Source organism: Mucilaginibacter angelicae (genome assembly GCF_042434235.1).
GTDB classification, from domain to species: Bacteria; Bacteroidota; Bacteroidia; order Sphingobacteriales; family Sphingobacteriaceae; genus Mucilaginibacter; species Mucilaginibacter angelicae.
On sequence record NZ_JBHLTS010000018.1, the window covers coordinates 57,672 to 115,342 of the forward strand.

The 57,671-nt window shown below is 44.3% G+C and carries 48 protein-coding genes (1 of these 48 only partly in view); 30 read left to right on the plus strand and 18 right to left on the minus strand.

The features are described 5' to 3' along the window. Positions 1-68: 68 nt before the first annotated feature. Together ACFFGT_RS06575 and ACFFGT_RS06580 are read right to left on the minus strand one after the other, a co-directional pair. Positions 69-452, minus strand: coding sequence for an acyl-CoA thioesterase (locus ACFFGT_RS06575; RefSeq protein WP_377021717.1), 384 nt, complete (start codon positions 450-452; stop codon positions 69-71). 102 nt (positions 453-554) lie between these two features. After that, complete coding sequence (locus tag ACFFGT_RS06580) at positions 555-1,553, minus strand: beta-ketoacyl-ACP synthase III (protein WP_377021718.1); 999 nt, start codon at positions 1,551-1,553, stop codon at positions 555-557. A gap of 222 nt (positions 1,554-1,775) precedes the next feature. Here ACFFGT_RS06580 and ACFFGT_RS06585 point away from each other — a divergent pair, with 222 nt between their 5' ends. The 3 genes from ACFFGT_RS06585 (at position 1,776) to ACFFGT_RS06595 (ending at position 3,804) form a co-directional block, all read left to right on the plus strand. Next, the gene (locus ACFFGT_RS06585; RefSeq protein ID WP_377021719.1) at positions 1,776-2,513 is read left to right on the plus strand and encodes a dioxygenase family protein; all 738 of its coding nucleotides are present in this window, start codon (positions 1,776-1,778) and stop codon (positions 2,511-2,513) included. Between the two features lie 69 nt (positions 2,514-2,582). Then, positions 2,583-3,104 carry a hypothetical protein gene (locus ACFFGT_RS06590; RefSeq protein ID WP_377021720.1) on the plus strand — a complete coding sequence of 174 codons (522 nt, stop codon included), beginning with the start codon at positions 2,583-2,585 and terminating at the stop codon, positions 3,102-3,104. A 1-nt stretch (position 3,105) separates the two neighbouring features. Then, a complete protein-coding gene (locus ACFFGT_RS06595) occupies positions 3,106-3,804 on the plus strand; it encodes a pirin family protein (protein WP_377021721.1) in 699 nt (232 codons plus the stop codon). Between the two features lie 365 nt (positions 3,805-4,169). Here ACFFGT_RS06595 and ACFFGT_RS06600 read toward each other — a convergent pair whose 3' ends face one another. Continuing rightward, complete coding sequence (locus ACFFGT_RS06600) at positions 4,170-4,934, minus strand: SDR family NAD(P)-dependent oxidoreductase (protein ID WP_377021722.1); 765 nt, start codon at positions 4,932-4,934, stop codon at positions 4,170-4,172. Positions 4,935-5,095: 161 nt separating this feature from the next. Next, a complete protein-coding gene (locus ACFFGT_RS06605) occupies positions 5,096-5,887 on the minus strand; it encodes a carbon-nitrogen hydrolase family protein (RefSeq protein WP_377021723.1) in 792 nt (263 codons plus the stop codon). A 186-nt stretch (positions 5,888-6,073) separates the two neighbouring features. Here ACFFGT_RS06605 and ACFFGT_RS06610 point away from each other — a divergent pair, with 186 nt between their 5' ends. Then, positions 6,074-7,117 (plus strand): NAD(P)-dependent alcohol dehydrogenase, encoded by a 1,044-nt coding sequence (locus ACFFGT_RS06610; protein WP_377021724.1) that lies wholly within the window; start codon positions 6,074-6,076, stop codon positions 7,115-7,117. Positions 7,118-7,299: 182 nt separating this feature from the next. Here the strand turns inward: ACFFGT_RS06610 and ACFFGT_RS06615 are convergent, their stop codons facing one another. Then, positions 7,300-7,995 carry a hypothetical protein gene (locus ACFFGT_RS06615; RefSeq protein WP_377021725.1) on the minus strand — a complete coding sequence of 232 codons (696 nt, stop codon included), beginning with the start codon at positions 7,993-7,995 and terminating at the stop codon, positions 7,300-7,302. A 251-nt stretch (positions 7,996-8,246) separates the two neighbouring features. Between ACFFGT_RS06615 and ACFFGT_RS06620 the strand changes: the two genes are divergently transcribed. The 13 genes from ACFFGT_RS06620 (at position 8,247) to ACFFGT_RS06680 (ending at position 25,081) form a co-directional block, all read left to right on the plus strand. Beyond that, positions 8,247-8,807, plus strand: a complete 561-nt coding sequence (locus ACFFGT_RS06620) for a dihydrofolate reductase family protein (protein WP_377021726.1) — start codon at positions 8,247-8,249, stop codon at positions 8,805-8,807. Between the two features lie 90 nt (positions 8,808-8,897). Next, entirely contained in the window at positions 8,898-9,434 is a 537-nt protein-coding gene (locus ACFFGT_RS06625) for a hypothetical protein (protein WP_377021727.1), read from the plus strand. Between the two features lie 180 nt (positions 9,435-9,614). Then, complete coding sequence (locus ACFFGT_RS06630; protein WP_377021728.1) at positions 9,615-10,244, plus strand: conflict system bpX4 domain-containing protein; 630 nt, start codon at positions 9,615-9,617, stop codon at positions 10,242-10,244. A gap of 9 nt (positions 10,245-10,253) precedes the next feature. Further along, the gene (locus tag ACFFGT_RS06635) at positions 10,254-11,408 is read left to right on the plus strand and encodes an AAA family ATPase (RefSeq protein ID WP_377021729.1); all 1,155 of its coding nucleotides are present in this window, start codon (positions 10,254-10,256) and stop codon (positions 11,406-11,408) included. Further along, entirely contained in the window at positions 11,405-12,112 is a 708-nt protein-coding gene (locus ACFFGT_RS06640) for a hypothetical protein (protein WP_377021730.1), read from the plus strand. The genes ACFFGT_RS06635 and ACFFGT_RS06640 overlap by 4 nt, the downstream gene beginning before the upstream one ends. A gap of 2 nt (positions 12,113-12,114) precedes the next feature. Further along, positions 12,115-14,526 carry a hypothetical protein gene (locus ACFFGT_RS06645; protein ID WP_377021731.1) on the plus strand — a complete coding sequence of 804 codons (2,412 nt, stop codon included), beginning with the start codon at positions 12,115-12,117 and terminating at the stop codon, positions 14,524-14,526. Position 14,527: 1 nt separating this feature from the next. After that, positions 14,528-17,263: a bpX3 domain-containing protein gene (locus ACFFGT_RS06650; protein WP_377021732.1), complete on the plus strand. Its 2,736-nt coding sequence runs from the start codon at positions 14,528-14,530 to the stop codon at positions 17,261-17,263. A gap of 90 nt (positions 17,264-17,353) precedes the next feature. After that, a complete protein-coding gene (locus ACFFGT_RS06655; protein ID WP_377021733.1) occupies positions 17,354-18,664 on the plus strand; it encodes an SWIM zinc finger family protein in 1,311 nt (436 codons plus the stop codon). After that, positions 18,664-20,145, plus strand: a complete 1,482-nt coding sequence (locus ACFFGT_RS06660; RefSeq protein ID WP_377021734.1) for a DUF5691 domain-containing protein — start codon at positions 18,664-18,666, stop codon at positions 20,143-20,145. The genes ACFFGT_RS06655 and ACFFGT_RS06660 overlap by 1 nt, the downstream gene beginning before the upstream one ends. A 10-nt stretch (positions 20,146-20,155) precedes the next feature. After that, complete coding sequence (locus ACFFGT_RS06665; protein ID WP_377021735.1) at positions 20,156-21,232, plus strand: ATP-binding protein; 1,077 nt, start codon at positions 20,156-20,158, stop codon at positions 21,230-21,232. Between the two features lie 18 nt (positions 21,233-21,250). Continuing rightward, positions 21,251-23,515 (plus strand): DUF5682 family protein, encoded by a 2,265-nt coding sequence (locus ACFFGT_RS06670; RefSeq protein WP_377021736.1) that lies wholly within the window; start codon positions 21,251-21,253, stop codon positions 23,513-23,515. Next, positions 23,505-24,647 (plus strand): VWA domain-containing protein, encoded by a 1,143-nt coding sequence (locus ACFFGT_RS06675; protein ID WP_377021737.1) that lies wholly within the window; start codon positions 23,505-23,507, stop codon positions 24,645-24,647. Before ACFFGT_RS06670 ends, ACFFGT_RS06675 begins: the two co-directional genes overlap by 11 nt. An 89-nt stretch (positions 24,648-24,736) precedes the next feature. Further along, entirely contained in the window at positions 24,737-25,081 is a 345-nt protein-coding gene (locus ACFFGT_RS06680) for a hypothetical protein (RefSeq protein WP_377021738.1), read from the plus strand. On the opposite strand, the gene ACFFGT_RS06685 is transcribed toward ACFFGT_RS06680, so the two are convergent. Further along, positions 25,071-26,747, minus strand: coding sequence for a GH39 family glycosyl hydrolase (locus tag ACFFGT_RS06685; RefSeq protein WP_377021739.1), 1,677 nt, complete (start codon positions 26,745-26,747; stop codon positions 25,071-25,073). The genes ACFFGT_RS06680 and ACFFGT_RS06685 overlap by 11 nt on opposite strands. 263 nt (positions 26,748-27,010) lie before the next feature. Between ACFFGT_RS06685 and ACFFGT_RS06690 the strand changes: the two genes are divergently transcribed. The 5 genes from ACFFGT_RS06690 to ACFFGT_RS06710 all read left to right on the plus strand — a co-directional run bounded on the left by ACFFGT_RS06690 (position 27,011) and on the right by ACFFGT_RS06710 (position 32,534). Further along, positions 27,011-27,817, plus strand: a complete 807-nt coding sequence (locus ACFFGT_RS06690) for a phosphatase PAP2 family protein (RefSeq protein WP_377021740.1) — start codon at positions 27,011-27,013, stop codon at positions 27,815-27,817. A gap of 132 nt (positions 27,818-27,949) precedes the next feature. Further along, positions 27,950-28,351 (plus strand): BlaI/MecI/CopY family transcriptional regulator, encoded by a 402-nt coding sequence (locus tag ACFFGT_RS06695; protein ID WP_377021741.1) that lies wholly within the window; start codon positions 27,950-27,952, stop codon positions 28,349-28,351. Between the two features lie 16 nt (positions 28,352-28,367). Further along, a complete protein-coding gene (locus ACFFGT_RS06700) occupies positions 28,368-29,966 on the plus strand; it encodes a M56 family metallopeptidase (protein ID WP_377021742.1) in 1,599 nt (532 codons plus the stop codon). A gap of 152 nt (positions 29,967-30,118) precedes the next feature. Next, positions 30,119-31,648, plus strand: coding sequence for a serine hydrolase (locus tag ACFFGT_RS06705; RefSeq protein WP_377021743.1), 1,530 nt, complete (start codon positions 30,119-30,121; stop codon positions 31,646-31,648). A gap of 58 nt (positions 31,649-31,706) precedes the next feature. Next, entirely contained in the window at positions 31,707-32,534 is an 828-nt protein-coding gene (locus ACFFGT_RS06710; RefSeq protein WP_377021744.1) for a hypothetical protein, read from the plus strand. A 177-nt stretch (positions 32,535-32,711) separates the two neighbouring features. Here ACFFGT_RS06710 and ACFFGT_RS06715 read toward each other — a convergent pair whose 3' ends face one another. Next, complete coding sequence (locus tag ACFFGT_RS06715; RefSeq protein WP_377021745.1) at positions 32,712-33,290, minus strand: Crp/Fnr family transcriptional regulator; 579 nt, start codon at positions 33,288-33,290, stop codon at positions 32,712-32,714. A 134-nt stretch (positions 33,291-33,424) separates the two neighbouring features. Between ACFFGT_RS06715 and mgrA the strand changes: the two genes are divergently transcribed. From mgrA to ACFFGT_RS06740, 5 genes are all read left to right on the plus strand, one after another. Then, complete coding sequence (gene mgrA / locus ACFFGT_RS06720; protein WP_377021746.1) at positions 33,425-34,420, plus strand: L-glyceraldehyde 3-phosphate reductase; 996 nt, start codon at positions 33,425-33,427, stop codon at positions 34,418-34,420. Between the two features lie 24 nt (positions 34,421-34,444). Beyond that, complete coding sequence (locus ACFFGT_RS06725; protein WP_377021747.1) at positions 34,445-35,911, plus strand: glycoside hydrolase family 30 protein; 1,467 nt, start codon at positions 34,445-34,447, stop codon at positions 35,909-35,911. Positions 35,912-36,035: 124 nt separating this feature from the next. Continuing rightward, complete coding sequence (locus tag ACFFGT_RS06730) at positions 36,036-37,184, plus strand: hypothetical protein (protein WP_377021748.1); 1,149 nt, start codon at positions 36,036-36,038, stop codon at positions 37,182-37,184. Between the two features lie 153 nt (positions 37,185-37,337). After that, complete coding sequence (locus ACFFGT_RS06735; RefSeq protein WP_377021749.1) at positions 37,338-38,048, plus strand: RNA ligase family protein; 711 nt, start codon at positions 37,338-37,340, stop codon at positions 38,046-38,048. Beyond that, positions 38,017-39,147, plus strand: a complete 1,131-nt coding sequence (locus ACFFGT_RS06740) for an AAA family ATPase (protein ID WP_377021750.1) — start codon at positions 38,017-38,019, stop codon at positions 39,145-39,147. Before ACFFGT_RS06735 ends, ACFFGT_RS06740 begins: the two co-directional genes overlap by 32 nt. 115 nt (positions 39,148-39,262) lie before the next feature. Here ACFFGT_RS06740 and ACFFGT_RS06745 read toward each other — a convergent pair whose 3' ends face one another. The 11 genes from ACFFGT_RS06745 to ACFFGT_RS06795 all read right to left on the minus strand — a co-directional run bounded on the left by ACFFGT_RS06745 (position 39,263) and on the right by ACFFGT_RS06795 (position 55,090). Further along, on the minus strand, positions 39,263-41,803 hold the full coding sequence (locus ACFFGT_RS06745) for a zinc-dependent metalloprotease (protein WP_377021751.1): 2,541 nt from the start codon (positions 41,801-41,803) through the stop codon (positions 39,263-39,265). Positions 41,804-41,923: 120 nt separating this feature from the next. Next, complete coding sequence (locus ACFFGT_RS06750; protein WP_377021752.1) at positions 41,924-43,396, minus strand: RagB/SusD family nutrient uptake outer membrane protein; 1,473 nt, start codon at positions 43,394-43,396, stop codon at positions 41,924-41,926. A gap of 13 nt (positions 43,397-43,409) precedes the next feature. Further along, the gene (locus ACFFGT_RS06755) at positions 43,410-46,682 is read right to left on the minus strand and encodes a SusC/RagA family TonB-linked outer membrane protein (protein ID WP_377021753.1); all 3,273 of its coding nucleotides are present in this window, start codon (positions 46,680-46,682) and stop codon (positions 43,410-43,412) included. A 230-nt stretch (positions 46,683-46,912) separates the two neighbouring features. After that, entirely contained in the window at positions 46,913-48,079 is a 1,167-nt protein-coding gene (locus tag ACFFGT_RS06760) for a FecR family protein (protein WP_377021754.1), read from the minus strand. 76 nt (positions 48,080-48,155) lie between these two features. Then, a complete protein-coding gene (locus ACFFGT_RS06765) occupies positions 48,156-48,755 on the minus strand; it encodes an RNA polymerase sigma factor (protein WP_377021755.1) in 600 nt (199 codons plus the stop codon). A gap of 73 nt (positions 48,756-48,828) precedes the next feature. Further along, positions 48,829-49,938 carry a hypothetical protein gene (locus ACFFGT_RS06770; protein WP_377021756.1) on the minus strand — a complete coding sequence of 370 codons (1,110 nt, stop codon included), beginning with the start codon at positions 49,936-49,938 and terminating at the stop codon, positions 48,829-48,831. Further along, complete coding sequence (locus tag ACFFGT_RS06775; protein WP_377021757.1) at positions 49,925-51,610, minus strand: FAD-dependent oxidoreductase; 1,686 nt, start codon at positions 51,608-51,610, stop codon at positions 49,925-49,927. The genes ACFFGT_RS06770 and ACFFGT_RS06775 overlap by 14 nt, the downstream gene beginning before the upstream one ends. Next, entirely contained in the window at positions 51,588-53,096 is a 1,509-nt protein-coding gene (locus tag ACFFGT_RS06780) for a polyamine aminopropyltransferase (RefSeq protein WP_377021758.1), read from the minus strand. The genes ACFFGT_RS06775 and ACFFGT_RS06780 overlap by 23 nt, the downstream gene beginning before the upstream one ends. 5 nt (positions 53,097-53,101) lie before the next feature. Beyond that, a complete protein-coding gene (locus ACFFGT_RS06785; protein WP_377021759.1) occupies positions 53,102-53,281 on the minus strand; it encodes a hypothetical protein in 180 nt (59 codons plus the stop codon). Then, positions 53,278-54,735, minus strand: coding sequence for a DUF4178 domain-containing protein (locus tag ACFFGT_RS06790; protein WP_377021760.1), 1,458 nt, complete (start codon positions 54,733-54,735; stop codon positions 53,278-53,280). The genes ACFFGT_RS06785 and ACFFGT_RS06790 overlap by 4 nt, the downstream gene beginning before the upstream one ends. A 1-nt stretch (position 54,736) precedes the next feature. Then, positions 54,737-55,090, minus strand: a complete 354-nt coding sequence (locus ACFFGT_RS06795; RefSeq protein WP_377021761.1) for an S-adenosylmethionine decarboxylase family protein — start codon at positions 55,088-55,090, stop codon at positions 54,737-54,739. Positions 55,091-55,542: 452 nt separating this feature from the next. On the opposite strand from ACFFGT_RS06795, the gene ACFFGT_RS06800 reads away from it, so the two are divergent. From ACFFGT_RS06800 to ACFFGT_RS06810, 3 genes are all read left to right on the plus strand, one after another. Beyond that, a complete protein-coding gene (locus ACFFGT_RS06800) occupies positions 55,543-56,136 on the plus strand; it encodes an RNA polymerase sigma-70 factor (protein WP_377021762.1) in 594 nt (197 codons plus the stop codon). A gap of 56 nt (positions 56,137-56,192) precedes the next feature. Beyond that, on the plus strand, positions 56,193-57,275 hold the full coding sequence (locus tag ACFFGT_RS06805; protein WP_377021763.1) for a FecR family protein: 1,083 nt from the start codon (positions 56,193-56,195) through the stop codon (positions 57,273-57,275). A gap of 159 nt (positions 57,276-57,434) precedes the next feature. Continuing rightward, positions 57,435-57,671 carry the 5' portion of a SusC/RagA family TonB-linked outer membrane protein gene (locus ACFFGT_RS06810; RefSeq protein ID WP_377021764.1) on the plus strand. 3,108 nt of this gene lie beyond the right edge of the window, so the window shows 237 of its 3,345 coding nt (coding positions 1-237); it begins with the start codon at positions 57,435-57,437; the stop codon falls past the right edge of the window.

Here is a 57,671-nt window from a genome sequence, read left to right on the forward strand (position 1 = left end):
ACTTTGTTGGGTATGATATTAACTCAAATTTAATAAAAAATCGGGTTAATTCATAGTCTGCCTTTAGCTTACAAAACACTTATCGGGTGCTTATGCTCATCAATGGCAACAAAAGTAAAAGTACCGGTTATGGCTTTTTCGCGCACAAAAGAGTACATTTCTTCAATATAAATTTCGACTGAAACTTTGAGGCTGGTATTGCCGATGTGTGATATGCTGCCAACAAGTTCAATGATGGTACCTGCGGGGATTGGGCGTTTAAAGTCGATCCTGTCGGACGATACGGTAACCATCCGTTTACGGGTAAAGCGGGTGGCTGTAATAAAAGCTACCTCATCCATCATTGCCATTGCCGAACCTCCGAAAAGCGTGTCGTAATGATTGGTATCACTCGGGAACACCGTTTTAAATATCCGCGATTCCGCTTCTTTAATTCGTTCTTCGGTTGTCATAAGGATTTGTATCAAATCTGCCTGCGGCATGAAAATCTCCCCTTGGGATAGGGAAGAAGTTTTTATTTTAAGCCCTCCCTTCCGGGGAGGGTTGGGTGGGGGTTATCTCAATTTACCCCACTTCAAATAAGTAGCGCCCCATGAAAAACCTGCGCCAAAGGCGGTCAGGATCACGTTGTCGTTCTCTTTGAAATCTTCTTTGAAATCCCACAAGGCCAGTGGAATAGTAGCGGCCGTAGTATTACCGTAACGGTCGATGTTGATTTTAACACGGCTTTCGGGTAAACCCAAAGCATCGCCTACAGCGTGGATGATACGGTAGTTTGCCTGGTGAGGGATCAGCCAGTTAATATCATCTATAGTAAGGTTGTTGCGTTGCAGTATGGATGTGCAGCTCTCGGTCATGCCTTTTATAGCTGCCTTGAAAACCACACGACCATCCTGGCGTATGTAATGTAGTTTGCCGTCAACAGTTTCGCCTGTAGCCGGGTTCATGGAACCGCCTCCCGGAACGTATAAGTGTTCGCGGCCGTGACCATCGGTTTTAAACACACTGTCAATAACGCCAATGTCTTCGGTTGAAGGTTCAAGCAATACAGCACCGGCACCATCACCAAAAAGGATACAGGTATTACGGTCGGCATAGTTTACAATAGCACTGTTTTGATCGGCACCAATAACTATTACTTTTTTATAACGGTTGCTTTCAACCAGGCTTGAGCCAAGAGTAAAGGCATACAGGAAGCCGCTGCAGGCCGCATTAACGTCAGATGCCCATGCATTGCTTAACCCGCATTTGTCACAAACTATGCTGGCGGTAGAGATCAGCAGGTAATCGGGTGTTGAAGTGGCTACAATTACACAATCAATTTCAGAAGGATCAACTTTGGCACTTTCAAGTAAACTCTTTACCGCGAAAGCTGCCATGTCTGAAGTAGCAAGTGATTTGTCGGCAAGGATCCTTCTTTCCCTGATCCCTGTACGTGAAACTATCCATTCGCTGTTAGTTTCAACCATTTTTTCTAAATCGCTGTTAGTTAAAATGTTGTCAGGAACATAGCCGCCTACACCGGTAATAACTGCGCTACTTTTTAATGCCATAAATATTATATATTCTCAAAAAAACATGCAAAGATAGGGAAATTTGACGGTTTAAAGTTGTCATGCAACTGTATGTTTATATAATCCTGTCTTTTTCATGCTGCAATAATTTACCGTTTGTCGACACAAAGAGGCAAATAACCGACACATGTTTCAACACTAACCGTGCCGCTTTTACTTTTGAGTCAACAAATTAGATTAAACTTATAAGGAGAACTCACAATGGAAAGAAAGAACTTTTTAAAAAGCCTGGTAATTGGCGCAGTGTCAACTTCAGCATTGGTTGAAGCCTGCAAAAAAGATACAGATACCGCCACCACTACTACAACTTCGGGAAGTTCATCTTCCGGCAGCAGTTCGGGTTCAACTGATTCAGGTACCTGCAGCGTTGTACCTACAGAAACAGAGGGGCCATACCCAACACATTCACCGGCATCATATGTGCGGAGTGATATTACCGATGGCCGTACCGGGTATAAGCTTACCGTGAACATTACAATAAAAAACAGTAATAATAGCTGCGCCGCACTTTCGTCAGCATTGGTTGATATCTGGCATTGCGATGCAGAAGGTAATTACTCCGAATATGGCGGCAGCGGTACGCAATCAACCAATTATACTTCGGTACACTTTTTACGCGGACGTCAAACTACTGATTCAAACGGACTGGTAACCTTTACTTCCATATTCCCGGGCTGGTATACCGGCAGGGCTACACACATCCATGTACATGTGTATAACTCATCAGGTACATCATTGAAAGTAACACAAATTGCTTTTCCGGAAGGTACAGGTACGGCCTTGGCTGCCGTTAGTGGTTATAGCAAAGGCATGAGCGGTTATACCTACAATGCCACTGACGGTGTATTTAGCGATGGTTATACGCTTGAGCTTGCTACCGTAACCGGGAGCACCACCGCTGGTTTTGTATTGGCTATCAGCTTTAGCGTACCGGCTTAAGATTTTTCATTTTGTTTTTTGTAACAGGGCGTCAGCGGTTGCTGACGTCCTGGTTTTTTAATCCTTATTATGCAAAAGCGTGTGATTGTTTTGTGTTATCGTAAGATCATTGATATCCGGTCGGTTAAACAGTGGGATAAGCTGGTGTTTGAAAGTACTTACCTGGAATTTAAAATGCAGGCCCAGAATTTTAGCCATGGAACAGCTTACACTTCCTATGCCGACTTGCTGAGGAACGTACCCAATGCCCAGCGCTTAACCGGCATGGTTACGCCATCGGTTACAGGTTATATACAGCAGCTTGGCGGCATTATGCCCGATGTTTTAAATAATATTGGCAGGCGGTTCCTTACGTTCAGCAAGTTTCAGCTGGAGATCATCAATTCTGATATTCATGATAAGGATAAACACCAGGTTGCGGTTAATTTTTATTCCGGACCGCTGGTGTGGCATGATACCATTGATAATTATCTGCTGATATCCGAAGATATGGCTGAAAATCAATTATCTGCTGAAAATGATAGCATGCCCACTAATCTTATGCAGTTACAACCCTACGTAAATATCAGTTCATTACAATATCTTAATTAAAATGGAAAAGATCTCACCGGGACAAATACACCTGGCCGACCAAAGAGGCTTTACAAAGACCCAGTACATGAGGCGTTACAGCAGTTTTAACTATGGCAACTACTTTAACGAGTATCGTAGGCCCTTTGGCAGGCTGGAGGTATTGAATGATGAAATGCTGGCGGGCGGTAAATCAACCATTATTACTGTCGAAAACTCCTGCTGGTTTGTTTTAATGCCGGTAACCGGCGAAGTGCTATTAAAAAGCTCAAATGGAACCCGGCTGATTGATGTTGGAGAAGTGTTTGTAGGGCATGCAATTGCCGGTGAGGAGCTTGAACTGATCAATCTTTATAAAAGCGACTGGATCAATTATATTTATTTGCAGTTGAAGGAGGATGAAGATATAAATTTGCCACCTGGTGATGTTTTTAAATTCGATTTTACCGGAAGACAGAATAAACTGATTAACCTGATCCCAAACAGCGAAAAACATCTGTTTCGCATACACATCGGACTGCTTGGCGGAAGGGTGGATGTACTTTATCCACTCCAAAATAATAATTCGCTGTTTTATGCATTTGTGCTTTCCGGGGCGTTTGAACTGCAGGGCCGCCTCATGCACGAGCGTGACGGTTTAGCACTGTGGCAACTGGAAGAAGCCGATCTGGAAGCGCTGAGCAATAATGCAGTGATTGTGATATTGGAAATGTTAAATTGATTTTCATTTTCGTAGGTGGCGCATAATTGCGTCTCCCGCAATACAGGGAATATCTTATAAGTTAGCCGGTTGTCGGTATTCGGAAGAAATAAAAAAGCTGGGGATTGTGCGATTCCCTCCCCTGGGAGGGTGCAGGGAGGGGTTCATCGATAGGTCTATTCGTTCGAAATGGCGTACAAACCCCTCCCTGCCAACACACATTTCAGCCGCACCCTCCCGGGGGAGGGAATTAAAAAATCTTCCGAACCCCTGTGGTGATAATACCGACCACAGGCTTAATGATATTTTCTTTATTAAAAAGATAGCAGTATAATTGAGAAGAGGCCATAAATACTTAAGCCCCTCCCAATTCAAATCTTTATCTATTAAACAAACATACCTCCCGAAGCCTCGATACGCTGAGCATTAACCCAACGGGCATCTTCGGTACAAAGGAAAGCAACAACGCCGCCAATATCTTCAGCAACGCCTGGCCGGCCTAATGCTGTTACGCTGCTCACCATTTTTTGGAGATCCTCGTTGTTGCGTAAATGGCCGTCGCCAAAATCGGTCATGATAGCGCCGGGAGCAACCACGTTGGCCCGGATGCCCCGTGCCCCAAGTTCTTTAGCTATGTAGCGGGTGAAGGTCTCAATAGCACCCTTCATTGAAGCGTAGGCCGATGATCCGGGAACCGATACACGGGTTAAGCCCGAAGATACATTCACAATACCGCCGCCATCTGCAATAAGCGGAATTAGTTTTTGGGTTAAAAAGTATACTCCTTTAAAGTGAACATTCAGTAGGCCGTCAAAAAACTCTTCGGTAACCTCACTAATGGTGCTGTAGCCACCTTGTCCTGCATTATTCACCAGGAAATCAACATGATCGGTTTTAAATTTTTCAGCTAAAACTTCCTTGAGCCTTTCTGTAAAGGAATCAAAGCTTTGAATGATCCCTGTATTTAATTGCAGTGCGGCTGCCTTTACTCCGCTTTGTTCTGCAAGGGTAACAACCTTTTCAGCTTCTTCTGCATTGGTATTGTATGTTATGATAACATCAATTCTTTTTTCGGCAAGTCTTAAGGCCATATCTCTGCCTAAGCCACGGCTTCCGCCGGTTACTACCGCAATTTTATTTCTGTTTTCCATTTTCTTTTTTTGTTTGATACAAAAGTAAAACGGATTGGAAAACAAGTGTTTGGATAAATCAATCCATTATTTGCAAAATTCAAATAATGCTCAAATAAATAGGGGGAGTAATAATAATCTGAGGTTAGACTCAGTAAATGGTGCTTTGAACTTCGCGGCAGTTAATAATCATACAACTGTGGTTTAAACCTTTTGGCCAAATAGCCCGTAGCCTTTTCTAAGTCGATATCAGTTACAATTACGCCTGTTGTTCCATAGGCCTGATATGCTAAACAAGTACCATCGGGCGCTATAATTGAACTTGCTGATTCGGGATAAAGTGAACCATAGTTGGAGCTGGCAAAATAAATGGTGTTTTCCAGTGCGCGCATCATCATCGCCTTTTCATAATAAGGATTTGCCATGCTGCCCCATTCGGTAAGCAGCACACCTTCGGTATTACTGCCCGAAAAATGCGGGTGGAAAACAATATGTGCGCCGTTGCGTGCCGCCCATCTTACAGATTCGGGATAGCGAAAGCCTTCGTGGCAAATGGTAACACCAAATTTTAAACCGTTCACCTCAAAAATATTTCTTAGGGTACCCGGCACCCACATCGCATCTTCCGATGGATCCAGTTGGTTTTTGGTTTGATAGCCAAGTGTTTCGCCGGTTTGGGATATTACCTGCGCAATGTTTAAAAGCCCGTTATCACCATACCAATCCATAGGCATAATCACCGCTATCTTGTTTTCAGCAGCCATCCTGCATATTTCATCCAGTGCCGATTGTAGTATTGCCGGCGATGTTGGTTCAGGATCGGCTATCATGCCCGGGTATCCAGGTATGTATGATTCGGGGAAGCAAATAACTTCTGCCTGCTGTGATGCTGCTTCTTTAATCAGCTTTTCAGCTTGCAGCAAACCGTCATTAATTGATTTCGGAAAAGGGGGAGTGGCTATGGCTATTTTCATGCGATGTTGATCTGTATGCTAAATTAAAAATTTGCATTTACCTGTAGTTAACATTCCCCTCAAGTGTCACTTTTTTATTTCAACGCTACAGCAGGCTAATATTTATAAAAATATCATTGTACATTTGTTAGGGAGATCCTCTCCGGATTCATAAATCATCATTTACACTACTTAACATTTACTACTATGATTGAAACAAAAGCGTATGCCGCGCAAAATGAAACCACGCCGCTTGCTCCGTGGACTTTTGAAAGGCGCGAAGTTGGCCCTCATGATGTGCAGTTTGATATTCTGTACTGTGGCGTTTGCCACTCAGATTTACACCAGATTAAAAATGACTGGTTTCCCGGCATTTTCCCAATGGTACCAGGCCACGAAATTGTTGGCCGTGTAGTTAAAGTTGGCGAGCATGTAAAAGGCTTTAAAGTTGGCGATCTGGCCGCTACCGGCTGCCTGGTTGACTCGTGCCGGGTGTGCGAAAACTGCAAACGCGACCTGGAGCAATATTGCCTCAATGGCAGCTCACAAACCTACAACGGCCTTGAGCAGGATCATAAAACTCCTACTTACGGTGGTTACTCAAACACCATTGTTGTTACTGAGGATTTTGTACTGCACCTTAAAGAGGGTGTTGACCTGGCCGCTGTTGCCCCGTTGTTGTGCGCCGGTATCACAACTTACTCGCCGTTAAGGCACTGGAAAGTAGGCAAAGGCCATAAACTGGCTGTGCTTGGCCTGGGCGGTCTTGGTCACATGGCTGTTAAATTTGGCGTAGCTTTTGGTGCCGATGTTACTGTATTAAGTACATCGCCGAAAAAAGAGGAAGACGCTAAAAAATTAGGCGCTCATCATTTTGTAGTGACTACCGATCCTGAACAGGTTAAAGCAGCTAAAAATTCGTTCGATTTTATTTTGGATACTGTATCGGCCGAACATGACTTTAATATGTACCTGTCATTATTACGTACAGATGGCGTCCACATCTGTGTAGGCGTACCGCCTAAACCAGCCGAAATTGCTGCTTTCAGTTTATTGGGCGGTCGTAAAAGTTTAGCAGGTTCAGGCATTGGCGGTATTAAAGAAACCCAGGAAATGCTTGACTATTGTGCCGAAAACAACATTGTTTCGGATATTGAAATGATTGATATCAAAGATATTCAAACCGCTTATGACCGCATGGAAAAAGGCGACGTACGTTACAGGTTTGTAATTGATATGGCTACTTTGTAAGTATTATAGCCCTGTAATTTTACAAATAGTTTAAAAGCAAGAAAAGCGTCATTGCGAGGCACGAAGCAATCCCCGAATAGCAGGTTCGCCCTGTATAGTTAGGGATTGCTTCGTGCCTCGCAATGACGTTTGTTTTACTATATCGTCTTTTTGAATCTATGATTTTTAAATAGTTTTAGCGCTTAAAGGATTTTCATCCGGATGTATCCATTAGTAACCTTTTGTGGCATTTCATCATTGTCGAAAATAACGGCATCAAATTTTGCCTCTAATAAAATGCCTCCGCTTTTTAAGCTTTTGAAAGTTGTTACTTCAAAATGAGTTCCATTCTCACTTTCCTGCTTTATTTGGGTAGGTTCGGCTAAAGATCTATTGCTAAAAGTTTGTCCATTGCCAAACAGGTCAATAGCTACGCCGTTATGTGCGTTCACTCTTGTATAATCTACCTGGAAATCATATTTGCCAACATGAATAAGGTCGAGAAGATCAATAGGGACATAAAGTCCCAATGGGTTTTTATTCATCTCTTTTTTGCTGTATTTTTTGAAGAAAGAGATCTCCATTAAACCCGCTCCGTTAACCTTAGACATTGCATAGGTGCGCGCAAAGAAAACAGAGTCTTTATTCCCCGAAATATAAGTAGCACGGTTAATAACTGAGTCTACTTTTAGATTTGGATCGGCGTTCAAAACCCTCATGTTGCCGGAGCTTTGCAAAGTATAAACCTTCCCGTTAAGTGTGTAGGAACCTGAGTCGGTTGCAAGTTCTAAAGGATCAGGTTTTTCATGTGTTTCAGGCATTATTTTGTTGTCCTTTTTGCAGGCTGTTAATAAACTTGAAAGCAATAGTAATAAAAGTATAGGTTTAAGATTTTTCATAAAGGTTGCGAAAGTAATAAAAAGGTTTTGGTTTGAATTTTAAAAAGATTTATGTTTTTTGACTTGATAGGGATGGTTTAGGTATAATTTACATAGGCGATATTTATTGCTTTGAGGCAGATATGGCCCGATGGTTTAATGCGGTTATTTTTTATCCGATGTCCTGATAGCACCCCATTATTGGCAGATTAAGCCATCGGATGTATACCATGTTATATTTAAATTTACTTTTAAATATTAACCAAATAATTATGAGAAACTTAGCATTGTTTATGCACATTTCGCTCGATGGTTTTACTGCCCGTGCCGATGGCGCTATGAATTGGATAAAAATTAGCAATGAGATGTTTGAGTACGCCAGCGCCCGCACCCAGGCAGCCGATACTGCCTTATATGGCCGTAAAACTTTTGAAATGATGGATGCCTACTGGCCTACGGCTGCCGATAAGCCCGGTGCTTCAAAGCACGATGTTGAACACTCCACCTGGTATAAAAAAACACTTAAGTATGTGGTATCCGAAACTGCTGCCAGGCAAAATACCGATAAGCTCAAATTTATCAGTGGTGATGTAAAAGCACAGGTTTCAGACCTCAAAAAGCAAGATGGTGGCGAGATCATTATGTTTGGCAGCCCCGGTCTTGCCCGTTATTTAATGATAGAAGGGCTGATAGATGAATTTTGGCTGTTTGTAAACCCGATAGTACTCGGTGCCGGTATCCCGCTGTTTGCCAACGTAGAAATAAAGCTTAAACTGGAAAAAAGCACCACGTTTGCTGATGTTGTTATTGGGCTGCATTACATAAAAGTGTAGCAAATATCCTTCCCTTATAAAAAATCTGCAACCCGAGGCAACGCCTTTGCTAAAATGGTAGTAATCATTATGTACACAAAATATTACTACATGAAATTACTATCAAAGTTAACAGCAGCAGCCCTTGTAATAGGGGCCATGTTTTTTGCAAATACGGTAAAGGCGCAAACCACTCCTGCAAATGCGTTCCGTTTAGGTTTAGGAATTGAAACCGGCTTGCCCACAGGTGTTGCCAAACTGGGTACTACCTTTACATTAGGGGGTACTGCCCGTTTACAATATGGTATAAGCGATAGTTTTGCGCTTACCTACACTATGGGTGGATATCACTTTTTCCCTAAAAAAATCCCCGGATCAGATAAACGTTATGGAAGCTTTGGCGAAATTCCTATCAAATTTGGTTTCAAGGAGTTTTTTGTGCCAAGTGTATATGTTGCCGGCGAAGTTGGTATAGCTTACGAAAAACTGGAACAAGGCTGGGGCCCGCACAGGCTTGACCTTTCACCTGGTTTAGGCTGGGCCAATAAAACCTGGGATGTAAGCGTGCGTTATGAAAATTTTTCGGGTGCTAACCAGGATCATTTCGGCATGGTTGGCCTGCGTTTAGCTTACGGATTTGCTTTATAAATTCGATATACGTAACAATACTAACTAACAAGCCAGCCTCACCCTGGTGATGTTAGGTTGACTGATCCTCTTCCGGTTTTACCGGGGGAGGGTTTTTTATTTAGCGATATTGTAATTGTCTATGTTAAATTATCCTCCGCCCGTTGTTCAATCAAATTAAATTTGTTTAATTTAAGCGGAGTGAAATTAAATAAATATCTGAGTCGGTTGTTTAGTGATGGGTTGGTTGAAGTGCCGCGCCAAATGACTGATTTTGATGTAGATGACCTGCAAGCCTCGATCCGGGTTTTAAAGCAGGTTTATGATACCGATAAACTGGAGATGCTCTTTCATGCACCGGTTTTTGAGCCGGATGCTGCTTTGTGGGCTGCCCGTTTCCTTTATCAAGCCACCCAACTGGTGTTATTGCGTGACCTGGACGAAACTGTAATTGATCAATACCTGCAGCCTTACCCGGGCGAAACATCTGCGGCTGCTATCTATTCTGTCGATCTGATCTTCCGGCATATCGGCGGGCTTTTTAAATTTAGCAGCGGTCTTGCCCCCGATGATCCGTTGGTAAAGCGTTTGAAAGAAACTATGGCAGCCTGGCCGTTTTCATCCGTAGGCCTCAAAATTGAACCTTTAGCCACTACGGATACTATTTTTACCGATGCTTCCCTTAAATATGCTTACCTGGATAGGATCATCCAACATAAAGACCATGCCCGCTTAAAGGGCGAACCCGAAAAAAATACATTTGATGAAATTATGGGCATGCACCAGGCCCTGCTTTGGCCCGGTTTTGATTTACTTGCCCATCCCGAATAATTATAATTTATGAGTACCGAAACACCTAACCAATTCACAACTATTGATAAACTGCTTGCCGTTCTGCAGCACCTCAAAAATACTTTTGTTGATAAGGATGAGATCATTGACCTGATGGGCATTTGCCTTGTCGGGCGCGAAAACTTGTTTTTACTGGGCCCTCCGGGCACGGCTAAAAGTGCAACTGTACGTGAGCTTTCCAAACTGCTTGACGGTAAAACTTTTGAATACCTGCTTACCCGCTTTACCGAACCCAACGAACTTTTTGGCCCATTTGATATCCGCAAACTGCGCGATGGCGAGCTGGTAACCAATACCGAAGGCATGCTGCCCGAGGCATCGCTTATATTTTTGGATGAGTTGCTGAACGCTAACAGTGCCATATTGAACAGTTTGCTGATGGTGCTTAATGAAAAGATCTTCAGGCGGGGCCGCGAAACCAGGCAACTGCCTGCCTTAATGGTGATAGGGGCCAGTAACCACCTGCCCGAGGATGAAGCCCTGCAGGCATTGTTTGACAGGTTTCTGATCCGTGTGCGTTGTGATAACGTTGATCCGCAGCATTTAAATGCGCTGTTGAACGCGGGCTGGATGCTCGAACAAAAAAAGGTGACCGAAAGGCCAAGTATCAGTACTGATGAGATCAGGCAGATGCAGGAGTTTACCTCGTTTGTTGATCTGCAGGATATCAGGCCGCAATATATTGAGTTGATCCAAAAACTCAGGAACGCAGGTTTACAGGTATCCGATCGCCGGGCAGTTAAGCTGCAAAGGTTGATAGCTGCAAGCGCCCTTATCTGCAAAAGAGACAAAGCGATATCGTCTGACCTTTGGGTTTTAAGGCATATCTGGGATACCGAAGAACAGCGCGAGATCATCAGCAATATTGTGAATACGGTTGTTGGTGCCGATGGAGAAACGGCGGGGCAGCATCCGCGTGCCTCATTAAATACCCTGCCCAATGCCGATGAAATCTTTAGCGAGATACAAAAACTAACGCAGCAATGGCAGGAACCGGAAACCACCATGGCCGACCGGTCATTGATCAAAGATCGCCTGTCGCACTTGAACAGCCGTTGCGAATGGATACGGAATGAAGAACAACGGGCCTATGTACAAAAGCCTATCGATGAACTCTGGAAACAGATAATGCATACCGCGTGAAGGAGCTTGTACTGGTATTGGAATCCCGCTACGCGGATACCCTGGGCGCTGTACGTGGCATCCCGGGATTAAAAGCCGCTACAGATGAGGGTAATATCTGGCTCAGGGGCATTACACCTGCTGCCAAGCCCGATACGCTGTTGGCTTCTTTACCGGTTGTACAATCATATGTGCTTGATGCGGAAGACAGGCTATTTCCGGCCGGGAGCCTCACGCCAACTGGCAAATTAAAGCCGCTCCACTGGCAGCCCATCAAAGCCTTTATCCCGGTTAAAATGCCTGTTTCAGCTATGCCGGGTACTGCTCCGGCTAAGATACAACTGCAGCTTTCCCGTTCGGGCCAGGTGCAGGAGCCTTTCGCCCTGCTGGTTAGTCTTGATGATTGGAAAGCTTATGCCGAAACGGCTCCTTTAACCAGGCTTGGCCGGCTTCAGTTCGCCGTTTCACCGTCAGGTAATACACTCATTACAGGCTCGCCATTACCGCTGTTAAAGGGTAAGGGACACTGGCAAAACGGGCAAATGTTGTTGCCCTTAGGCTTTGATTTTGATCCGCCCGCTATTGCCTCATTAATTGCCGATGCTTTAGGCGCCGATAACAACCATTATATATTGTTTGATAGCGATGGGGGATATGAATATATCCCTATTGCCGATTTTGTACAGGTTACCCGCAGTGCCGTACGTTTAACCCGCATTGCCTGATCATGGATAACCTGAGCTTAAATACCATTGATTATTTTCAATCTTCCCAATCCAATTTTTGGCACTGGGCCGATAATGGCAGCGTTATAGAGTTTCCAACCCACAAAACTGTTTGCTATCGCGAGGACCTGACTTTCATACTGGAGTCGCTTGCTTTGCCGCAACCGGTACCACTGGGTACTTTTATACTGCTCTTTTGTGCCTGTAAGGATAATTTTGAAACTATTTACCCTGTCCGGGTAGTATTTCACCAGTTATTCCTGTGTGTTCGCAGGGAGGCGAAGGAAAGTGATGATCTCGAGTTGCTTATAAAGGATGCCCTTTCTTTTCTGAGGGTAGTTAACGCCTTGCCTTATAAATACCGGATGGGTTTAAAAAGGATCCCGCTATACCAGGCTATTTTTGAGGCTATTGATGCTGCGGACCCCGGTGGTCTGGCTGCAATATTGCGTGAATTCAGAACCGGTGAATTTGATGAGATCATATTCCATAAAACTAAAGAACTAAGCCTTGCCCGTTTTAAGGCCGATTTAAAGCCTTTGGCTGATGCTTTAAAACGTTTTCCGGATAAGGATACTTTGGAGTTGCAGCTCCGTACGGGTTTAACTACCCTGCCGAAAGCACCTGAGATCCCGGTGCCGGCACCTGTACCTGCCGATTTATTTGAGGCACTGGATGCGGATGCGCAAACAACGGGTATAAGCCGTTTGGCCCGTCAAATCATCGGTGCGTTAAGCATCCCCATGCATTTGAGCGGCAGCAGTGATCAATCAGTCGGCGGGGTATCTGATATCAGCAACCGCGGGCATTATGATAAGCTGTTATTAAGTGAGCTGGCGCAGGATGACCTGCTGCTTACCGCCCGTTTGGCCAACAACGAGGCGCTGTTTTTGCAACGTGAAGAACTACCGGTAAACAATAGCCAGGAATGGCATATCCTGTTGGATAGTACGCTTAAAATGTGGGGGATCCCGAGGGTATTTGGCCTTTCTGCCGGGTTGGCCTTTAGTGAAGGGCGTAAAAGTAAAGAGCCAATGAATGCCTGGGCTTTAGGTGGTAAACAATCGGTAGCTATTGATCTGCACAGTAAAGAAGGAATAATAAACAGCCTTGAAATACTTGACCCTGCTTTAAACTGCGGTATGCAGCTAAGCAAATTGCTTGCAGAGCAAAAAGGTGTGAAAGGTAAATACATCATGATCACGGCCGATCATTACCGGGAGGATCTGGATTTCCTGTCGCATTTTTTACCGGTAAAGGATCAGTTAGATTATTTGGTTGTAGTAAGCCGCGATGGGCATATCGAATTATTTGAAACCCAGGGCGGGCGGCATAAACTGCTTAACCAGGCAACTATTGATCTTGATGAAGTTTTGTTTGCCAAAAGGACAATTAATCACCGGAGATATACCACTACCGGCTTACCTGCTATCATGCAGTCGCATGATTTTACGCTGTATTTTCCCTCATCAAAAATTAAACTGAAGCATGAAAATACCTTTAAAACAAAAAATGACGAGGTGCTTGTTATTACCCAGGATAGCAGGGTATTATTATGGGAAAATAAGGAATGGGGCGCTATAGAAGTTGCCGGTTATATTGATCGTGGCGAATATTATTGGGGTTTTGACGGCAAACATGCATTGTCATTGCTTGTAAATAATACGGCTAACCAACTGGTAACCATTTATAATTTTAACCTTTCAAATTACGTTTGGAGTACAGTTCAGGCAATAAAACTCAGGGCTGGTGCCGTTAAATTTCTTCTCAATACTTATCATATAAAAACAAGTGATGGTGTGGTTTCCATCAACCCCTTAACCGGTATGAAAAAGCCATTCCCTGCGACACAATTATCATCGGGTGGGGAAGGGAGCCAACAAATGCCGGACGATTTTTTTAACGGGATTAAATTTACACCGCATTTTAGTATTATTAGCCAAACAAAAAAGTTTATTAACAACGGCTATAGTGTAATAAATTCGGCAAAAAGGATATATGCCCATGCCACCGGCCGCATTTTTCTTGATCAGCATGAGTTGTGGATCTCTCCCAAAGGAGATCATATTAAAATTAAAGAAAACAGGACCGATCCCATCGATTTGATATCGCCGGTAAAGCAGGAAATTATGGAGGTTGAGCATTTGCCTAATATTAAATTCACTAAGTTTATATGGGCTAATGGTAGCGAAGCGGTGCTTGACTCAAGAGGTTTATTGCATTTAAAAAGTATCGATCAATCTATACCTCAGGCAACTATTGTCCTGGTGCTTGAAAAAACTTCAGCATGCTGGAGCGCCGACGGAATGGTTTGCGGCTCACCATACTTTACAGGTAAAAATCCACCCAACGGCATACCGGTGGCCGATTTTTATGAGCTTTATATTAAAAGTTTTATCAACAGATTAAAGTAATATGCTATTGCAACTGAAATATAACGGGCAGGGTAACCGGGAGGTTAATGCGGCCTTTTTGCCGGGTGTTTCGCCCGCCGCCTGGTTCAGGGAAATGCAGTTGTGGCATATTAACCTGCAAACAGTACGCTGCTTTATTATGCCGCAAAGCATTGCGGTTAATGAGAGTGCGGGTTTGTTTGTCATATTTCATGAAAAACATGTCCCCGCTGCCCAATTCATTCAATATCCTTACAGCATGCTGGCTGGTAAACTTTTTATCCCGCTTAAATCAACACTTTACCCGGTTATTGGCAATGATGAGCTTAAAGTACTGCTGCTTTGGGAATTGCAGGTTTTTCACCCGTTTATAGGTTTGGTGGGTTTTGAAAAAAAGGATGAAATTAAACTCTCATCCCTGATCGCAATACCTCAGTCCAAACAAAATAACTGGCACATGGCGCATCCGGGTTTGGTTCAGCCCCAGGGTTTAAGAATGATCGCCCTTGAACCCGAAGAATTTGCTGATGTTTTGGACAATATTAAAGAAGATGTTGGAAGCAAACCGCTTGATGAGATCCCTGACATAACAGCCGGTGAAGGATCTGAATTGCCTGGAAGTATCAAAGCAATATTGAAATCCCTAAGCATGATTGCGCTGTTTTTGCTTATGGTGCTGGGCTTTATAGGTAAAGTGCTGTTTTTTATGTTTTACGCCATATTTCCTTCGGCTAAACCAGTTGGTAACAGCCAGCGAAAGGGATGGTTGCAGCAATTGGAAAATTGGGTTAACAGGAAAATTGCTGATCTGGATAAACAGCGCGACAGCGAATTGAAACGTCTCATGAATATGTTCGATTCTGATTCGGATGAGGCTTTGAAGTATGCTATTCCGCTTGATAGCCCTTACCTGAACAGGGGCGATGGGCCAAAATCAGGTAAACTGACCCGCCGGAACTCGCTTGATTTTAACCTGCGCCGGCTTGGCGGTGGCGGTCGTGTGGATAGCTGGAATGTTGGTGATTATCACGCTAAGTTAAGGGCCAGATATCAGCAATCGGCCAGGGAGGCTGTTGATAAAGGCAATTTTAAAAAGGCTGCCTATATTTACGCCCACCTGCTTGGTGATTTTTATTCGGCCAGTACGGTGTTGCAGCAGGGTAAACTTTATCGTGAGGCGGCAGCTTTGTATAAAGATCATTTAAAAAACAACCGCATGGCTGCCGAATGCCTGGAAAAAGGCGGCTTATTAACCGAGGCCATCCCTTTGTATATAGAACTGGATCATACCGAAAAAGTTGGCGACCTGTATATGCAGCTGGATCAGCAGGAAAACGCTTTTAAATATTACGATGAAACTCTTGACCGCCTTAAAACCGGTAAGCATTACCAGGAAGCTGCCAGGCTGAGTATGGATAAAATGAACCGGAAACACCAGGCCCAACAGCTGCTTTTAACCGGTTGGGAGGATACTGCTAATCCGGAGGCCTGTCTGAAAGCGTATTTTGAAATGAGCCATGAACCGGAAGATGACGATCTGTCTCATGAGGTTAAAAAGATTTATGCGGACCATGTACCACGTCTAAAACGCACATCGTTTTTAAATGTACTGGCCGATATAACCCAAAAGTACAGGGGTAAGCAGCTGGAAGATACATCGCTGAATATTGCCTATGAAATTGTGCATACCCAGGTAGAGAACGGCGAGATGAGCGGACTAAAGCTTATGAACAGGTTTGTGCCCGGCGACCGTTTGCTTACTGCCGATGCTAATCGCTTTGTAAGCAACAATAAGCAGCTGCCTGAGATCAGCACTAAACCAACATACCTTGATTTTAAAAACAATACCAAATGTATCGACCTCGTAGTTTACCATGACCAGATCCTGGCTATTGGCTTGAAAGGTAATGACCTGATGTTAATGCGCGCAAACTGGAATGGTAAGGCAACGTATGAGTTTTTATTTAAATGGCAGCCAAACGTAGCATTTAGCTTGATTACGGGAAGTATATCTGAATATGTTATATTAGTGGGTAAGGAAGTCCCTTATCTGATAGATAAGAAAATGGAAAGCTTTACTTATTTTGAAAGGGGCTTTTTTCTTAAAGCTTTTCCAGGTTTGCCGGCTGGGGTAATAGGATCTTGTATCAGTATATCAGGCGCGTTAACATTTTTATATCATGAAAATGGATTTGCAAAACTTGGCCATTTTTCGGTTAGGGATAAAGGCGAATTAAAAGCCAGCCATCATTGCAAATTAGATGGTGAGGATGTCAAATTTGGAAGTGGAATTGCCACCCCGCTGCCTATGGTTTTTAGGAAAGAACATTTTTATTACTGCCTTGATATGTCGCTTTTACGCTTTGATGCCAAAGGCAATATGGAGGTTTTGCAGATCGGGGCCAACATCATTAAATTTTCGGTAACAGGATACCATACCTCACTGAAAATAGCTTTGCTAACTGACCAGGGATGTATGGTGATTATTCCGGCCATTAATGAAATGAGGGTTCGCGGTGACTTTTTTGCACAGGATTTTGCTGCTACTGATATTAAAATATTAACTGATAACCTTTTGATTATAACCGGCGGCAACCAGGCCCAGGTATATGACCTGTCGGCCAAACAGCCTCAGCAGATCTCAACTATATCTACAGAAAAAAATATTGAAAGGATAATTGCATCACCCAAAAGGCATCATTGCGCTTTTTTAGAGGCAGACAACCGGATTTCGATATATAACATGGAAGGCGTTTAAAAAACATCATTCCGGCTTGACGCTTAATTATTTTATCCTGATTTTAGGATCGGAATACCTAACCCGTTTTTATACTAAATACCACAAGTTTTGCAGCTAACGGAAGATCAGATATACGCCCTCGCGCCCGATGAAGCTTCAAAAAAAGCTGGTCGTGATTTGGCTAATCCGGCTAAATGGGTAAGCAAGGGCATCAATGAACAGGCCCTTTGGGGCGAATGCCAGGGCAGCGGAAGCAAACCTTACCAAACCCAGGTTGATCTTAGTGCTATTGCTTTCAAATGTTCCTGCCCAAGTCGTAAGTTTCCCTGTAAGCATGGTTTAGGGTTAATGCTTTTATGTGTCCGGCAGCCGGGTTTGTTTACCGAAACAGCCATGCCCGCCTGGGTAAACGACTGGATAAACAAGCGTGCCGAAAAAGAAGAAAAGAAAGTTGAAAAAGCGGTAGAAAGACCTGTCGATGAAAACGCGCAGGCCAAACGCCAGCAGGCACGTGAACAAAAGGTAAGCGCAGGTATAGCCGAGCTGATGGTTTGGATCAAAGATATTGTACGCGGCGGTATTTTAACTATCCCCGAAAAAACTCCCGCTTACTGGGATAACATGGCCCGCCGCATGGTTGATGCCCAGGCATCGGGCCTGGCCGGTATGGTCAGGAACCTTGCTGCTACCAACTTTTGGAACGAAGGCTGGCAAAGCGGCTTTATGGATAAGCTGCTGCAACTATACCTTGTGGCCGAAGGTTACAATAACATTCAAAATATTGATCCGGATTTACAGCAGGACCTCCGCACAACCATAGGCTTCACCACCAACCAGGAAGAGCTGAGGGCACAAGCAGGTGTAAGGGACAGTTGGCTGGTAATTGGCAAAGAAAACCGTGACGAACAGCAGCTAACTATTGAACAAAACTGGCTTTACGGTTTAAAAACCAACAGTTACGCATTGGTGCTGCAGTTTACGGTTAAGGGACAAATCCCGCCGCTTGCATTTTCGCCAGGTATGTACCTGGATGCAACGCTGGTGTATTTTCCCTCAACTTTACCGTACCGGGCCATCCTGAAAGATTATAATATAGTAAGGCAGACTGATGCCATTACGGTACAAACCTTTACCGGCTGGCAGCAGGTTGCAGGGTACGAAACCATATTGAACAGCCGTTTGCCATTCCGGAGCGAAATGCCTGTTGTGATTGCATCGCTAACCCCTGTTTATTATCAAAAACAATGGTGGCTGCAGGATAACGAAGGCTGCCTTTGCAAAGTATCTGCAGCTTACACCAATATCTGGCAACTGGTGGCCATAAGCGGAGGCGATCCCGTAACCATGACCGTAATAGGTAAGGAAAACGAATACCACCCGCTTGGCGTATGGCATCAAAATAATTATAAAAGTATCTGATGAAGGCCTGGGAAAGTATCATAAACACCGCCATGCTGGGCACTGATAAACCCACGCCTGCCATTGCCGATTTGCCTGAAGATGTGGCGGTAATAGCTAACGCGATAGATGCCGCAGCAACATTAGATAAGGAAGAACGTTACCTGCAAAAAGCGGCTGTGATCTATAATTACAGACAATCGGGTTTTGTACCCTTTCAAAAAAATGATTTGCCGGTAAACAAGGCATCTGAAGAAATAAAATCCTATTGCACACCCGAAGCTGTCAGGGTTTTGAATACTATATTGGACGAGGAGAACGATCAGCTGCTGCAACTCTGGTTAAACCAATGCAGTAAAGTTGGGTGCTTATTAATGCCTGATGTATTGCCTGCAGTACTTGAAAAAGCACAAAAAGATGTTTCATTGCGCTCAGTTGTTATTGAATGCAGCGGTAACAGGGGGGCCTGGCTCAGTAAGATGAACCCGGTATGGAACTGGTTCAGCATTTTGCCCGATGAAGAACTTTGGCAAACCGGCAGTCCCGCCCAGAGGGCAGAGGTGTTAAAACGCTTAAGGCAAAATGAACCCGTCAAAGCGCTGGAATGGTTGCAGCAAACCTGGGAGCAGGAAAACGCAGCCGGTAAACTGGAGCTATTGAAGGCCCTGAAAATAAACAGCAATGCCGATGACCTGCCATGGTTGGAAAGCTTACTGAACGAAAAAGGACAAAAAGTTAAAGACGAAGCTTTAGCGCTGCTTAAAAGCATCCCCGGTTCATCAGTTATCAAACAATATGAAGAGTTGCTGCTACAGTCGGTAACGCTTAAAAAAGAGAAAGCTTTGCTGGGCTTAACCACCAAAACTTCTGTCCACGTAAAACTTCCTGCGGTAGTTGATGAAGGCATCTACAAATCAGGCATCGAAAAACTATCCGGGCCAAAAAGTACCGTTACGGACGAGAACTATGTTATTTACCAGCTCATCAGTAGCGTGCCGCCGGCGTTTTGGGAAAAACAGTTTGAAGCAACGCCCGTGCAGGTAGTTGAATATTTTGAAAAATATGCCCAGGAAATGGTTCCGGCTTTGGCAAACGCAGTAGCAAAGTTTGGGCAAAAAAGCTGGGTGCCGTTTTTTGTAGGTCAACGGATGTTTTATCCTGATTTTGTTGAGATGCTAAGCGGCAGGGAGCAGGAAAAATATTTGCTGAAGGCACTGAGCAATGATGCCCAAAACGCAATTGCCCATGCAGTTCGTATTAATGATGAGTGGGGGACAGAGTTTGCCGTTGCGGCCCTGCTTAAAATGGCTAACTGGCCCTATGAATATAACCGTGGCTTTTTTACAAGGTATATCAGGCTCATCCCTGTTGGGGCTTTGAACCATATTGAAAATATCACATCACAACAGGCTAACCTTCAGCCTACCTGGGATAAAACCCGCAATCATTTAATTAATTTACTCAGCTTAAAACAGCAAACGCTTAAAGCCTTTAACGCATAAAAACTTTAACATGTCACAGATATTACGTCAGCATGCAGAGCAATTATTTGCACACGAACTGGAAGAACTGAAAAAGCAGGATGGCGATAAGCGCCCCGCCAACTGGGTGCTTTCCCCGCAGTCGGTAGTTACCTACCTTATGGGTGGTAAGCTGAAGAACGGTTTCGAGGTTTCTCCAAAATACATCGGTAACCGCCGGTTAATGGAAATAGCGGTAGCTACCCTCACAACAGATCGTGCCTTGCTGTTATACGGTTTGCCGGGCACAGCAAAAAGCTGGGTAAGCGAGCATCTGGCGGCGGCTGTAAGCGGCGATTCAACCATGATCATCCAGGGAACGGCCGGTACCAGCGAAGAATCTGTTCGTTATGGCTGGAACTATGCCCGTTTAATTGCGCAGGGCCCATCGCCCGATGCATTGGTGGAAACACCTGTAATGCGCGGCATGAAGGATGGCAAGATCGTGAGACTGGAAGAGCTTACCCGGATCGGTGCCGATGTGCAGGATACCTTGATCACCATCCTTTCCGAAAAAACGTTACCCGTGCCGGAGCTTAATATCGAAGTGCAGGCCGTTAAAGGCTTTAATATTATAGCTACAGCCAACAATCGCGATAAGGGCGTAAATGAATTATCAAGCGCGTTAAAACGCCGTTTTAATACGGTGATCCTACCACTGCCCGATTCTGTAGAGGAGGAGATAGACATTGTACGCCGCCGGGTTGAAAGCTTTGAAAAAGTAATGGAACTGCCTGCCGAACCACCAGCATTGCAGGAGATCCGCCGGATAGTGACCATTTTCCGCGAGCTTCGGGCAGGTGTTACGCTGGATGGCAAAACCAAGATCAAAATACCATCGGGCACATTAAGCACTGCCGAAGCTATTTCGGTAGTGAACAGTGGCTTATCAATGGCAGCCTATTTTGGCGATGGGCAGTTAAAAGCTGCTGATCTTGCCGCCGGCATCATTGGTTCGGTAATAAAAGATCCGGTACAGGATAAGCTGGTTTGGCAGGAATATCTGGAAACTGTTGTAAAACCCCGTACCGACTGGGCCGATATTTACCGTGCCTGCCGCGATCTATAACCAAACAACCTTAAGCCAATGGCAGTACATATTTTAGGCATAAGGCACCACGGGCCGGGTTCGGCGCGTAATGTAAAAGCTTTCCTGGAAACGGTTAAGCCTGATATTGTTTTGGTTGAAGGTCCGCCGGAAGCCGATGCTATGCTGCAATGGGTAAGTAACGAAGGCCTTAAACCGCCTGTCGCATTGCTTTGTTATCAGCCTGATGACCCGCAGCGTTCGGTGTTTTACCCTTTTGCCGATTTCTCGCCAGAGTGGCAAGCCATTCTTTATGCCCGCAGGCAAAATATCCACGTACGTTTTATGGATTTGCCTGCAGGTAACCAGATGCTGGTTGAAAAGGAGCATAAAGTGATTAAGCAGGAGGATGAACCGGATGCAGATCAGATAAATAATGAGGGGCAAAATTTTGAGCAGTTATACAAAAGTCCGATAAGCTATCTTTCTGATGCCGCCGGTTTTGCCGACGATGAGAAATGGTGGGAGCATACTTTTGAGTACCGCAATAATAACGAGGATGTTTTTGATGCCGTGGCCGAAGCTATGCAGGCGCTTCGGGAAAGCCTGCCCCAAAAAGATAAAAAGCTTGAACTGATGCGCGAGGCCTATATGCGCCGCACCATCCGCCAGGCCGAAAAGGAAATGTTTCATACCATAGCGGTGATCTGCGGTGCCTGGCACGTACCTGCTTTACAGGGCAAATCATCGCAAAAGGATGATAACGAAATATTAAAAGGCCTCCCCAAAGTAAAAACAGAATGCACCTGGATCCCCTGGACATTCAGCCGGTTGAGTTTTTACAGCGGGTATGGTGCGGGCATCAATTCGCCGGGCTGGTACAACCATATCTGGAACCACCCGCATGATGACGGCACTTTATGGATGGCCAATGTAGCGCAATTGTTCCGCAAGCAGCAGATGGATACTTCTGTTGCGCATATCATTGAAGCGGTAAGGCTGGCCGGCGCGCTGGCATCATTGCGCGGCTTGCCCAAGGTAGGTTTGGAAGAACTGAATGGGGCAACGCTAAGCGTACTCTGTAACGGCGAAAGCATTTTGTTGAAACTGGTGCAGGATGAACTGATAGTTGGCCACCAGATAGGGGAGGTGCCTGTTGAAATTCCCAAACCGCCGCTGCAACTCGATATTGAAAAACAACAAAAGAAATTAAGGCTGCCCGCCACAGCAGATTATAAAGATTATACACTCGATCTGCGGAAAGATACCGACCTTGACCGGAGCATTTTCCTGCACCGCCTGCAGTTACTGGGGATCAACTGGGGCAGGCAGCAATATACTACGGGCAAGGGTACGTTTAAAGAACAATGGCGCTTGCAATGGGACCCTGGTTATTCCGTCGAGATCATTGAACGCGGTAATTTGGGTAATACTGTGGCCGAAGCCGCTGCCAGCAGCGTGCTCAACCAGGCAAAAGAAGCAAAAGAGCTGAAAGCCATAGGCAACCTGCTTGAAAAAACTATCCCTGCCGAGCTGCCCGGTGCTATTGAGGCATTGATCAATCAGCTTAATAATTTAGCTGCAGCCTCTGCCGATGTTATTGAACTGATGGAGGTAGTGCCAGGCCTGATAACTGTGGCAAGGTATGGCAACGTGCGTAAAACAGATGCCGAGCTGGTGCTTAGCATCATCAACAGTATTATTACCCGTATTTGTATCAGTTTACCCAATGCCTGTATTGCCATTGATGAAGATGCCTCGCAAAAATTGCTGGAACTGTTTTTTAAACTGAACGATGGTATTAACCTTTTGCAGGATGAGGAGATAACTGCCATGTGGCAGCAAACATTGATAATGATAGCTGCCAATAAAAGCACTTCGCCGGTTATAGGTGGCTATAGTACCCGTTTATTGCATGATGCGCGGCAACTGGAGGGCGATCAACTGATGCAGTATTTCAGCTTTGCTATGTCATCGGCCACTGCCCCGGTTATTGCCGCGGCCTGGCTCGAAGGTTTTTTGAAAGGCAGCGGTACCTTACTATTGCTTGATCAGGACCTTTGGCAGGTGATTAACAACTGGGTTGCCGGCCTTACAGATGATATTTTTATGCAGGTGCTGCCCTTGCTACGCCGCACGTTTGCCAACTTCACCAATCCCGAAAGGCGAAAGCTGGGTGAAAAGGCGCGTTCGGGCGGAGGATCAGGGCATCAGCATACAAACATCAGCGCAAATTTTGATCCCGAACGGGCTAAACAAGGCCTGCCGGTTATTATGCAACTACTGGGTTTAACCATAAATACTATCGAAACAAATGGAAATTGAGCCAGAACACCTGCGTAAATGGCGGTTAATATTGGGCGGCAACCAAAATGAAGGCACCGAATTTAGCCTTGATGAAGCCGACCTTAAAGTCGACCGGACACTTGAAGCCCTTTATGACAGCGACCGCACCGGCGGCCTTGGCGCTTCATCGCCAAACGTGAGCCGCTGGCTTGGGGATATCCGTACGTTTTTCCCCTCAAGTGTGGTGCAGGTAATGCAGCAGGATGCCTTGAAACGGCTTAACCTAACCCAGATGCTGTTTGAAAAGGAGATGCTGGAAAACGTTGAGCCCGATGTTCATTTGGTGGCAACTTTAATGACCCTGAGCCGCGTTATTCCCGATAAAACAAAGGATACTGCAAGACAGGTGGTACGCAAGGTGGTTGACCAGCTGATCAAAAAACTGGCCGAGCCCACCCGGCAAGCCATCACAGGTAGCTTAAGCCGCAGCACCCGCAATACCAGGCCACGGCATAATGAAATAAACTGGGGCGCTACTATCCTCAAAAATCTTAAACATTACCAGCCCCAATACCAAACCATTATCCCCGAAACAAGGATAGGATACGGGCGTAAACGATCGTCGTTAAAAGATGTGATCCTGTGTTTGGATCAAAGCGGGTCTATGGGGTCATCGGTAGTTTATTCGGGGATTTTTGGGAGTGTAATGGCTTCTATTCCTGCCATCAAAACTAAAATGGTGGTGTTTGATACAGCTGTTGCTGATTTGACTGAAGAACTGGCCGATCCCGTGGATCTTTTATTTGGCGTACAATTAGGCGGAGGTACGGATATCAACGCGGCGTTAACCTATTGCCAGCAAATAACTACCCGCCCTACCGATACCGTATTGGTACTGATTACTGACCTTTATGAGGGAGGTAACGTCACCGAAATGCGTCGCCGCGCTGTTGAACTGGTTTCGGCAGGTGTGCAGCTGGTTGTGCTGCTTGCTTTGAGCGATGATGGCTCGCCGTCATATGATCATCATAACGCACAGTTTCTGGCTGATCTGGGTGTGCCGGTTTTTGCCTGCACTCCCGATAAATTTCCCGACCTGATGGCCGCCGCACTTACCAAACAGGATGTAGGCCTTTGGGCTGCCAAGGAAGAGCTTATTTTGAAAAAGTAAACAGATTTACCGGCTTTACTGATACAAAGTGCCGGTTCATCGACACATGATGATATAAATTTGGAATTTAAAATTCATTTTTACAATTTGTGATTGTATTTGCCGGTGCCGGTATCTGTTATTTTACCCTGATAAGTTTAACTAAATTGATTAAACCCTTTTCTGACACCTGCTTTGAAGCACTCAAAGGCAGGGCGTTGCACCACGCTGAATTTGATAGCGAGTTTTTTGATACCGAAATCCTTAAGGATTTAATTATTGAAAAAACAGGGCATGAAATTAATCTCTATGCCCTGAATAAAGCTTTTGGCATTATACCGGCCAGGTTTAAGCCATCGCCCTATACACTTGATGTTTTGGCCATATATTGCGGTTACATTGGTTGGGACGATTTTTGTGTGATGGCTGATAAATGGATTTTACCTACCATGTAAACTTTAAAAGCGCAACGCCTTGTCTCGGTAATAACACATCAGCACCTGATAGCCCCGATTTGGCCAGTAGTATAACCGGTTTGCCGAACTTTTGTAATTGCCCGGCTTTTTCAAGTTCCTTAATTTGTTTGGCGGTGGGTTGCTGTGGCGATCCCATCTTTTTCCATACCTCATAAGCATTGCTATGCTCATCATCAATGCGGTATTGGGTTAGTTTGACAAACGTATGTGGCATATGCTCCATCCTGATCTGTACAGTCTTACCTGCATCATGGGTATCGTCATCGTGATAGTTCCACAACAGTACGGTAACTTCTTTTTTATCTACAGATGCTATTGCTCCAATATCTGAACGCCCCCTGATGCTTGAATCGGCTACGGTTTTAAGCGGGTACATCTTGTCGCCGGTTACTTTCAAGCGTTTGCCCTTCATCATCCCCAGCATCCGGAAAACGTTAAGTACCGGCTTATCAACCCCGTTGGTAGCCAGATCGCGGAAGCCGTAAAACCAGGGCTGGTTTTCAAACTCGAACGACCAGGACACCGAACCCATAAAGTTTACGCCCAATGAGTCGGCCAGTTGATATTCCCTTGCTATGGAAGCCGCGGTATAACTCGAATACATGGTGCCGTTGCGGTAAGCATTTGAGGGATTGGTAGCCATACCACAAGCCGCGCAGCCTTCCGGATCTGATTCGCCTATTACTATTGGCGTGTTTTTAGTTTCAGGATATGATGCTGCAATTTTAAAGCCCTCCCTGATATCGCGGACCTGCGGGGCCATGTTCATGCGTACCTTTCCATTAACAAGTGTAGGCTGCCCTTTGGCGTGAAAAGAGATCACATCAATAGGCGAGCCTATTTTGCCTGTTGCATAATTGGTATCGGCAATGCAATGTTTAATAAATGCATTTAAAAACTTCATCCCGCCGGGACTGGAGCCACCTGCAACTTCCGGTCCGCCAACATGCGCAGTAGGCAAGGCCCGTTTTACACCATGCGCTGCGTAATCGTACAGTTTAAAAAACTCCTTCATGGTACCCTTCCAGTAGCCAATGTTTGGCTCGTTCCAAACTTCCCAGTACCAGCTTTCAACCTCTGCCTGGCCATAGCGTTGTACTGAATGTTTTACCCATTGGTAAACAAGCTCTTCCCATTTATTATAGTCTTTTGGCGGATAGGCCCAACCAGTATAAACATCATCATAATTATCTCCGGGTTTCCAGTAATGGCGGTAGGGTTTAGGATGGGTTGATAAAGCCTCGGGCATAAAACCTATCTGGGCGTAGGGTTTCATTCCCAGTTTAACGTAAGTGTCAAATATGCTATCAACCAAATGCCAGTTGTAAACAGGCTTGCCGTTAACATCTTCGGTATACGCATTGGTCGATCCCCATTTTAATGCAGCTGTGCCGTCGCCGCTTGTAAGCAGGTTGTGCACCCGCATGCGTACCGGTACCGGGCTTAACGCGGCCAGTTCTGACAGCAGTTTGCGCCCATCCTTCATATAGGTATAGTTAGGCTCGTCGTGGCCAAACCATGCCCAAACGGGGTACATATCGCCAACCTGGTCATGTAAATTGATGGTGATATGGGCTTGCTCCTGGGCAAAAATACGGGCGCTGATAAGCAGCAAAAGGCAGGGAATAAGTTTGATAATCTTCATTCAGGTAGTTTGGTGGTTTATTGGAAGCGCTACCAAACATAGTTATTTTTATTTATTGTTAAAAGAACAATTAAAACGAAATCTATCGGCCTCAAAATCAATTTAAAAGGACACACAACATATGAGGTGTAATTTACGTTAACAGCGTGTTAATTTATTGTTTATATACTTCAGAAATTCTACAGAATTGGAGTGTATAATTGTGTTTATCAGCGCTTAATAAGGGGGATTCTTTGCAAAAGTTCAGGTTTTATTTTATTTCGATGCTATTGGCAGCGTCATTCTCGCTGCCATCGTATGCCCAGGTTAAGGATACATTACAAAAAAATGCGGTAAAAAAGGATTCTTTACAAAAAGACTCCGCCAGGAATATCCTCACTTTACCGGATACAGTCAAACATCTCGAAAGTAAATTTCCATCATACATACCACCCGCTGCGTTTGTTGCCTACGGTTTATTGTCATTAAAAGTAGGGTTCATACGCAATATCGACTATCGTGTACGGAATGATATGAATAAAGACCATCCGGGCTTTCATACCAAGTTGGATAATTACCTTCAGTATGCACCAATAGTATCGGTGTATACGCTGAACCTGGCAGGCGTACATGGTAAAAATACTTTTATTGACCGTACTATGCTGCTTGTACTTTCAGAAGCCATATTTGCCGGTACTACCTTTGGCTTAAAACGGGTTACCCATCGTGAACGGCCCGATGGGTCAGATAAGTTTTCGTTTCCTTCAGGCCATACCGGCAACGCCTTTGTTTCGGCCGAGTTTATGGCCCAGGAATATGGCGACCGCTCGCCAATATACGGAGGTGTAGGCTATGGCTTTGCAACCGCTACGGCTATATTGCGTGTATATAACAACAAGCATTGGTTTAGCGATATTGTAGCAGGCGCCGGTTTCGGCATCCTTTCAACCAAGGCGGCGTATTACCTGTACCCGCTTATCCGTAACAGTGTGTTTCGCGGTGGGAATGATAAGAAAAGCAATAATAACTCTTTATTGCTGCCAACTTACCAGGATGGCAAGGTGGGTTTAACCTTCGCCAAGAGTTTTTAAAACACTGATCTTATTATTTATAATGTGCAACCACCTTAGTATTAGGGTGGTTGTTTTGTTATGAAGTAAATTTTTTCAATAAAAAATAGCTTATCTATTGCAACGTACGTTTTTAATACATACCTTTGGTTTATGAGTTTGTTTAAAAAGGATATTGCTGCTGATTTAACGCCTACCAAAACCGAAATGGATGTATTGCAGGTGTTATGGCAGTATGGGCCGTCGACAGTAAGATTTGTGCATGATAAGGTTAATGAGCAAAAGGAAGCGGTAATTTATACCAGTACCCTTAAGCTGATGCAGGTAATGAAAGAGAAGGGGATGCTGGAGCGTGATGAAACCAATATGAAACACGTTTACAGTGCCGTGCTTGAAGAAAGCAAGGTAAAGGGCAATATGCTTGACCGCTTTGTTGACTCGATGTACAATGGTTCGCCGAGCGATTTGATGGTAGCCTTACTGGGCAACGATAAAACATCGGCCGAAGAACTCAAAAAAATAAAAGAGCTGCTCAAAAACATGGACGATAAATAATTAAACCTTTACAGATATGTACCTGCTCCTTAACGCCAACACCATTTCCCATAGCCTGATACAGGCTTTTAGCTGGATGCTGATCCATTCACTATGGCAGGGCTTGTTGCTGGCGGTTATCAGCGCGGTGGTCATGCTGCTTACCAAAAAAACAAGCGCGGCAGTAAGGTACAATCTGGTACTTGTACAGTTTTTATTATTTGTAGGTGCCTGCCTGTTCACTTTTGTCTGGGAGTGGAACAAGCCGCCACAGCAAAGTATGGTACAATTTGGTAATGCCATAGGAGGCAGGGCTACGCAGCTGTTAAGCCTTAATGCCGATGGGATCCGGGCTTTTGCCAATACCTGTATCGGTTATTTTACCGCCAATGCGCCGATGGTTGTGCTGTTGTGGTTTGTGTTTTTCCTGTTCCGCTCGGTACGGATGATGCGCGGGCTCATGTTTATCCATGTAGCCAAACACAGGCAGGTATCAGAGCCTGTGGGGTATTGGAAAAACAGGGTTGAATTGCTTTGCGAAAAGCTGCAATTAAAGCGGGCTGTTAAGCTGCTGGAATCGGGTTATGTAAAAATGCCTATGGTAATAGGTCACCTGAAACCGGTTATCCTGATCCCGGCGGGTTTACTGGCCGGGTTACCACCCGAGCAAGTTGAGGCTGTATTGCTGCATGAACTGGCCCACATTCGCAGGCATGACTATATTGTTAACTTTTTGCAAACCATTGCCGAAACGGTATTTTTCTTTAACCCCGGCTTGCTATGGATCTCGGCCCTGCTTCGTGACGAGCGGGAAAACTGCTGTGATGATATCGCCATAGCCCAAACAAAAAATAAGCGGGAATTTATTCAGGCACTTATCAGCTTTAAAGAGCATTCGCTTTATGGTACAAACTATGCAGTTGCCTTCTCCGGTAAAAAGAACCAGCTGCTGCAAAGGGTGAGCCGCATCCTTGGTAATAAAAACAAAACGGTAACTTCAGGCGAGAAGGTGTTTTTGATAAGCGGTGTTATGATCCTTTCGGCCATTATAGCCACCGCTGCTATAGCACAGATCAGGAAAGTTAATTACCCCGAAGGCAGCAGTGCTCATGTATACAAACAGGAACAGCGTGTGGTACAACCTGCGGTTACGCAATCTGCAGTAATTGTTAAGCCGGTTGACAAGCCAAAACGTGCAAAACACAAGTATATTGCTGATATTCAGAAACCTGTTCGCCCAAATGAAAATGTAGTTATGGCGAATGCCGAACCTGTTGCTCCAAAGGAACAATTTGAGAGCGATGCATCGGCTACAAGGCATCGCGCCGAACAGGAAAACCGGCAGAACTTAGCTGATAAGGCACAGTTTAACCGCGAGCAGGAACAGGCCCGCCGCGACCAGGAGCAAGCCAAGCGCGACCAGGAACACGCAAATATAGACCAGGAACAAGCCCGTCGTGATCAGGAGCAGGCCGCGCGCGATCAGGCCCAGGCCAAACTTGACCAGGAACAGGCAGAAAGAGATCAGGTACAAGCCAGGCGGGATCAGGAGCAGGCAAAGCGTGATCAATTACAAGTGAAACAACCAATAGCAGCAAAACCGGCGAAACCCAAAAACAGTGTAAGCGTTCAGTAAATCAATCAACACCAGGCTTTGTAATTGCAGGTATTGATACCTGAAGGCGAAGCTTTAAATTTTAAAAACTAACAGAACCGGAATTTTAAGAAGCCGCTTTGAGCGGGGCGGCATTGTATTGTCTTTTATTTAACAGCAAAATTTAACACGAAATGAAGGAACATTATTTACCGAAAGGTATGGTGATTGCATGTCTCTTGCTTATACTTTTCAACGGCATAACCTGTGAATCGCAGGCTCAGAATAAAAGCGTGCGTTTAGATAGCTTGTTTACAAACCTGTTTAATCAGCACGAGTTTAATGGGAATGTGTTGGTTACCGAAAAAGGTAATGTTGTTTACCGGCATTCGTTTGGGTACGCCGATGCAGGGGCGAAATTATTGAATACAGATCAAACGGCTTTTAACCTGGCCTCGGTTTCAAAAACGTTTACTGCTGTTGCTATTTTGCAGCTTAAACAAGCCGGAAAGCTTAAGTTGGATGATCCTTTCGTTAAATATTTTCCTGATTTTCCCTGGGCGCAGATCACTATACGCCATCTTTTATCACATACTTCCGGATTGCCCGATTTCCAGATATTTGAAAAGCCCTACAGCGAAAACCCTGAAAAGATCTATTCTTTGAATGACCTGATCCCTGCGCTTAAAAATGACAGCAGAGGACTGCTATTCAAAACCGGCGAAAAGTACAGTTATTCAAATACCGGTTTTGGTTTGCTTGCATTATTAGTTGAAAAACTGAGCGGTATGAAATTTCAGGATTATCTTTCTAAAAATATTTTCAAGCCCGCTGGAATGGTGCATACCTACATTGAAACACCTTTGTTGTCTGTAGCAGATAAGAACCGGGCGCAACGTTATGAATTTCTCAGTTATTCGCCAGGTCAGTTAAAACGCATCGATTCAGTGAAAGGCGACCGGGTTGAATCGGTGATATTAGGGGCTATAGTTGGGCCTACTGCTGTTGTAAGCACTACCGGCGACTTACTGAAGTTTGACGAAGCCTTGTATAGTGGCAAACTGCTGAAACAACAGGTACTTGACAAAGCCTTTATGCCGGCTTTACTTAACAATGGCGAGAAAGTGGCTATGGGCTGGGCAAATACAAAATCATACTACGGGCTTGGGTGGATGATTTTGCAGGATAGTACTTATGGTAAAGTAGTTTGGCATTCAGGAGGGTCGTCGGGAGTGGTCACAGTTTTCCTTCGTAACATAACCCGGAAACAAACAGTAGTTGTACTCGATAATGTAACTCACCGGGGCTTGCATCCCGAAGGACTTAATGCTTTTTACATTTTGAATAACGGGAATATTTATCATGGTAAGCGATCGCTGGCTAAAGAATATGTGATAACGTTGCACCAGAAAGGGGCTGATGCCGCAGCCGTGCTTTTTAATGAACTAAAGGCGGATACCAGTCATTATTTTATGGACGAAAAAGAGCTAAACCGCCTCGGTTATAACCTCATGAACGATGGTTTCCTCAACGAAGCCCTGGAGGCATTTAAATTCAATACCCTTTTGTATCCGGGAAGCTTTAATACTTATGACAGCTATGCCGAAGCGCTTGCCGGCGCAGGTAAAAAAGAAGAAGCTATAAAAATGTATGAAAAATCAATAGCCCTGAACCCTCAAAATGAAGGAGGTAAAAAGGTATTGAACCAACTAAAAGGAAAATAATCAACAATAACCAATACAAGGCACCACTGCCTTTTATCAAATTTTAATCAACAGAAAAATGAAAGTAAATTATTTAAGAAGCGCTCTGCTGCTAATAGCTGCAACGGCGCTAACAACTGCAGCAAACGCTCAGAAACCAGGAAAAAAAACAGCCTACGTATCTTATAACAATTACGACACCTTTGATGCTAAGGGACGCGAACGCATCCAAACTAACTGGAAAGGTAAAACTTACCAAATGGAGCTGGCAAACAACAAGCTGATAGCTTTGGCCGTTGATGGTGAAATTATTCCCTCGGCCAAATGGGGCGAATACAGCACTGTTATAGCGGCTATCCGTGAGCAGATCAGGAAAGACAGGATCCAGGCAAAAAAGGATCAGGCACAGGCCAAACGTGACCAGGAACAAGCCGGCCGCGATCAGCAACAGGCTAAGCGCGACCAGGAGCAGGCAGCCCGCGATCAGCAGCATGCAAAAGTTGAACAGGAAGAGGCCGAACGCGACCAGCAACAGGCAAAACGTGATCAGGAACAGGCCGCAAAAGATCAAATACAAGCCAAACGCGACCAGGAGCAGGCTTCCCGCGATCAGGAACAAGCTGCTCGTGATCAGATCCAGGCCAAGAAAGACCAGGAGCAGGCTGCCGAAGATCAGCGTGTATTAAAACGGATGATCAGCGATTTTGTGGCTGATCATATTATCCCGAACGAAGAAGCGCTGCGTGACCTTTCCTTTAACGGCGAAGAACTGATCATAAACGGTAAAAAACAGCCCGACAGTGTGTTTAAAAAATACAGCGAAAAATATCCCCGCTTTGCCAAAGGCAACACATCCTATGAAAATGGCCAAAGGCAGTTTAATGGGTTACATATCCACAGGAATTAAATAGTAGCATAGATTTATAGCTAATGCTGTTAATTAAGGCGTCATTGCGAGGTACGAAGCAATCCCAAGCTATACAGAGCGAACCTGCTAATCGGGGATTGCTTCGTGCCTCGCAATGACGCTTTTAGATTAAATCTTTCCTTAAACTATATTAAGAGCAAGGCATAAGTGTGCCCTTTACTTTTTCAAATTCCTCGTCCGCAGCTTGCTCAAAAACTCGGGTGAAATACCCAGATAAGAGGCTATATAATGCTGCGGCACCCTTTGCGGGATGCTTGGGTAGCGGTTAATAAACTCCAGGTATTTTTCCATAGCCGTGGTAGAGATGGTTTTAAACAGCCGCTTTTGAATTACGGTAAGGTGCCTTTGCAGCATAAGCCTGAACATGCGCTCCAGCTTGGGCACCTCGTTAAGCAGGCGCTCTTTTGAATCACGGCTGAGAATGAGCAGTTCGCAATCTTCCATGGTTTCAATGTACATGCTGCAGGGGCTTTGATCCTGGAAACTGGCCAAGTCACTTACCCACCAGTCTTCAACGGCAAACTGCAGGGTTACTTCCACTCCGTTCTCATCAATAATATATTCGCGAATGCAGCCTTTGTTTACGTAGGCCTCAAAATTGCAGATGTCGCCAGCTTGCAGCAGACGGGTCTTTTTAGGTACTTTTCTGTATTCCAATATCGCATTAAACAGCGCAGTTTCCTCTGCAGTTAAACTAACCGATCGTGCCGCATAATTATTGATATTTTGAAACATGGCTCAAATATAAGCCCGGTTACGGCCATACCTGCAAATATTAGCGGGTAAATAATTTCATTTCTTGTTCCAGTTCAATGGATTTTAAGAATAGATAAGTCAATTTTACAACATATAATTTTTATTGATCAAATATGACCTATCTACCCAATCAAACCCGTTACCAGGATATGGAATACCGCCGTTGCGGTAACAGCGGTTTAAAACTGCCTGCGGTATCGCTTGGCCTGTGGCATAACTTCGGCGGTATCGACAGCCTGGAGAATGCCCGCAATATTTTACGTTTAGCTTTTGATAAAGGCATCACCCATTTTGATTTGGCCAACAACTACGGCCCACCAGCAGGCTCGGCCGAAGAAACTTTTGGCCGCATTTATAAAGACGATTTTAAAAGCTATCGCGATGAATTGGTGATTTCCACCAAGGCAGGCTGGGGCATGTGGGAAGGCCCGTATGGCGACTGGGGCTCAAAGAAATACCTGGTAGCCAGTTTGGATCAAAGCCTGAAACGCATGGGGCTTGATTATGTAGACATCTACTACCATCACCGTCCTGATCCTGAAACGCCTATCGAGGAAACCATGGGTGCGTTAGATCTCATCGTTCGCCAGGGAAAGGCCCTGTATGTGGGTATTTCAAGTTACAGTGCCTCCGAAACCGAAAAAGCGGTTGCGGTATTAAAAGAATTAGGAACACCATGTCTCATCCATCAACCTAAATACTCCATGTTCGACAGATGGGTTGAAGGCGGGTTATTGGATGTGCTGGAAGATAAAGGCGTTGGCTGTATCCCGTTTTCGCCGCTGGCACAGGGGCTGTTAACCAACAAATATTTAAAAGGGATCCCTGAAGGTTCGAGAGCTGCTGCCCATCGTGGCAATGGCGCTATTGATGAAGATGCCATAACCGAACAAAACATAGCTAAAGCCGCAAAGCTGAATGAGCTTGCCTTGCAGCGCGGTCAAAACCTGGCACAAATGGCATTGTCATGGATATTGAAAGATAAGCGTATTACTTCGGTATTGATTGGGGCAAGTAAACCTGAGCAGGTAACGGACTCTATCGGTTGTTTAGCAAACACTTCATTTACCAGTGAAGAGCTGAAACTAATCAACAACATACTGGCATAAATAAACCAACCAATAAACCTGATAATGAGAAGAGAATTTTATACCCGCCCTTTGGGGCTGGCCCTTTTGCTGCTGTCGGCAGGTTTGGCCAATGCCCAAAAAGCCCCATTTGCTGTTGATGGCAAAACAGCTAAGGTTTATGTAACCGCTAAAAACACCAATAACAAGATCACCGAAACAGGAACGCTGCAGTTTGAAGCTTATCCGCAGCCTTTAGAAAACGAGATCACCATTTTTGTTGATCCTTCTAAAACCTACCAAACCATGCTGGGTATAGGCGGCGCGCTAACCGATGCCTCGGCCGAGGTGTTTTACAAAATGCCGAAAGATAAGCAGCAGGAAGTACTCACCGATTATTACGATAAGGATAAAGGCATTGCCTACACGCTTGGCCGTACCAATATTCAAAGCTGTGATTTTTCGAGCGATACTTATGCTTATGTTAAAGATGGCGACGCTGCCCTGAAAACCTTTGATATCAGCCATGATATGAAATACCGTGTACCTTTCATCAAGGAAGTGTTGGCTGCTGCGGGTGGTAAATTAACATTGTTTGCATCGCCATGGAGCCCGCCCGCCTGGATGAAAACCAATAATGACGCACTGCACGGCGGTAAATTAAAAGCCGAATACAACCAGAGCTGGGCTAACCTGTATGGCAAATTCATTAACGCTTATGAAAAGCAGGGCATCCCTATCTGGGGTATCACCGTTCAAAACGAAGAAATGGCCGTGCAAACCTGGGAATCATGCGTGTTCACAGCCGAAGAGGAGCGCGATTTTATCAAGAACTTTTTAGGCCCTGCCATGAAAAAAGCCGGCTATGCCGATCGTAAGCTATTGATCTGGGACCATAACCGGGATTTGATGTACCAGCGCGTAAGCACTGTACTGGAAGATCCTGAAGCTGCCAAATACGTATGGGGCGTGGCTTATCACTGGTATGAAGATATTGCCGCAAAAGGCGCCGGGATGAACTTTGAAAATGAACGCATGGTTGCCCAAACCTTCCCCGATAAACCACTGATGTTAACTGAAGGCTGCGCCGCTGATTTTAATCCTGAAAAATATACCGACTGGAGCTTCGGCGAAAAATACGGTGCTTCCATGATCAATGACTTTAACATCGGCACCGTAGCCTGGACAGACTGGAACGTATTGCTTGACGAAAAAGGCGGCCCTAACCATGTGGGGAACTTCTGCATGGCGCCTATCCATTATGATACCAAAGCCGATAAGCTGATCTATACCAACGCTTATTATTACTTAGGTCAGTTCTCCAAATTCATCCACCCCGGTGCAAAACGGATAGCGAGTTCATCGAGCCGCAATAACCTGCTTACCACCGCTTATGTAAATACCGATGGCAAACTGGCTGTTGTGGTGATGAACAAAACAGATGAGGATATTGATTACAAGTTGTGGATCAAGGGCAAAGCTGCCAAAACCAAAAGTCTTGCGCATTCAATTGCTACAGTGGTGATTGAATAGCGTAATTAGTTTGAAATTGTTGTTGGCCTCCCGATTTGTGTCGGGGGGCTTTTTTGTGTTAACAATAGGGTAAGATTACAGAAATATGGAATCTGTAACTTTAACAGCTTTAACCCTTGTCGCTTTGAAAAAAAATATCATAATACTCGCTATTTTAATTATTGTTTTGGCTGGAATGTGGTGGGCATTTAAAATATTCGTGTTGCATACCAATCTGAATAGGCAGCCGGAATTAACCAATTTTCATGAAAGCCATTTTGAGGTTTCATCTTCAAAGCCGCTATATTTTAAAATAGATAGCGGATTGTATTGTGCCATGGATGGGAAATTTACATATCAACTCAAGCCGGTTTGGAAAGGAGAAATTGAAGAGGCTTATATCTCGCCGGATGGTAAATATGCTGTTATTTATAATAAAAATAAGTTACTGCTTATTGACAATAATGGGAAGTCGCTTTTTAAAATAGATAATTGTACCAACTTAATCGCTGTGAGCGAAAATCGGGATAGTGGAAGGTTTATTGCTTCGTCGGTACAGTGGAGCAAAAATTCAGACTCCTTTTTGGTTTTACAGGATAAAGTATGGGACGGGAATTATAGCAAGAAAAACAGATCAAGTATTTATAAGTATAGTTTAGCCGATAAATCATTTAAACCGTTTATGGATCTTGATGAAGAGGTAATTGAATATTTTGCTTTAAGTACTGATGGAACGAAGTTGTACTATGAATTTGCCACCCCAAAAGGCGACCTCGCTTTTAAAAAAATCGATCTCAAAACGCGGAAAATCCTATCCGAACATTTTAGCGATGATAGTTTAAGATTAAAAGGTATCAATGCGGATAGTATTTATCTAAATTATCATCCAAAGTCATTTAATCAAAACCGGTACGACCTGGGCGGTGTAGTTACAACGGTAGGCCTGGAAAATGACAGCACAGGCTTATATTATAGAGATGAAGCCCGGACAGTATGCCTTTTATCCGGTGCAAACGGATACGCGGGTTTTAAAGGTGTTAGTTTTGATTTTTTTTCGGGTGGATATTTTTTGCCGGGAAATCGTTTTTTTATTGCTGATATTGATTCCGAAAATTTTACTGGCCAGGTGATTATAGATGTGAAAACGGGAAAGATCATGAAGATGAAAAAAACGATCGGTTTCTATTTTAATATCAATACAAACGATTGTCGGGATTTTATTTTCAAGTACGATATCGAGCCTCATATAAACTACCCAAACGTAGTTGCAACCAAAATAAGGCGCGGCGAGTAGCTATTTTCAGATCGCTTTGCTATCTTTGCCTCAATAAAACAAAAACTCTCAAAAATTTGAGCCATGTAATCTCGTTAGCATAAAATGTTTAATGAGCTTCCCCGCCCCGGGGAGGAGGTGAATTTCTATTTCTTTTAATTAAAATTTTACAACATGGCTATATCACAAAAATATGGTCGTACGTATCATTATCCGTTTTCGCCGGGAACAACCAGCGATGACAGGATACAGCACGACTATTGGCAACACATACAAAAAATACCCACGCTTATCCATACCGAAAAGCTGGATGGAGAAAATAACTGCTTATCGCGGCATGGCGTTTTTGCGCGTTCGCACGCGGCGCCAACGGTTTCTGCCTGGACGGAGAGTATCCGCCGGTTTTGGCAGCTGATCAAAAATGACCTTGGCGATCTGGATATCTTCCTTGAAAATCTCTACGCCATTCATTCCATCGAATACCGGAACCTCGAACATCACTTTTACGTGTTCGGCATCCGGGAACACGACCGCTGGTTAAGCTGGGAAGAGACTAAATTTTATGCAGCAATGATTGGCTTGCCGACTGTACCCGAAATGGGGATTGTTCACCGGCCGGCAGATCAGTTTACATTTGAGCAGGATGTTTTGACGCTTACCAAAGGCAGGGGGACTTTTGAGTCTCATGATGTGCTGAGCGGAGAGCCTGCAACCATCGAGGGAATAGTATCCCGCAATGCGGATGCTTACGCGGTAGATGATTTTGCGCATAATGTATTTAAATATGTACGAAAAGGGCACGTTAAAACTAACCAGCACTGGACACGCAGCTGGAAACGTGCAGCTTTAAAAAATGAAGGAGGTACCTATGTGGGCCATTACTGAAAATAAAGACTGGGCGTATCTTGAAACCCGCTTTGATTGGGTTAAGCGGATGGAGGATGTGCCGCAGGATGCCACATATCATGCCGAAGGTAATGTAGCTATCCATACCAAAATGGTGCTTGAAGCGCTAAGGGGGCAACCTGCTTATCGGCAGTTATTGGCGCAGGAGCAGGAAATACTTTGGGCCGCCGCTTTGCTGCATGATGTTGAAAAGTACAGCACCACGGTAATTGAACCCGATGGCAGGATCAGCTCAAACGGGCATGCCCGTAAAGGCGCAATGACCGCGCGGCAAATCCTTTACCGGGAGATACCGGCACCTTTTACAATACGTGAGCAGGTAGTTGGTTTGGTACGCTATCACGGTTTGCCACTTTGGGTATTTGAAAAACCAGATCCGGCAAAAGCCCTTATTATGGCAGGCATGGAGGTTAATACACAATGGTTAGCCTTACTTGCCCGTGCCGATGTATTGGGAAGGATCTGTAACGATCAGGATGAGATGCTGTACAGGATAGATTGCTTTGAAGCTTTTTGCCGCGAACAAAACTGCTGGGGTATTGCCCGCAGCTTTGCAACGGATGAAGCCAAAATGTATTACACGCAGCACGAAGGTGCTTACCCGGATTATGTACCGTTTGAGCAGCCCATTGTTGAAGTAATATTGATGAGTGGTTTGCCAGGGGCTGGTAAAAATACTTATATCCAAAAGTATTACCCGGATTTGCCGGTGGTATCACTTGATGATATTCGTGTAGCGCGGGGCATTTTGCCTACTGATAAAAGCGGCAACGGCATGGTGATACAGGAAGCCAAGGAACAGGCCCGGGTATTTTTAAGGAAGCAAAAAAGCTTTATCTGGAATGCTACTGATATCACCCGGCAAATGCGCCTGCAATTGATTGAGTTGTTTACCACTTACAAGGCAGCTGTAAAGATTGTTTATGTAGAAGTGCCTTATGCCGGATTGATAAAACAGAACAGGAGCCGTGAAGCCGCGATACCTGATGCCGTATTGGAAAGGCTCATTGATAAGCTGGAGATCCCGGCTTTGTGGGAGGCACATGAGGTGGTTTACCAGGTAACCGGGGCAGTGTAAAATTAAGCGCCGCCACTCCAGGCGGCGCTTATTGTTGGTAAACTAAAACTGATTTTCACTGAAGGTTGAAAAAATAAAGAACGAGGAGTATTTTAAAAATTTTGTCCCGGTGGTTTTAAGCATTGTCCTGCTTTGGTTTAAGCGCGTTGTTTAGGCGCTCATACATATCTGTTAGGTGGGCACGGGTAGCTGGGTTTGCACCTGTCGCTGCCGCTTTTAATTGCAAGGCCAGTGATTTGGCCTGGGCTTTTACTATTGATAAGCCATCGTTATCCAAACCGGTTGATTGCTTGCTGATGATATTGATCAGCGCCTCAACGTAAACTTTTTGCAGGTCGCGACGATAAATGCTGATAGCTTTATGCGTTGCAAGTTCTGAGAATACACCTTTTTTAAGATCGTTCAGCATTTCGGTAACGGTATATGCTTTATCGCCATAAAGGTGTTCTTCGTTAAGCATAGTGGTAATGCGCTGTGCACCGATCAACTGTAACAGCACACCCTTTTGTATTTTGGTGACCGAGCTGAAATCGGCAGTGCTAAGGTCATAAAGTTTACTGTCCATCAGCCAGTAAGGGGTTGTGAAAAGCTGCTCCTGCAAAAATGCCATCGCTCTTTTTTGTTTCTCTTTTTCAACTACTGCATAGATAGGGCCTGCCTGTTCAACTGTTTTTGGGGTAGTGTAAATGCCGCCTATGTTTTTTAATACATGGCCCATAAAACGCTGATACTCGGTTACTACTTCATTGTACATATCTGCAATTTTATCGTAGTTTTCGTTAGGTTCCTTTAACCAGGTGGTAAGGTTAGGAACAACTCTTTTCAGGTTTTTGATCCCGTAAGTGCTGGCCAGCATAGCATCGTCGCCAAGGTCTTCACTTTGGTCGCGGGGATCGGGATTGTTGTTTTTGTAGATGTCGTTGGTTGCCGGATCAACCTGGCTGCCGTAAAAATATTGCTTGCCCGATGCCAGTTTATCAACCATCCATTTGTTGAGAATAGGTTTTTCGTCATTAGTGTTTTTTGCATCAGGGATCAGCTTATAGCCCCACTCAATGGCCCATTTATCATAATCGCCAATACGGGGGAAGATGCCTTTTTCGCTGATGTTATCTTCAGGTTGGGCAACGTAGTTAAAGCGGGCATAATCCATAATAGATGGCGTATGACCATGCTCCTCAACCCACGCTTTATTACGCAAATTGGCAACCGGTACCGTTGATGATGCACCGAAATTGTGCATCAAGCCAAGGGTATGGCCAATTTCGTGCGATGATACAAAGCGGATGAGCTGGCCCATCAATTCATCATCTAACTGGGGTTTGCGGGCACGCGGGTCAATGGCACCTGCCTGTACAGTATACCAGTTTTGTACCAGGGTCATTACACTGTGGTACCAGTTGATATGGGTTTCCAGGATCTCGCCTGTACGCGGGTCTTTAATGCTTGGTCCGCTGGCGTTGGGTATTGATGATGGCTTATAAACCAGTACTGAGTGGCGCGCATCGTCAATATTCCAGGTTGAATCATTAAGCGGCGGTTCCTTAGCCACGATGGCGTTTTTAAAGCCTGCTTTTTCAAAGGCTCCCTGCCAGTCGTTAATACCCTGCATGAGGTATGGCACCCATTTTTTTGGCGTAGCCGGATCAATGTAAATAACAATAGGTTTTTGAGGTTCAACCAGTTCGCCGCGTTTGTATTTTTCCATGTCTGCAGCTTTAGGTTCCAACCGCCAGCGCCAGATATAGCTGGTATTGGAAACCCCGTGCGGGTTGGCATCAAAATCAACATAGGAGTTGGAGAAGAAACCTATCCGCGGATCGGCCAAACGAGCTTTCATGGGCACTGCAGGCAGCAGCACAATAGAGCTGTTGAATTCAAATGTTACGGGAGGCGGTGTACCGCCAAATGGGCCAGGTTTTAAATTATAAGTTTTTACCGACCGGATCTCTACATTAGTTGGAAATGCTTTTGCATCATCAACAAAACCCCTGTCTACAGCCAAAAAACCTAACAAACCCCGTACAAAGGGATCGCCAAGGGCAAAAATACTGTTATCTGAGTTGATGTAATCGGTCATATCTATCACACTGCTTTTACCTTCTTTATTAAGGGCTTTAATAGGGAATGCCCCCTGTATAGTTTGGTAGTTGCTGTTGATGAGCGAACGCGATAAACCGTTTTCGGTAGTATCATTTGAAAATTCCCTGAACGCGATTGACCGCATTACGATTTTATCGCCGGGGATCTTTTCAAATTCAATTACCGATTCACCAACCTCGTCGCCTGCATAGCTCATCAAACCACCGGGTAACCTGAAACCTGCCGGGGCTTTGTCAATACGTGATACAATAAGGATGTCTTTTTTTAAAAGCGAATCGGGGATCTCAAAAAGGTACTTATCGGCAACCAAATGCAGCGTAAAAAAACTCTTCATGGTTTTTGCTGTGGCAGGTACAACCTCTTTGTACGGTTTAAGGGCAGTAGGAGGTTTTGCCGCAAGCAGGGCAAGTGCTTTTGCTTTGGCGGTATCAACCGCGGCTGCCGGTGGTGTTTTTGATTTCGATTTTTTCTGGGCATCGGCGGTACCAAATGCCAGGGCCAATGCAGCCGAGAGCATTAGCATCCGGCACGCTTGTTTTTTGTAGTTATACATTAGTTTGTTAGTTTTTCTGTTTGATTGGTAGTTAAAAATTGGGCAAAGCAGTGGCTTTAATAGCAGCACAGTAACCGGGTTAACGGCCATTATGCTGCTATAATTCAAGAAGTTTTTTGCTTAGTAGCCCGGGTTTTGGGTTAAATTATGGTCGATTAGTATTTCTGATGCCGGTATGGGAACAAGTGCTTTGTAAGCAGCCCATGTGCCTCCTTTTTTAGGCGTTTCCACACCCATTACCGCATCAATTTTCCCGGTACGTTTTAAATCAAACCAGCGGTGTCCCCATTCTGTAAACAGTTCAACCTGGCGTTCATGTGCAACGGCGGCTATTACATCGGTTTGGGTACTTGCTGTAACAGCTGCAAGTGATGCACGCGAACGGATCACGTTAAGATCTGATTTAGCGCCATCTAAATTATTTTGCTGCGCACGGGCTTCGGCGCGGATCAGGTATTGCTCGGCCAGTCTCAGTTCAACAGGCCATTCAGTAACCGGTGCGCTGCTGCCAAAAGTGGTATTTGCTTTGTATTTATAGGCGTAATAGTAAGTAGTAGCAGGCGTGGTACCGGTTGCAGCGGCATTATATTGACCTACCCAGTTTGTAAACCTTGCATCACCGCTTTCAAAAGCGTTTACTAATGTTTGATTAAGTGGCAATTGGGTTAATACTGTACTCGCCGGTGATGCTGTTACCACCAGTGTATAGGCATCAGCATTGTTATAACCGGTTGTAATAGGTTGCAGCGCCCATATGGTTTCGCGGCTTGCTTTCAAAAATACCTGGTTAAGGTTTGGCTCAAGTACATAAATCGAGGTGCTTATTACTGAACTGGCTTGTGTTTCGGCATTAGCCCAGTCGCCGGTATAAAGATATACCCTGGCAAGCATAGCCAATGCTGCCTGCTTGTTTGGTCTTAACCTGTCGGTAGTTGAGCCGCCCGTGCCGTTCTGGTATTTAGCATCGCTTAATAAGCCCTGGGCATCTTTCAAATCCTGTATTATTTGCTGATAAATTTGCGCTTTAGGGGTACGTGCAAGACTATTGTTTGTAAGATAATCGGTTGTTAAAGGCATTGCCATATCACCATAAAGGTTTATCGCATAAAAATAAATGTAAGCCCTTGCAAACTTGGCTTCACCCAATAATTGATTTTTTACTGCCGGGGTGAGCGCTGTTGAACTTGTTAAGCCCGCTATGGCGGCATTGCAATTATAAAGCTGCTGATAAATGGTTGACCAAAAGTAGTTGCTGTTATTTCCCTGGCCGCTGAGGCTATTGGTGAAAAACTGGCCGTATACAACACTGCTGCTATAGTTTACCAATTCATCGGCCGATAGGCCCATTAATAAGCTTATGCTGTTTTGGCCATGATAAAATGAGCCGGTGGCACCCATGATATCAAAAATGCCGGCCAGTATTGATTGGGCTGTTCCGTTTGATGTATATGCGTTTTGGGCATCAACAGCGCCAACCTGGGGGCCAACATCAAGCAATCCCTTTTTACAGCCTGTAATGGATAAAAGTATCAGGATAAAGCTCATGCACCTTCTAAAACCCGGAGCTGAAAATATATTTTTAGTTAATTTCATGATCGTTATAATTTTATAGTGTGACTTGTAAACCTGCAGTAATTGTTCTTAAAGGCGGCAGGCGGTAGGCGCTTTGGTTCTCCGGATCAAGGTTGCCATATTTTGAAATGGTAAGCAGGTTATCTCCCTGTATATAAACCCTCAGATTTTGCAAATGGAGCCTCGTTAAAACCGATTGCTTGAATGAGTAGCCCAGCGATAGGTTCTGGAAGCGGATATAAGACGCATCGCCAAAGGCCGCAGTACTGTTTTTGGCGTTTGAAACCGGTGTCAACAGCGCGAAACTTGTACCAAAACGCTGGATATTGGTTACGTCGCCTGGCTTTTGCCAGCGGGCCAGCATATCTGTTGTTACGTTTTCGGCTCCGAGGCCGGGAGGCAATAACCCATTTTGCCCGAAAGCATTTCTACCTACCTGGTTAATGAACCTGAAAGTAAAATCAAGCGTAAAGCCATTGTATGCAAAACTGTTTTGCAACGAGCCATAAAATTTAGGCTCGGTATTGATGATTGCTGTATTATCAATGCCCGCAACAGGGTTGGCCGTTATGTTGCCATCTTTATCATAAAACTGGTATATCCCTGTTTGGGTGTTTACACCGGCAAACCGGTAAACCCTTTGTATAGTAGTTGGCATACCCAATATGTAGGCGTTGGCAAACGAGGTAGTGTTAAGGCTTGGATATTTGATCAGCGCCGTACGTGGTACTGTCAGCAAACCGGTGCTCGACCATGAAAAGTTATTGCTCCTTACGTTAACTGTATTTAGCGTAAACTCCCATCCCTTGTTTTGTACAAGGGCCGGCAGGTTTGATGTGATAGACGTTGAACCGGTAATAATGCTTAATGGATAGCCGTACAATACATCTGAAGTACGGTTGCGGTAATAATCAGCTTCAAGTTCGATGCGCTCATTGAGGAAATGCAGATCGATACCTAACTTGGCTTTTTTTGTAGTTTCCCATGACAAGTTTGGATTTGCAGGACTGCCTGCGGCTAATCCCGGCACGCCCTGGTAAGGTATAGCGGCCGTTACGGAATAATAGCTTTGCAAAAAGCGATATGAACCAATCTGGTCGTTACCGGTTATGCCATAGCTGGCGGTAAGTTTACCAAGATCGATGAAGGACAGTAAGTTTTTTAAGAATTTCTCCTTAGTGAAAATCCATCCGCCACCTACAGCGCCAAATAAGTGGTATTGCCTGTTAGGGCCGAACTTACTTGAGCCATCATATCTGCCGCTTACGTCAAGAATGTACTTTCCATCCCATATATAACCCACACGCCCAAACAATGCCGCAAACCGGCTTTTATCATATCCGTAAGGAATGGTAGTTGTTATTTTTGTTCCGGCTGAAATACTTTTTAAAAGCGCATCACTGGTGTAGCCGGTTACCGTTAGTTGGGTTGATGCCGAAGTTTGTTCCTGTAAGCTGGCACCTACGGTTGCGGTAAAATCACCTTTACTAATTCTCCGGTTATAGTTTATCTGTGGCTCAACGCTCCATGTTGAATTAACGTCAGTCGTGAACCTGCTTGATCCCGTTGTTACATTTAGAAAGGGCGCGTAAGAGGTTGTTGGCGAACCCAGGAACTCGTTTATTTCCTGGCGGTTATAACCGCTGGTTAGCTTGATCTCCAAACCTTTAATTGGCCTGTAGCTTAATATGGCGCTGCTTGTCAGGTTACTTGCAGGTGTGTTGTTGATTAACTGGGTCGAGGTATAGGGGTTATAAAAGGTGCCGTTCTGAAAGTTGAGCGTACCATCCGGGTTGTATATTGGAGGTGCATCCGGTGATAAGGAAACAGAACTGGTAAAGTCGACGTTTTTGATGGTATTGTTGTTATACAAATATCCCCCGGTAAACGAAACTGAAAACTTATTATCGCTCGTTGCCGAGTTGATGCTGAAGTGGGCAGATGCATTCTGGTATGAACCGCCAAGTTTCATCAGGTTTGACTGGGTATTGTAGTTGCCACTGATGAGGAATTGTGTATTTGCATTACCTCCTGATATAGTTGCCTGTGCATTGGTTGTATGCGATGCACCTCCTATGAGTTCTTTAGCCCAGTTAGTATACCTTGTGGTATCCCATGTGCCGTTAATATCATAAGCTGTGGCGAAAGATGGGCCATCGTTTTTATAGGCCTCATGGCGCATCTCAAGGTATTGCTGTGTATTCAGAAATTGGGGTAATCGCGTAACTTTGCTTGTTCCCTGGTAAACATTCAGGTCAATTTTAACATTGCCGGGTCTTCCTCTTTTAGTGGTGATCAAAATAACGCCATTTGCCGCACGCGAGCCATATATTGATGTAGCAGTTGCATCCTTAAGCACATTTATACTTTCTATATCCTGTGGATTGATAAAGTTAAGCGCGTCTCCTCCGATACCTGATTTACCGGGTAAACTACCTAAAGTCCCATTTTGAAGGTCGTAATATCCGCCCTGGTATGGTACGCCATCCACAATATATAATGGATCGGTACCAGTGCCGTTATTAATACCGTTTTGTCCCCTGATCTTCACACTGTATACACCACCGGGCATACCTGTTGTTTTAACTATATTCATACCGGGAACGCTGGCCTGTAATGCTTCAAGTACATTGGTAACCGGGTATTTGGCAATGTCTTTGGCGGTGATAGTAGTTTGATCGCCTACATTGAAACGTTTGGTTGTTTGTCCGTAAGCTATGATCTGGATCTCATCCAGTTTACCGATATCGGGTTTTAATGTGATGATAAGCGGGCTTTTAATATCTTTTATAATGAATTCCTGCGTGGCGTAGCCTACGTAGCTCACCTGCAATATGGCATCATCTTTAGGATCAATAAGCAGCGCTATAAATTCGCCTTTTTCATTGGTGATCCATACGTTCTGGGCGTTCTTCAGTTTTAAATTAACACCGGGAAGGGGATTGCCTTTATCGTCAAATACCTTGCCGCTTATCAACCTGTTTTGCGACACGGTGATCGCTATTTGCGGCAGTTCCTTACGCCTGATCACGACGCTTTTATCCACTACAAGATAATCAAGCGGCTTGTTCTTAAAACATTTCTGAAGCACTTCATCGATGGTGGCGTCGTTGATCTCCACATCAATTTTGGGGAGGTTTTTGAGCGTGCTGGCTTTATAAAAAAATGAATAACCACTTTGCTTTTCAAGCTGTTTGAAAAGTGTTTCCATGCTTATGTTGTTCGCATTTAAATTAATGCGCTGGCCATAAACTGCGGCGTTAACCTGCAGGAAACCAATTAAAATAAGCAAAGTGGTTAACTTCATCACCAATAGTAATTTTTTTAGTTGCGTATGGGTAATACGCAGCAAACAAGAAGCAGAAAAATGCATACTTTTGTACGGTTTTGGGTTTCAGTAAAGTTTGTTTAGTCAGATAAGTCAAATGAGGTTGGCCCAAACTATCGCCGGACAGTGTTGCAACCACTCTCCGGTTTTTTGTTGTGCTACCGCAGCACTGGCGGCCTCGCCGCTCTGGTGTGTATACTATGGAGTAATTATTTTACGATAATCTTTCTCCCTTCTATTTTAAAGTTAACACCCGAAAATTCAAGTACTTTTAAAGCTTTGGCAGCTGTAAGGTTGCGCGAAAAAGTTCCGGTGAACACGTCATCATCAGGAAGCTTGCCCGCATATTCAATATCTACATCGTACCAGCGGCTAACCTGGCGCATAACCGTTTTAATATCAGTATTGTTAAAATGGAAATTGCCATTTTTCCAGGCCATTATTTCATCTATATCGGCCACTTCGCTTACTTTGATAAGGGCATTAGTTTCGTTGTTGCTGATGGATGATTGCTGGCCAGGCTTAAGCATAGCCGATAAACCACCTTTCGCAACTTTCACAGATCCTTCCAATAAGGTTGTTTTAAGAGCAGCTTCGTCATTATAAGCATTTACATCAAAATGAGTACCCAGCACTTCTATGGTCTGCCCCGAAGATGACACGTGGAATGGCATGGCTTTGTTTTTTACCACCTCAAAATAGGCTTCGCCTTTTAACTCAACATTACGTTCTTTGCCATTAAAGGCTGTGGGGAATTTGAGCGAGGATGCCGCGTTAAGCCAAACTTGTGTGCCATCGGGCAAAACCACGTTGTATTGACCGCCGCGCGGGGTTGTGACGGTGTTATATGTTATTTCAGAGGCGGTTGAACCTGCGTTAAGTGACGATGCCAGATAGGCGAGCATTCCGCTGCCGGTTTTTTGAACAACTGTTTTACCCTGTGTGGCCAGCTTACCGTTTTTGCTGTCGTCAAGTACAAGTTTTGAGCCATTGGCCAGGGTAAGGATGGCTTTGTTACCACCCGGTGCTATGTCATTTTGAGCTATTGTATTGCTGGTTTGCTGTATTGAATGCTGCCTGTAATAATAAAAGGTAATGCTAATGGATAGCAGCACTGCGGCCGCCATCCATTTTACATAGGTAAGGGAAATGACCTTGTTATTTTGAGCGGGGTATTGGTTCGGTTTAGATGTGCCGATGTAGGTTTGCAGGATTTTATAGGTGTCCTGCTTAATTTCTGCAAGCTCATCATCGCTTTTAGAAAGTTCGGCACCGTTTAATGATTCATACCAATTTTCAACAAGCACGCGTTCTTCGGGCGTTGCAGCACCCGAATTATACCTTGAAATCAGTATTTTTAACTTTTGCTCTTCCACAATATGTTGTTTATATATACATATCCGTTTAAGAAGCTAAAAGTACTATGCGATTTTACAATTTATTTGAAAAAAATTAATGGTGAAGTAATAAAGGTATGTAACAAACCATGAAACCAACAGTAGTGATTGGCGAATTATAGTCTTTGAGGCATAAACGGAGCCTCCCGTAGGCATTTTGGAGTTGATTTTTTACGGTTTGCTCAGATAAACCAAGCTTTTTGGCTATTTCACGGATAGAAAAGTTGTCTTCTTTCTTTAAAAGGTAAATCTCTTTCATGCGTTCGGGCATTTTTGTTACCTCTCCGGCAATTACCGCTTCCAGCTCCTGGTTTAATAACAGGTTTTCTGAGGAGGGGTCAAAAGGACTATCAGTAACAGCGGCCGATTGTGTATACCTTAAATGAATTTCAGATTTTTCAAACTCGCGCAGTGTTTTATTGCGAAGTGTGCCATATAAAAAAGGCAGGATCTCCTGTGGGGCTCCCAGGTTATCGAGATTATCCCAAAGCACCATAAAAGCTTCCTGCACAAGGTCTTTCGATACATCTCCGGCCTGGGTTTTGCGATAGGCATGGCGGTAAAGCTCGTTCCAGTACTCATTAAAAGCGGTTTCAAATACATGGATCTTTTCCGACCAAACAACAGAAAGCTTATTGTGAGCACTATCCCGCATTAAAAATCAATTAGTTTTTTAAAGATACGAAAATATTAAAAAAGTATTTGATCAACAGTTGTTGGTAACCCGATTATGCTGCTATATCGGTGGTAACCGGCCCCTCGGCCTGTTTTTGTTTCTGCATGCGCCATATAAAACCATCAAGCACATAATGCGTTGATTGCGGCAGGGCTAAAAGCGGAACGGTTAGGGCCAGCAACATATCGCTGTTAATGGAGGGGAGCGTAGCAAAAATCCTGAATACCGAAACGTGTTCTTTCCAGATGAGCCCATCCCACAGGCCTTCTTCTACATAAGCAAACAAAATAAGCAGGCCAACAAACGAGAGTACGCCATACCTGCTAAAGGTAAGCTTCATGAACCTGGTACGGTAGCTTTTCCAGCCGGTAAATTTTTTCTGTTCATAAAACCAAACCAATGCCATGTAAGGGATGCCGTGCGATACCACGTTGAGCGTGGTAAAAGCCATATCGCCATTATAATATACTATCCCAAAATACCAGGACAGGAAAGTGCCCAGCACTACCAGGTTTTTGGGTAAATTAAACTGTTGTGTTTTAATGTAAAGCCAGGCCTCTTTTATAGCAAACAGTGCTATAGTAACCAGATAAATAATTTTGGCGGCAATAAGCAAGCCATCAAAATGAAATAAAACAAAATCGCCGTCAACAAACCAGTTAAAGTTTTTTTTGGAGCCGGCAAAATGCCAGTATAGCAGGGGGTATATAGTGGCTATATAAATGGCGGTATTATCAATGTACTTAAACAATGGTATTTGGTTTTCCCGGCGCGAGTAAATGCGCAGAAAACCATATTGCTGCCTTATAAAGTGGTAAACAGCCAGGTAAGCCAGCACCCTCCAAAAAAATATGCCGCCCGCCAGGTAAAGCATCACACCGCCTATATAACAAAACAGGGGGACTGCTATAAGTACATGCGGTTGCTTTTTAAACTCAGGTGGATTAAAATATGTCCGGTAAAGGGTGCTGTAAACATGGGCTACGTCAATCATTACAATCAGCACAACCCAATACTGCACCGGCATCAGTACCGAATTTTTGAACTGGGCAGGGAAAAGCGCTACAATAAACAAAGCAATAAATGGTGGCGACAGGATGAAGATCCCGTCGGTAAGGCCGTTTTTTACCCAGGGTTGTTTGCCTGTTTTAAGCTGCTCCATTGCCATGTTCCATAACCTGTTGTGCTGCCCTGATGCCCTGGTGAAAGGCCTCTTCAAAAATGGAGATGCCGCTCAAATCTGTATGCGCAAAAAAGATCTGGTTGTTGATAGCCGCCTTTGCCTGTTTGCGGTTCTCGCCCCAGATATAATTTACCGATGGCGCTATCATGCCATGGCCCCAAAGCCACATGTCGGCCTGCTCAATATGTTCGGTTATGCCGGGGTGCATCTGCTCCATTTCGGTTACTACAATATCCAGCCATTGCTCATAGGTACGGGTATAGGCGGCAAGCCGGGCCAACCGGGGCTCTTTGTCGCAAAGTGGTAAATAATAAGTGATCACCTTTTTTGCTTCCACCAGTTTTATGTCCTGCTGGTTGGCGTTTACATAACCTACCGATGGTGTATTATAAGCCACGTTATCCCAGCAAAGTACCATGCCTTTAGCAGCCGTTGGTATTTCGTTAACGGTAAGGTTGGCTATGAGCCATGGCGAGTAATGTAATTTACTTACATCAAAGCCCGGTCGTGGTATATTTTTAAGCAGTTTTTGATTAACGTACTGCGGCGACGCCATGATCACCTTATCAGCATGAAAAACCGCAGAGGTGTTTTGTTTAAGATCAAGGACTTTTACTGCTACCTTGCCATTGTTTTCCATTTGGAGCTCATAGGCCAGGTGCGATGTCAGGATGTGATGTTTAACAGGCTCCTTTAATTTTTTCATCAGCCAGCCGTTACCTTCGGGCCAGGTAATCACCGCGTTAGGGTCGGCATTAGCAGCTGTACCTTTCCGGGCCGAAAAATAATGCAGACCGGCCCATGCACTCACATTTAAGGCCGGTGTGCCATAATCATCCTTACAGCAATAGTTTAAATACCATAATAAGTAAGGCGAGTTAAAACCATTTTCCTTTAAATAATCATGAAAGCTGATCCTGTCCAGCTTGCGGTAAGTATCATCGGCCGAGCTGTTATCCAGTGGGATATCAAAAGCGTATTTGCCATCATTGCCGCGGGCATTTTTGAGCTGGGTTACCAGGTTGAAAAAGCGTATTACCTGTTTGCGGTCATTATCGGTAACACCAAAATCAGGTACTATGCCTTCCTGCCAGTGGCCGTTGATAAGCAGTCGTTCTTCGGGATCAAAGCACAGGTAAAACTCGTTGTAAAAGGGCTGCCCTTTTTCATCAAAGTGGGTAATCACGCCGCTCTCCAGTAAAAAGTCTACCAGTGGCTTATCATCATTATTTACAATAGGTATATAATGCGCACCTAATGGGTAAGAAGAAACGCTGTTTGTGCCAAAATAGGCGTTGCCGCCGGTGTGGTCTTCCAGTTCCAATAACTTAAAATCGGTTTCGCCCTGCTTCAGCAGCCATCGCGCTGCCGACAATCCGGAGATCCCGCTGCCGATGATCAGCGTTTTAACTGATTGATGCGTTGAAGGAACGGGCATTGGCAGCTTATCGCGCAGGGCATGGCCGGCTTTTGCGTTCGGTCCCGAAAGTTTACCTTTAATATGCGCGTATGCCGGTTTGCCGCCGCCTATTTTGCGGATACATCCATTCAAAAAGATAGCGCCTGTAACTAAGCCTGCCTGCAGCAGGAATGATCGCCGGCTTAAAGGTTTAACCCCTGATGTGCGGTTATAAAACAGTCGCCCACTCATCCTCAAAATATTTTACCAGTATCTGGTTGTTCAGTTTGTTTACCTGGGCAGGTACCCGGGCCATATCCTTAGGGAAATACAGCATTTGTTCAAGGCACTGTTTCGACATGAAGCGCAGGCCCGGCAAATAATGATCAGGTACTTTATAAACTGGTTTGTTCATCGCCATAATATAGCCCCATTCGCCAAAGGAAGGTACATAATTATGATATGGTACTGTATGTAAACCAACAGATTGCAGTGTTTTCTCAACTGTATAATATGATTTTGGCGCCACATAGGGCGATGTAGACTGTACCACCATAATGCCATCGGGTTTAAGCAGGTGTTTTACAATACCATAAAAAGTATTGGTGTACAGTTTGCCTACCGAGTAATTGGATGGATCGGGAAAGTCAATAATAATGGCATCATAAATTTTATGCTGTTCGCGGGCCCATGAAAAAGCATCGGCATTAATAACCGTTACTTTAGGCGATAGAAATGAACGGTTATTCAGTTTCAGCAGCATTTCATTGGTTCGGAACAGTTTGGTCATTTCCTTATCCAGATCAACAAGCGTTACGGTTTGGATCTGCGGGTATTTCAGGATCTCGCGTACAGCAAGCCCATCGCCGCCACCCATCACCAGTACATTTTTAGCATCGGGCAGGGCCTGTAATACCGGGTGGATCAAAGCCTCATGGTAACGGTATTCATCAACCGAGCTGAATTGCAGGTTGCCATTGAGGAATAGCCGCAGATCTCGCCCTTTTTTGGTAATGATGATGCGTTGGTAGGGCGTACTTTTTGAAAAGATGATGGTATCGCTGTAGGTTAAGCTTTCGGAGAAATTAGTGATGGTATTGGCATAGACAAAACCTGTTAACAGCGCTACCAGACTTATAATAGAAGCGCTTTGCAGATACCTTGCGCCTTTAATTTCATGTTTGAAATTGATACAGGTGATCAGGGCTACCAAAACATTCAGCATGCCAAACATATAGGCAGTGCGCACGATACCCAGGTAGGGGATAAGCAGCAGCGGGAATACCAGTGATGCTATCAGCGCGCCAATATAATCGAACGTGAAAACCTTTGATACAAGATCTTTAAATTCAAACCTGTCCTTCAGGATGCGCATCAACAGCGGGATCTCCAGCCCCACCAGGATTCCGGTAATGGAGATAAGGCCGTACAGGATGATCCTGAATGAGCTTACACTTTCAAACACCAGGAACAGGATGGATGAGCTTGTGCCGCCAACAAGGCCAACCAGTATTTCAATGCGGATAAACCAGCCCAGCAGATTTTTATCAAAATATTTGGATACCCATGAGCCTAAGCCCATCGAAAACAGGTAAACACCAATAATGGTGGAGAACTGGGTAACCGAATCACCAAGCAGGTAACTGGCCAGTGTGCCGGCTATCAGTTCATAGATAAGGCCGCATGTGGCAATTATAAAAACCGAAACAAGTAACAGTACGGGGAGTTTTTTATTCATGATCGTTATTTATGATAAAACCTGGCCCCATAACCTGAATGCGCAACCGCGCCATGATAGCCGGCATTGCGTTCCACATCATTACTTTGCCAAAAGGCTATGCCGTTAAAAGCATCAAAAGTAAAATACACTACTATCAGGGATGCAATAATTATATAGGCTATGTTTGTTTTGATGAGTTTCATTCGTCGTCGTCTTTTTGATAGGGTGAAAAATCGCTGTTCATCCAGCGGTTAACTTCAAACCTGCGCGCCCGGTACCAGCAATACAAGGGGTACAGGCAAAGCAGCAGTAAAGTAACCAATATATTGCGCCATAGTGTAACGGATTCGGTAACCTTAACATTAAGGGCATTTAATAACCTGGTGCCAGAGTAAGGGTACATATTGATATGATATTTACCGGGTGGGATCTCCGAAAGCAGTACCGTTTCCTGGATGCCGCCTTCCGACCAGCTTTCACCATCCTCAACACCATGGTAGTATTCAATATCCTTGGTAAGGCTCCATGTTTGGTTATCCTTTTCGCTCACCAGCTCAACAGTTGTTGAAAGCCAGTTATTATCAACCTGCGATGACAGCTCGATCTCCAATGGTACCGGCCCGTTTTCGATAGTGAAAGTTGGCGTTTTGAACGATTTAAACTCAAAATTACCGGCGCTGTCGGGACTAATTGAATCAATAGCTTTAGCGCTATCCTGCAGGATACTACCAATGGCTGCCGAGGTGCTGTCGGTTGTTTTATGATCGCCTGTAACCATAATGCTTTTTCTTTTTGCAGTGTCGGCAGGCCTGGGTGGCATATCAAGTGAAAAGGAATGCTCAAGCAAAACGGTTTCGGGCCGCTGCGAAGCAACCAGTAGCTGTACCAGTAAAAAAGCTACGATAGCAATGCCGCTTATGGTTAAAGCGCCATTCCAACGTGCCCGGTGTTTTGATGGTTCATTGGCCCCAATACCGGTTCTTGAAGGGAAGTTGCCCAGGGGAATTTTAAAAGCAGCAGCAATTTCCTGCTCTTGAATATACTCGCCAAGGTACCAGTCTTCCTGTTGGGTACGCATGTTTTGCTCCCATGTTAATAAAAATGGAGGCCTGATATATTCATGCGCTTTGATCCGTTCTTCCCGGATATCCCAGTCAAACTCGCCTATGAGTGAGTGGATTACCGGCCTGTAAGAGTTGAATAGATTAAACTCCAGCCCCTGGTATAAAGCGGTGTTTTCATAGCTCTTTTTTGATTTTTCAAGATCAGGGTGAAAGCTTTTTCCCGCAATCAGCGACCAGTGCCCGTCATACTCGGCCAAAAAAGCATAGCCTTTGGCGTAGTTGTAAAGCATGTATTCGCGCCATTTGTATTGCGTGTAGGCAGCTTCCTTTTTTTCTATATAAGCTATAACTTTATACTCCACATTGCGGAGCACACCTTCGGTACCTATCGGCAAAACAGGTTTGTTTTGAATCGAAACAAGGCGCTCTTTCACATAAGGTTTGCCATCGTTGCCAAATAACAGGTAGCAGTAGCATGATGCACATGCCGCTGCCTCACAACCTATATGGTCATAAAGGGTAATGCTTTTTTTGCAGCCGGGGCAGGTGATAGCGTCCGAAAACGGAAATGCTTTAGGATTTAAGGTAGCCATACTATCGCTTTATTTCGTTTTTCTGTAATTCAGTACCTTCAAAAAACGCGAGTACACTGCTGTACAGGGCGCGGGCCTTATCATCATTTTCGCGCTGATAATTGGAAAGGAACACATCAAAAGTGGCTGTGCCGTATTCGGGCCAGGTATGGATAGACATGTGCGATTCTGTAAGGCAAACAACGGCAGTAAAGCCGCCACCTTCAAAATCATGATAAACTTCACCAACTTTATTTAGCTGGAAGCGTGTAATAAGTTCATTAAATAATGTATGGCAATCCGCACTGGATAACAGTAGGTTATGTTTACCAGATGTAAATTCGGATAAAATGTGAAGTCCAGGTTTGTAGGGCATTAGTTTAAATACAATTCGGAACTAAGATATGAAAATATTTATAGTACAGGTTTATAAGCTTTATCCGCAGGAAACGGGTTTTAGCGGAGGGGAAACCTGACTTATGTGTATTGGTGTTTAATTGACAATTAAAAGTACAATTTTAACAGCTAATATAAATGGATTTGATTTTGCTTTTATGAAGCGTTTTGTTTTGGATTGATATGATTCATTTTTATAATGATCTTTTAAAACCGATAAAACAATTTAGCACGACATGTTACTGGCGGGTAAATCTTCGCAGAAAAAATATTTTAATTGTTTTTTGAACAATTAAAATAAAATATTATACCTTAGATTTTAATTAGAGCGACGGCCTCGCTTTAATGAAGGCCAATTACCAATTATATTAATTTGAACCATACAGAAACCGTTTCCGGTTTTTGATAAACGTAATTATAACCGATAAAGGAATGTTGGATACCGAAATTAAGTACTTGCTTAATGATATTGCTTTAAATAGCAGCAGGGCTTCCTTTAAAAGGCTGTACTTATTTTATTATGGCAAATTGTTTAACCTGGCAAAATCGCTGGTAAAGCAGGATGAACTGGCCGAAGAGATCACCAACGATGTTTTCATGAACCTTTGGGCGCGCCGGACTTCGCTTGCAGAGATCAATAATTTCACTTACTACTGCTACACATCTGTTAAAAATAAATCACTTACCTGCCTCGCCAAAAATCAGCTTAAAAGCATAAATATTGATGATGTTTATGTGGATGTTGCTGATTCGAGTGCTACAGGCGAAGATAAACTGGTTTGCGAAGATCTTACTAAACTCATCAATACCGCGTTAAGCAAACTATCCGACCAATGCCGTCTTGTTTTTAAGCTGATAAAAGAAGATGGCTTGAAATACCGCGAAGTGGCCGATTTGCTTGATATCTCCATAAAAACGGTTGAATACCACATGGGTAATGCCCTTAAAACCCTTGCGCTTGGTTTAAAGGATCTCCAAAAAATGCCGGTTGCAGTTAACCCCGAAAAAATTTCTAAAAATATTTGATCTCCCCACTGGGGTATCCTGGTTATTTACAGTCTTTATATATAGAGCTGTAAATAATGATTAATAACATCTGGATACTTATTGGTAAAAAGTTAAATGGTGAAGCTTCGCCCGAAGAGTTACTTGAACTTGAGCAACTGTTGCAACAACAGGGTGCTGCCGGTATGTACCCGATAGATGAGCTGGAGCAGATCTGGAAAAATGACCAGCAAGCTGCAGAGGATGAAAAGCTGCTAAGCAAATGGGATGCCTTCGACGCTGAACTCGATGCCATTGAAGAAAAGGAAGCCGAGGAGGCCGCGCAGGTGATCGCCATTCAAACCAAAAGAAAAAAAGCCAGGGTAATTAAACTGGGCTCGTTATTAGCCGCGGCATGTTTAATGCTGGGCGTTTTTTGGTTTACCCGCAAAGAAACTATCACGCCGGGAAAGCCCAACGAAATAACCGCCCCTAAAAATGGGATCAGTAAAATTCAACTGCCGGATGGCAGTCGTGTTTGGCTCAATATGGGCAGCAAGCTTACCTACAGTAATGATTTTGGTACCGATCAGAGGCGGGTTTCCCTTGTGGGCGAGGCTTTTTTTGATGTAGTTAAAGATCCGCAGCATCCTTTTGTAGTTACTACGCCAACCATCAGTGTAAGGGTGCTGGGTACTAAGTTCAACCTGCGCTCATACAACAATGATAAAACATCCGAGGCTTCGCTCATCCGCGGTAAAATTGAGCTTACCGTTTTAAAAAATCCCGAAAAAAAGATCATTCTCAACCCCTCAGAAAAACTGACGATTATCAACAACCAGGAGCCGCAGGTTAAAAATAATATCCCTGCAAACAGGGTGGCCGAAGAAATCCCGCTTATAGCGTTGAGCCGCATTCACCAGGCCAAAAAGGATACTTTGCCGTCGGAAGCGTTATGGCTTGAAAATAAACTGGCCTTTGACGCCGAAGATTTTGAAAGTATTGCCCAAAAAATGGAGCGCCGCTATAATGTGAATATCGTTTTTGAAAATGAGGAGGTAAAAAAGCTGCGCTTTACCGGCAAGTTTGAAAAAGAACCAATTGACAAGGCTTTATTGAGCCTGCAAAAAACGGTAGCGTTCCGTTATAAAATTGACACTAACCAAATTGTAATTTATTAATCATTAAACCTTTATGAAAAAGCCTATGAGTACATAAGTATCAAACCTTAAACCATAAAAAATGGAGAGATGTTCCCGCATCCCCCCATTATAATGTGGTACAAGTTAACTACCAGTCCTTCTATAAACCAAATAGTTAAATAACCTTAATGCTAAATTATGAAAAAAAATGCACACCGCATTAAACCATTGCGGCTGAACCAATTCTTGAAAGTACTTCTTATGTGTAAATTTATCCTTATCCTGGTCCTCGTCTCTTCGTTGCAGGCGTTTTCAAAGGGATATGGTCAGACAAAGATCAACGTTAATTTCCAGAATGTGCCCCTGAAGAAGGCGCTTAAGGAAATTGAAAAAAAATCTGACTATCGCTTTTTGTACAATGACGACATGTTGTTG

Excerpts from the sequence above, each read along its gene's own strand:
- ACFFGT_RS06575 (WP_377021717.1), bottom strand. The coding sequence starts at position 452 with ATGACAACCGAAGAACGAATTAAAGAAGCGGAATCGCGGATATTTAAA.
- ACFFGT_RS06580 (WP_377021718.1), bottom strand. The coding sequence starts at position 1,553 with ATGGCATTAAAAAGTAGCGCAGTTATTACCGGTGTAGGCGGCTATGTT.
- ACFFGT_RS06585 (WP_377021719.1), top strand. The coding sequence starts at position 1,776 with ATGGAAAGAAAGAACTTTTTAAAAAGCCTGGTAATTGGCGCAGTGTCA.
- ACFFGT_RS06590 (WP_377021720.1), top strand. The coding sequence starts at position 2,583 with ATGCAAAAGCGTGTGATTGTTTTGTGTTATCGTAAGATCATTGATATC.
- ACFFGT_RS06595 (WP_377021721.1), top strand. The coding sequence starts at position 3,106 with ATGGAAAAGATCTCACCGGGACAAATACACCTGGCCGACCAAAGAGGC.
- ACFFGT_RS06600 (WP_377021722.1), bottom strand. The coding sequence starts at position 4,934 with ATGGAAAACAGAAATAAAATTGCGGTAGTAACCGGCGGAAGCCGTGGC.
- ACFFGT_RS06605 (WP_377021723.1), bottom strand. The coding sequence starts at position 5,887 with ATGAAAATAGCCATAGCCACTCCCCCTTTTCCGAAATCAATTAATGAC.
- ACFFGT_RS06610 (WP_377021724.1), top strand. The coding sequence starts at position 6,074 with ATGATTGAAACAAAAGCGTATGCCGCGCAAAATGAAACCACGCCGCTT.
- ACFFGT_RS06615 (WP_377021725.1), bottom strand. The coding sequence starts at position 7,995 with ATGAAAAATCTTAAACCTATACTTTTATTACTATTGCTTTCAAGTTTA.
- ACFFGT_RS06620 (WP_377021726.1), top strand. The coding sequence starts at position 8,247 with ATGAGAAACTTAGCATTGTTTATGCACATTTCGCTCGATGGTTTTACT.
- ACFFGT_RS06625 (WP_377021727.1), top strand. The coding sequence starts at position 8,898 with ATGAAATTACTATCAAAGTTAACAGCAGCAGCCCTTGTAATAGGGGCC.
- ACFFGT_RS06635 (WP_377021729.1), top strand. The coding sequence starts at position 10,254 with ATGAGTACCGAAACACCTAACCAATTCACAACTATTGATAAACTGCTT.
- ACFFGT_RS06645 (WP_377021731.1), top strand. The coding sequence starts at position 12,115 with ATGGATAACCTGAGCTTAAATACCATTGATTATTTTCAATCTTCCCAA.
- ACFFGT_RS06650 (WP_377021732.1), top strand. The coding sequence starts at position 14,528 with ATGCTATTGCAACTGAAATATAACGGGCAGGGTAACCGGGAGGTTAAT.
- ACFFGT_RS06660 (WP_377021734.1), top strand. The coding sequence starts at position 18,664 with ATGAAGGCCTGGGAAAGTATCATAAACACCGCCATGCTGGGCACTGAT.
- ACFFGT_RS06665 (WP_377021735.1), top strand. The coding sequence starts at position 20,156 with ATGTCACAGATATTACGTCAGCATGCAGAGCAATTATTTGCACACGAA.
- ACFFGT_RS06670 (WP_377021736.1), top strand. The coding sequence starts at position 21,251 with ATGGCAGTACATATTTTAGGCATAAGGCACCACGGGCCGGGTTCGGCG.
- ACFFGT_RS06675 (WP_377021737.1), top strand. The coding sequence starts at position 23,505 with ATGGAAATTGAGCCAGAACACCTGCGTAAATGGCGGTTAATATTGGGC.
- ACFFGT_RS06685 (WP_377021739.1), bottom strand. The coding sequence starts at position 26,747 with ATGAAGATTATCAAACTTATTCCCTGCCTTTTGCTGCTTATCAGCGCC.
- ACFFGT_RS06690 (WP_377021740.1), top strand. The coding sequence starts at position 27,011 with ATGCTATTGGCAGCGTCATTCTCGCTGCCATCGTATGCCCAGGTTAAG.
- ACFFGT_RS06695 (WP_377021741.1), top strand. The coding sequence starts at position 27,950 with ATGAGTTTGTTTAAAAAGGATATTGCTGCTGATTTAACGCCTACCAAA.
- ACFFGT_RS06700 (WP_377021742.1), top strand. The coding sequence starts at position 28,368 with ATGTACCTGCTCCTTAACGCCAACACCATTTCCCATAGCCTGATACAG.
- ACFFGT_RS06705 (WP_377021743.1), top strand. The coding sequence starts at position 30,119 with ATGAAGGAACATTATTTACCGAAAGGTATGGTGATTGCATGTCTCTTG.
- ACFFGT_RS06710 (WP_377021744.1), top strand. The coding sequence starts at position 31,707 with ATGAAAGTAAATTATTTAAGAAGCGCTCTGCTGCTAATAGCTGCAACG.
- ACFFGT_RS06715 (WP_377021745.1), bottom strand. The coding sequence starts at position 33,290 with ATGTTTCAAAATATCAATAATTATGCGGCACGATCGGTTAGTTTAACT.
- mgrA (WP_377021746.1), top strand. The coding sequence starts at position 33,425 with ATGACCTATCTACCCAATCAAACCCGTTACCAGGATATGGAATACCGC.
- ACFFGT_RS06725 (WP_377021747.1), top strand. The coding sequence starts at position 34,445 with ATGAGAAGAGAATTTTATACCCGCCCTTTGGGGCTGGCCCTTTTGCTG.
- ACFFGT_RS06735 (WP_377021749.1), top strand. The coding sequence starts at position 37,338 with ATGGCTATATCACAAAAATATGGTCGTACGTATCATTATCCGTTTTCG.
- ACFFGT_RS06740 (WP_377021750.1), top strand. The coding sequence starts at position 38,017 with ATGAAGGAGGTACCTATGTGGGCCATTACTGAAAATAAAGACTGGGCG.
- ACFFGT_RS06745 (WP_377021751.1), bottom strand. The coding sequence starts at position 41,803 with ATGTATAACTACAAAAAACAAGCGTGCCGGATGCTAATGCTCTCGGCT.
- ACFFGT_RS06750 (WP_377021752.1), bottom strand. The coding sequence starts at position 43,396 with ATGAAATTAACTAAAAATATATTTTCAGCTCCGGGTTTTAGAAGGTGC.
- ACFFGT_RS06755 (WP_377021753.1), bottom strand. The coding sequence starts at position 46,682 with ATGAAGTTAACCACTTTGCTTATTTTAATTGGTTTCCTGCAGGTTAAC.
- ACFFGT_RS06765 (WP_377021755.1), bottom strand. The coding sequence starts at position 48,755 with ATGCGGGATAGTGCTCACAATAAGCTTTCTGTTGTTTGGTCGGAAAAG.
- ACFFGT_RS06770 (WP_377021756.1), bottom strand. The coding sequence starts at position 49,938 with ATGGAGCAGCTTAAAACAGGCAAACAACCCTGGGTAAAAAACGGCCTT.
- ACFFGT_RS06775 (WP_377021757.1), bottom strand. The coding sequence starts at position 51,610 with ATGAGTGGGCGACTGTTTTATAACCGCACATCAGGGGTTAAACCTTTA.
- ACFFGT_RS06780 (WP_377021758.1), bottom strand. The coding sequence starts at position 53,096 with ATGAATAAAAAACTCCCCGTACTGTTACTTGTTTCGGTTTTTATAATT.
- ACFFGT_RS06785 (WP_377021759.1), bottom strand. The coding sequence starts at position 53,281 with ATGAAACTCATCAAAACAAACATAGCCTATATAATTATTGCATCCCTG.
- ACFFGT_RS06790 (WP_377021760.1), bottom strand. The coding sequence starts at position 54,735 with ATGGCTACCTTAAATCCTAAAGCATTTCCGTTTTCGGACGCTATCACC.
- ACFFGT_RS06795 (WP_377021761.1), bottom strand. The coding sequence starts at position 55,090 with ATGCCCTACAAACCTGGACTTCACATTTTATCCGAATTTACATCTGGT.
- ACFFGT_RS06800 (WP_377021762.1), top strand. The coding sequence starts at position 55,543 with ATGTTGGATACCGAAATTAAGTACTTGCTTAATGATATTGCTTTAAAT.
- ACFFGT_RS06805 (WP_377021763.1), top strand. The coding sequence starts at position 56,193 with ATGATTAATAACATCTGGATACTTATTGGTAAAAAGTTAAATGGTGAA.